The organism is Nocardioides halotolerans DSM 19273 (assembly GCF_000422805.1).
Lineage (GTDB): Bacteria > Actinomycetota > Actinomycetes > Propionibacteriales > Nocardioidaceae > Nocardioides > Nocardioides halotolerans.
On record NZ_KE383924.1, the window covers coordinates 297,632 to 340,863 of the forward strand.

At 73.0% G+C, this 43,232-nt stretch carries 41 protein-coding genes (1 of these 41 cut by a window edge); 15 read left to right on the forward strand and 26 right to left on the reverse strand.

What is annotated here, in order from left to right; genetic code table 11:
* Window positions 1–699, reverse strand: the 5' portion of a protein-coding gene (locus G514_RS0119970) for a LolA family protein (RefSeq protein WP_028653187.1). 9 nt of this gene lie to the left of the window's left edge; the window shows 699 of its 708 coding nt (coding positions 1–699); its start codon is at window positions 697–699; its stop codon lies off the left edge, out of view.
* Window positions 696–1,094 (reverse strand): winged helix-turn-helix transcriptional regulator, encoded by a 399-nt coding sequence (locus tag G514_RS0119975; RefSeq protein ID WP_028653188.1) that lies wholly within the window; start codon window positions 1,092–1,094, stop codon window positions 696–698. The genes G514_RS0119970 and G514_RS0119975 overlap by 4 nt, the downstream gene beginning before the upstream one ends.
* Window positions 1,095–1,214: 120 nt before the next feature.
* Here G514_RS0119975 and G514_RS0119980 point away from each other — a divergent pair, with 120 nt between their 5' ends.
* Window positions 1,215–2,150 (forward strand): NADP-dependent oxidoreductase, encoded by a 936-nt coding sequence (locus tag G514_RS0119980; protein WP_028653189.1) that lies wholly within the window; start codon window positions 1,215–1,217, stop codon window positions 2,148–2,150.
* Between the two features lie 68 nt (window positions 2,151–2,218).
* On the opposite strand, the gene G514_RS27980 is transcribed toward G514_RS0119980, so the two are convergent.
* Entirely contained in the window at window positions 2,219–4,402 is a 2,184-nt protein-coding gene (locus G514_RS27980) for an MMPL family transporter (protein WP_036565582.1), read from the reverse strand.
* A 100-nt stretch (window positions 4,403–4,502) separates the two neighbouring features.
* Here G514_RS27980 and G514_RS0119990 point away from each other — a divergent pair, with 100 nt between their 5' ends.
* A complete protein-coding gene (locus tag G514_RS0119990) occupies window positions 4,503–5,255 on the forward strand; it encodes a TetR/AcrR family transcriptional regulator (protein ID WP_028653190.1) in 753 nt (250 codons plus the stop codon).
* Window position 5,256: 1 nt separating this feature from the next.
* On the opposite strand, the gene G514_RS27985 is transcribed toward G514_RS0119990, so the two are convergent.
* From G514_RS27985 to G514_RS0120030, 8 genes are all read right to left on the reverse strand, one after another.
* The gene (locus G514_RS27985; RefSeq protein WP_051247848.1) at window positions 5,257–5,862 is read right to left on the reverse strand and encodes an HAD family acid phosphatase; all 606 of its coding nucleotides are present in this window, start codon (window positions 5,860–5,862) and stop codon (window positions 5,257–5,259) included.
* 29 nt (window positions 5,863–5,891) lie between these two features.
* Window positions 5,892–6,578 (reverse strand): NAD-dependent deacylase, encoded by a 687-nt coding sequence (locus tag G514_RS0120000; protein ID WP_028653191.1) that lies wholly within the window; start codon window positions 6,576–6,578, stop codon window positions 5,892–5,894.
* Window positions 6,578–7,540 carry a methyltransferase domain-containing protein gene (locus G514_RS30985; RefSeq protein ID WP_051247850.1) on the reverse strand — a complete coding sequence of 321 codons (963 nt, stop codon included), beginning with the start codon at window positions 7,538–7,540 and terminating at the stop codon, window positions 6,578–6,580. The genes G514_RS0120000 and G514_RS30985 overlap by 1 nt, the downstream gene beginning before the upstream one ends.
* Before the next feature lie 22 nt (window positions 7,541–7,562).
* Entirely contained in the window at window positions 7,563–8,171 is a 609-nt protein-coding gene (locus G514_RS0120010) for a class I SAM-dependent methyltransferase (RefSeq protein ID WP_028653193.1), read from the reverse strand.
* Window positions 8,168–8,734: a riboflavin biosynthesis intermediates N-glycosidase gene (locus G514_RS0120015; protein WP_036565584.1), complete on the reverse strand. Its 567-nt coding sequence runs from the start codon at window positions 8,732–8,734 to the stop codon at window positions 8,168–8,170. Before G514_RS0120015 ends, G514_RS0120010 begins: the two co-directional genes overlap by 4 nt.
* 223 nt (window positions 8,735–8,957) lie before the next feature.
* Window positions 8,958–9,206 (reverse strand): addiction module protein, encoded by a 249-nt coding sequence (locus tag G514_RS0120020; RefSeq protein ID WP_028653195.1) that lies wholly within the window; start codon window positions 9,204–9,206, stop codon window positions 8,958–8,960.
* A 37-nt stretch (window positions 9,207–9,243) separates the two neighbouring features.
* The gene (locus G514_RS27990; RefSeq protein WP_036565588.1) at window positions 9,244–9,462 is read right to left on the reverse strand and encodes a hypothetical protein; all 219 of its coding nucleotides are present in this window, start codon (window positions 9,460–9,462) and stop codon (window positions 9,244–9,246) included.
* Between the two features lie 569 nt (window positions 9,463–10,031).
* Window positions 10,032–10,949, reverse strand: a complete 918-nt coding sequence (locus G514_RS0120030) for a 1,4-dihydroxy-2-naphthoyl-CoA synthase (protein ID WP_028653196.1) — start codon at window positions 10,947–10,949, stop codon at window positions 10,032–10,034.
* A 41-nt stretch (window positions 10,950–10,990) separates the two neighbouring features.
* Here G514_RS0120030 and G514_RS0120035 point away from each other — a divergent pair, with 41 nt between their 5' ends.
* Together G514_RS0120035 and G514_RS0120040 are read left to right on the forward strand one after the other, a co-directional pair.
* Window positions 10,991–12,277: an MFS transporter gene (locus tag G514_RS0120035; protein WP_028653197.1), complete on the forward strand. Its 1,287-nt coding sequence runs from the start codon at window positions 10,991–10,993 to the stop codon at window positions 12,275–12,277.
* Window positions 12,278–12,342: 65 nt separating this feature from the next.
* Window positions 12,343–12,792 (forward strand): nitroreductase family deazaflavin-dependent oxidoreductase, encoded by a 450-nt coding sequence (locus G514_RS0120040; protein ID WP_028653198.1) that lies wholly within the window; start codon window positions 12,343–12,345, stop codon window positions 12,790–12,792.
* Window positions 12,793–12,877: 85 nt separating this feature from the next.
* Here the strand turns inward: G514_RS0120040 and G514_RS27995 are convergent, their stop codons facing one another.
* Window positions 12,878–13,561 (reverse strand): polysaccharide deacetylase family protein, encoded by a 684-nt coding sequence (locus G514_RS27995; protein ID WP_084152249.1) that lies wholly within the window; start codon window positions 13,559–13,561, stop codon window positions 12,878–12,880.
* Window positions 13,562–13,650: 89 nt separating this feature from the next.
* Between G514_RS27995 and G514_RS0120050 the strand changes: the two genes are divergently transcribed.
* Genes G514_RS0120050 through G514_RS0120065 form a run of 4 tightly spaced genes read left to right on the forward strand, consistent with a single transcriptional unit; the run spans window position 13,651 to window position 19,170 of the window.
* On the forward strand, window positions 13,651–14,937 hold the full coding sequence (locus G514_RS0120050; RefSeq protein ID WP_028653199.1) for an extracellular solute-binding protein: 1,287 nt from the start codon (window positions 13,651–13,653) through the stop codon (window positions 14,935–14,937).
* Window positions 14,934–15,938 (forward strand): carbohydrate ABC transporter permease, encoded by a 1,005-nt coding sequence (locus G514_RS28000; RefSeq protein WP_036565590.1) that lies wholly within the window; start codon window positions 14,934–14,936, stop codon window positions 15,936–15,938. The genes G514_RS0120050 and G514_RS28000 overlap by 4 nt, the downstream gene beginning before the upstream one ends.
* On the forward strand, window positions 15,935–16,843 hold the full coding sequence (locus G514_RS0120060; RefSeq protein WP_028653200.1) for a carbohydrate ABC transporter permease: 909 nt from the start codon (window positions 15,935–15,937) through the stop codon (window positions 16,841–16,843). The genes G514_RS28000 and G514_RS0120060 overlap by 4 nt, the downstream gene beginning before the upstream one ends.
* A 38-nt stretch (window positions 16,844–16,881) precedes the next feature.
* Window positions 16,882–19,170 carry a beta-xylosidase/alpha-l-arabinosidase gene (locus tag G514_RS0120065; protein ID WP_028653201.1) on the forward strand — a complete coding sequence of 763 codons (2,289 nt, stop codon included), beginning with the start codon at window positions 16,882–16,884 and terminating at the stop codon, window positions 19,168–19,170.
* On the opposite strand, the gene G514_RS28005 is transcribed toward G514_RS0120065, so the two are convergent.
* The 8 genes from G514_RS28005 to G514_RS0120105 form a co-directional block, all read right to left on the reverse strand.
* On the reverse strand, window positions 19,145–20,194 hold the full coding sequence (locus tag G514_RS28005) for a LacI family DNA-binding transcriptional regulator (protein ID WP_157545058.1): 1,050 nt from the start codon (window positions 20,192–20,194) through the stop codon (window positions 19,145–19,147). The genes G514_RS0120065 and G514_RS28005 overlap by 26 nt on opposite strands.
* A gap of 48 nt (window positions 20,195–20,242) precedes the next feature.
* Window positions 20,243–20,848, reverse strand: a complete 606-nt coding sequence (locus tag G514_RS0120075; protein ID WP_028653202.1) for an ACT domain-containing protein — start codon at window positions 20,846–20,848, stop codon at window positions 20,243–20,245.
* A gap of 46 nt (window positions 20,849–20,894) precedes the next feature.
* Window positions 20,895–22,733, reverse strand: coding sequence for an exodeoxyribonuclease V subunit alpha (recD, locus tag G514_RS0120080; RefSeq protein WP_211222192.1), 1,839 nt, complete (start codon window positions 22,731–22,733; stop codon window positions 20,895–20,897).
* Window positions 22,730–26,053, reverse strand: coding sequence for a UvrD-helicase domain-containing protein (locus G514_RS30990; RefSeq protein WP_028653204.1), 3,324 nt, complete (start codon window positions 26,051–26,053; stop codon window positions 22,730–22,732). The genes recD and G514_RS30990 overlap by 4 nt, the downstream gene beginning before the upstream one ends.
* Window positions 26,050–29,346, reverse strand: a complete 3,297-nt coding sequence (gene recC, locus G514_RS0120090; protein WP_028653205.1) for an exodeoxyribonuclease V subunit gamma — start codon at window positions 29,344–29,346, stop codon at window positions 26,050–26,052. The genes G514_RS30990 and recC overlap by 4 nt, the downstream gene beginning before the upstream one ends.
* Window positions 29,347–29,387: 41 nt before the next feature.
* The gene (locus G514_RS0120095; RefSeq protein WP_028653206.1) at window positions 29,388–29,879 is read right to left on the reverse strand and encodes a PGPGW domain-containing protein; all 492 of its coding nucleotides are present in this window, start codon (window positions 29,877–29,879) and stop codon (window positions 29,388–29,390) included.
* A 31-nt stretch (window positions 29,880–29,910) separates the two neighbouring features.
* Window positions 29,911–30,408: a nuclear transport factor 2 family protein gene (locus tag G514_RS0120100; RefSeq protein ID WP_028653207.1), complete on the reverse strand. Its 498-nt coding sequence runs from the start codon at window positions 30,406–30,408 to the stop codon at window positions 29,911–29,913.
* A gap of 97 nt (window positions 30,409–30,505) precedes the next feature.
* Complete coding sequence (locus tag G514_RS0120105) at window positions 30,506–31,906, reverse strand: MFS transporter (RefSeq protein WP_211222193.1); 1,401 nt, start codon at window positions 31,904–31,906, stop codon at window positions 30,506–30,508.
* A 27-nt stretch (window positions 31,907–31,933) separates the two neighbouring features.
* Here G514_RS0120105 and G514_RS0120110 point away from each other — a divergent pair, with 27 nt between their 5' ends.
* From G514_RS0120110 to G514_RS0120125, 4 genes are all read left to right on the forward strand, one after another.
* Window positions 31,934–32,872: an RNA polymerase subunit sigma-70 gene (locus tag G514_RS0120110; RefSeq protein ID WP_051247884.1), complete on the forward strand. Its 939-nt coding sequence runs from the start codon at window positions 31,934–31,936 to the stop codon at window positions 32,870–32,872.
* A gap of 60 nt (window positions 32,873–32,932) precedes the next feature.
* Window positions 32,933–33,517 carry a dihydrofolate reductase family protein gene (locus tag G514_RS0120115; protein WP_028653210.1) on the forward strand — a complete coding sequence of 195 codons (585 nt, stop codon included), beginning with the start codon at window positions 32,933–32,935 and terminating at the stop codon, window positions 33,515–33,517.
* Between the two features lie 30 nt (window positions 33,518–33,547).
* The gene (locus G514_RS0120120; RefSeq protein ID WP_028653211.1) at window positions 33,548–34,375 is read left to right on the forward strand and encodes an adenylate/guanylate cyclase domain-containing protein; all 828 of its coding nucleotides are present in this window, start codon (window positions 33,548–33,550) and stop codon (window positions 34,373–34,375) included.
* Between the two features lie 111 nt (window positions 34,376–34,486).
* Window positions 34,487–35,083, forward strand: coding sequence for a TetR/AcrR family transcriptional regulator (locus G514_RS0120125; protein ID WP_028653212.1), 597 nt, complete (start codon window positions 34,487–34,489; stop codon window positions 35,081–35,083).
* A 53-nt stretch (window positions 35,084–35,136) separates the two neighbouring features.
* Here the strand turns inward: G514_RS0120125 and paaI are convergent, their stop codons facing one another.
* The 6 genes from paaI to paaA form a co-directional block, all read right to left on the reverse strand.
* Window positions 35,137–35,517, reverse strand: a complete 381-nt coding sequence (gene paaI / locus G514_RS0120130; RefSeq protein ID WP_028653213.1) for a hydroxyphenylacetyl-CoA thioesterase PaaI — start codon at window positions 35,515–35,517, stop codon at window positions 35,137–35,139.
* Window positions 35,514–36,572: a 1,2-phenylacetyl-CoA epoxidase subunit PaaE gene (gene paaE, locus G514_RS0120135; protein WP_028653214.1), complete on the reverse strand. Its 1,059-nt coding sequence runs from the start codon at window positions 36,570–36,572 to the stop codon at window positions 35,514–35,516. The genes paaI and paaE overlap by 4 nt, the downstream gene beginning before the upstream one ends.
* 184 nt (window positions 36,573–36,756) lie before the next feature.
* On the reverse strand, window positions 36,757–37,242 hold the full coding sequence (paaD, locus tag G514_RS0120140; protein ID WP_036565741.1) for a 1,2-phenylacetyl-CoA epoxidase subunit PaaD: 486 nt from the start codon (window positions 37,240–37,242) through the stop codon (window positions 36,757–36,759).
* Complete coding sequence (gene paaC, locus G514_RS0120145) at window positions 37,239–38,105, reverse strand: 1,2-phenylacetyl-CoA epoxidase subunit PaaC (RefSeq protein ID WP_036565595.1); 867 nt, start codon at window positions 38,103–38,105, stop codon at window positions 37,239–37,241. Before paaC ends, paaD begins: the two co-directional genes overlap by 4 nt.
* A gap of 10 nt (window positions 38,106–38,115) precedes the next feature.
* Complete coding sequence (paaB, locus tag G514_RS0120150; protein WP_028653217.1) at window positions 38,116–38,406, reverse strand: 1,2-phenylacetyl-CoA epoxidase subunit PaaB; 291 nt, start codon at window positions 38,404–38,406, stop codon at window positions 38,116–38,118.
* Complete coding sequence (gene paaA, locus G514_RS0120155; protein ID WP_028653218.1) at window positions 38,403–39,410, reverse strand: 1,2-phenylacetyl-CoA epoxidase subunit PaaA; 1,008 nt, start codon at window positions 39,408–39,410, stop codon at window positions 38,403–38,405. The genes paaB and paaA overlap by 4 nt, the downstream gene beginning before the upstream one ends.
* Window positions 39,411–39,586: 176 nt before the next feature.
* On the opposite strand from paaA, the gene G514_RS0120160 reads away from it, so the two are divergent.
* From G514_RS0120160 to G514_RS30770, 3 genes are all read left to right on the forward strand, one after another.
* Entirely contained in the window at window positions 39,587–40,768 is a 1,182-nt protein-coding gene (locus G514_RS0120160; RefSeq protein ID WP_028653219.1) for an AAA family ATPase, read from the forward strand.
* Between the two features lie 49 nt (window positions 40,769–40,817).
* The gene (gene paaZ / locus G514_RS0120165) at window positions 40,818–42,869 is read left to right on the forward strand and encodes a phenylacetic acid degradation bifunctional protein PaaZ (RefSeq protein WP_028653220.1); all 2,052 of its coding nucleotides are present in this window, start codon (window positions 40,818–40,820) and stop codon (window positions 42,867–42,869) included.
* Window positions 42,870–43,037: 168 nt separating this feature from the next.
* On the forward strand, window positions 43,038–43,232 hold a 195-nt coding region (locus G514_RS30770; protein WP_028653221.1), incomplete at its 3' end, for a hypothetical protein.

Below are 43,232 nucleotides of genomic sequence, written 5' to 3' on the forward strand. Positions count from 1 at the left end.
CGTGCTCAGGTCGATGACCTCGTCGTCGGCCGGGGCCTCGACGTCGAACTCCTCGTCGAAGTCGCTGAACTCCAGGTGGCCGGGGTCGTCGCCGTCGGTGCGCTCGAGCTTGACCAGGTAGTGGTCGCCCTCGACGAGCACGTAGCCGACCGAGGTGCCGTCGTCGTCGGACTGCTCGACGGTGACGACCCTCTCGCCGTCGGCCTCCTCGGTGCCGGTGGTCTTGTAGTCGCCGCCGTCCTCGTCGTCCTTGAAAAGGTTGTCGAAGAAGGCGTCGAGGTCGCAGAACTGCGAGAAGTTGGAGTCGGTGTCGAGCACCCACTTGTCGCCGACGGCGCCGATGATCGCGTCGGCCGAGTCGCCGGCGTTCGCGCGCCAGAACTCCTCGTCGGGCTTGAACCAGTTGGTGCCGTCCTTGGCGAGGATCTCGGCGCTGCCGCCGCCGAGGCCGATCGAGCCGGTGCAGTCGCCCGACGAGCTCGCGCGGATGTCGAGGTTGATCGTGCTGCCCTCGGAGGTGATCTCGCCGCTGAAGGTCACCTGCTCGAGGCCCTTCATGTCCGCCTTCGCGGCCGCGGCGATCTCGTCGCCGGACTGCTCGGCGAAGTCGCTGTCACCGCCGTCGTCGCTGCCACAGCCGACCGCGAGGGCTCCGACGACGCACAGCGCGGCAGCCGCGCGGATCCGAGGTGAGGTCATGGCTGGGCATCATAGGAGGCGCGGGCCTCCAGCACGGCGCCCATGTGCGACTCGGCCCAGACCTTCAGCCCGGCCATCACCCGCTGCAGCGAGTGGCCCAGCGGCGTGAGCTCGTAGGTGACGGTCACCGGCACGGACGCTGTCACGGTGCGGGTGAGCAGGCCGTCGCGCTCGAGGGTGCGGAGGGTCTGGGTGAGCATCTTCTGGCTCACCCCGGCGATCCGGCGCGCCAGCTCGGAGTAGCGGCGCGGGCCCTCCTCGAGGGCGACGAGCACGAGCGTCACCCACTTGTCGGAGAGCCGGTCGAGGAGCTGGCGGGTGGGGCACTGCGCGAGGAAGGCGTCGTACTCCGCCCGCTCGGCCTCTCGGCGCTGGGCGGCGGTCATGGTGGGCATCCGGGACTCCTCGTCGGGTGGGTTACGCACTTTCAGGTGCCTGCTCTCCATCAGGAAGCACGGGCGCGGCTCGCATTGTTCCGACCGGTGACCGCACCCGACACCCCCTGGAGGAACCTCATGTCCAGCACCACGTCCACCAGCACCAAACCCGCCACCTTCCGCGCCGCCGTCGTCACCCAGCCCGGCGCCACCGACGCGATCTCCGTCCTCGACCTCCCCGTCGTGGCGCCCGAGCCGGGCCAGGTCCGTGTCGCGGTCGCTGCCGCCACCGTCAACCCGGTCGACCTCGCCGTCCGGGCGGGTGTCTTCCACCAGGCGGGCGTCGTCCACCAGCCGGAGCACACCGGCCTCGGGTGGGACTTCGCGGGCACGGTCCTCGAGGCCGGCCCCGGCGTGGACCTCGCCCCGGGCACCCGGGTCGCCGGCCTGGTCGGCGGCCTCGACCGCGACTTCGGCACCTACGCCGAGCAGCTGGTGCTCCCGGCGTCCGACGTCGCCGTCGTGCCCGACGGGCTCGACCTGACCGAGGCGGCGACGGTGCCGCTCAACGCCCTTACCGCCCTCCAGCTCGTCGAGATCCTCGGCGACGGAGACGGTCGCTCCCTGCTCGTGACCGGCGCGGCCGGCGCGGTGGGCGGGTACGTCGTGCCGCTGGCCCTGGAGCGGGGCTGGCGGGTGACCGGGCTGGCGCGCGCCGCGGACGAGGAGTTCGTGCGCGGGCTCGGCGCGGACTTCACGGTCGAGCAGACGAGCGGATGGGACGTCGTGGCGGACGCCGGTGCGCTGCAGGAGCAGGCCGTGGCGCTGGTCCGCGACGGCGGACGCTTCGTCGGCGTGCAGCCGTCGTTCCTGCCGGCCGCCGAGCGCGGCGTCAGCATCGAGGTCGTCAGCATCATGCCCGACGGCGCCGCCATCGCCGGGCTGCTCGAGCGCACCGCGCGTGGCGAGCTGTCGGCCCGCGTTGCGGAGGTCCTCCCCCTCGACCGCTTCGACGACGCCCACGCCGCCGTCGCGAAGGGCGGCGTCCGGGGTCGCTACGTGCTCGTGCCGTGATCGATAGTCCCTGACGTTCGGGTCGGCGACACGCCGGTCGCGGCCATCCGAACGTCAGGGACTATCCCTCAGACGCCCGCCGGCTCGGGGGCGCGGGAGGGTTCCCCCGAGCCGGCGTCGTCGCCCTCGCGGAAGCCGTGGCGCTCCCACCAGCGACCCAGCGGGCCGGGAGCCCACCAGTTGAGGCGGCCGAGCAGCTTCATGGTCGCGGGGACGAGGAGGGCGCGGACCACGGTCGCGTCGATCAGCAGCGCGACGAGCATGCCGATGCCGAGCATCTTCATGAACACGATCCCGCTGAGCGCGAAGGCGCCGATGACGACGGCGAGCAGCACCGCCGCGCTGGTGATGATCCGGCCGGTCTTCTGCACGCCGGTCGCCACCGCGACGTCGTTGTCGCCCGTCCGGTCCCACTGCTCGCGGACCCGCGAGAGCAGGAAGACCTCGTAGTCCATCGACAGCCCGAACAGGATGGCCAGCATCAGGATCGGGTTGGTCGCGTCGAGGAAGCCCTGCGGCGTGAACCCGAGCAGGTCCGACAGGTGGCCGTCGCTGAAGATCCAGGTGACCACGCCGAACGACGCGGTGATCGAGAACAGGTTCATCACCACCGCCTTGACCGGCAGCACGAGCGACCCGAACGCGACGAACAGCAGCACCAGCATCACCAGCGCCACGATCAGCCCCATCCACGGCAGGTGCGCGCCCACCGAGTCGATGAGGTCGACGGTGTCGGCGCTGAGCCCGCCGACCAGCACCTCGCCCGAGGCCGGCTGGACGCCGCGGATGGCCTCGATCATCTCCTGGCTGTCCTCGCTCTGGCTGTTGCCGGCCCACGCGGCCCGCAGCAGCGTCGAGTCGCCCTCGGTCACGACCTCCTCCACGCCGGCGATCCCGTCGAGCGCCGCGACCTGGTCGGCGTACGCCGCGACGTCGGCCTCGGTCGCACCCCGCACCAGCAGCTGGGCGGTCGACGTCTCGGGGCCGAAGTCGGCCAGCTTGTCCGCCGCCACGTGCGCCGGGGCGTCGGAGGGGAGGACGCGGTAGTCGACGCTGCCCCACTTCGCGCCGAGGAACGGCGAGGCGATCAGCAGCAGCGCGGCGACGGTGCCGACGATGACCAGCGACGGCCGGCGCATCACGCCTCGGGCGAGCGCGGCCCAGCGGCCGTGCGCGTCGTCGACCACGACCGGGCGGTGCCGGCGCCAGGGCAGGCGGCCGGCGTCGACCCGGCGGCCGAGCAGCTTCAGCGTCGCCGGCAGCACGGTCAGCGCCGCGACCATCGCGACGAGGACCGCGGCCATGCCGCCGTAGCCCATGCTCTTGAGGAACGCCTGCGGGAAGATCAGCAGGCTCGCCAGCGCCGCGGCGACGGTGAGGCCGGAGAACAGCACGGTGCGGCCGGCCGTGCTCACCGTGCGGCGGATCGCCGTGGCCGACGCCTCGGGGTCGTCGGCCGGCAGCAGGGCGAGCTCCTCACGGAACCGGCTGATCACGAACAGCGCGTAGTCGATCGCCAGGCCGATGCCGAGCAGCGAGATGACGTTGACGGAGAAGACCGAGACCTCGGTGAGCTGGGCGATCACGCGCACCAACGCGAGCGCGCCGAGCATCGCGATCAGGCCGACCAGCGCGGGCATGGAGGCGGCGACGAGGCTGCCGAAGATGAGCAGCGCGAGGATCACCACGACCGGCATCGAGATCGACTCGGCGCGGGCGAGGTCCTCGCTGGTGATCTCGTTGACGTCGTTGTAGACCGCGAAGGCGCCGGCGAGGTCGGTCTGCAGCCCGGTGGACTCCGGCGCCTCGAGCGTGGGCGACAGGTCGTCGTAGTTGGACAGGTAGTCGTCCTGGCTCTCGCCGGCCAGCGAGATCAGCACCTGGACGGAGTGCCCGTCGCGGCTCACGAGCCCGGAGTCGGCGGGCGCGTCGTAGTAGGGGACGACGCTCGTCGTGGTGCCGGGCGCGAGGCCCGAGAGCACCTGCTCGACGTCGGACCGGAACTCCGGGTCGGAGGCGACGAGGTCCTCGCTGGTGTAGATCGCGACGACGTCGACACCCTGGTTGCCGAAGGTGTCGCGCTCGGCCTGCAGCTCGCGGGCCGACTCCGAGCCCTTGTCGTCGAAACCACCCTGCGAGAGGTGGTCGAAGACTCCGAGCCCGTACGCGGCGGCCGCGAGCGTGACCGCCAGTCCGGACAGCAGCACGGCCAGGGCCCGTCGGGCCACGAATGCTCCCCAGCGCTCGATCATCGTGACTCCCCACAACTTCCGTGATGTATGTAAAGTATGTGAACGGCGTTCACCGTAAACGGTGTAAACTTCTCGTGTCAACCGAGTTGAGGGAGTCCGCGTGACCCAGGTCCAGACCCGTCGAGAGCGCCAGCGAGAGGCGACGTACGACGAGATCACCCGCGTCTCTCGGGAGCTGTTGGCCGAGGGCGCCGAGCTGTCGCTGCGCGCGGTCGCGGGCCGGATGGGGATGACGCCGCCGGCGCTCTACCGCTACGTCAGCAGCTACCAGGAGCTCGTCGACCTGGTCGCCTTCGAGATCGACAAGGCTGCGACCGAGACGTTCGCGGCCGCTGCCGACCGGCTGCCCGCCGACGACCACGCCGGGCGCCTGGTCGCGTCGGTCACCGAGTTCCGGATGTGGGCGCTGGGCAACCCGCGCGAGTTCACCCTCGCCTTCGCCAACCCGATCGCCGACGTGCGATGCATGCGTCGCGAGATGCTCACGATCTCCAACTCGGGTCACCTCATGACCGGTCAGATGCGCGCGCTGTGGGAGCACAACCACCACCCGATCCCGCGGCTGGAGGACCTGCCGCCCGCGGTGCGTGAGTCGGTCACCGACCCGCTCATCCCGGCGAAGGTCGACGACCTCGCGCTCGAGGACCGCGGCCTGGTCTGGCTCTTCCAGCAGGGCTGGACGACGCTCTACGGCGTGGTGGCCCTCGAGGTCTTCGGCCACATGGACCCGCGCATCATCGAGTCCGGCGAGATGTTCGTGCACGTGGTGCGCGAGTTCGCGCCGAAGATCGGGCTGGCCGAGGACATCGACCGGCTCGAGGCGATGATCCGCGAGCGGATCGCGCGCCGCTGAACTATCCGAGCACGCCGTAGTTGGGCAGCCGGTACGCCCGCTCGTAGCCGTCGCCGACGAAGTCGGTGTCGTTGTTGCCGACGTTCGCGATGAGCGTGTAACCCTCGTCGGCGAAGTGGTCGCGGCAGCGCTGCTTGCCGACGACGAGCGCCCCGCCCTTCGGGCGCAGGCAGACCTCCGTGACCGGGAACCCGGCCCGGGTGAGCTGGCTGACCGTGCGCGCCTGCTGCGTGGCGACCCGGCCGGAGTTGAAGACGACGGCGACGTCGAGGCGGTCGAGCATCCTCGCGAAGCGGCGCATCCGCGGGATCGCCCCGCCACCGTCGTAGTAGGTGGCGATCACGGTGTTGTCGATGTCGAAGTTGACCGCGAGCTCCTCGTCGCCGGACTTCGCGGCCACGCGCTGGCGCACGTAGGGCCCGAAGCCCTGCATCGCGGCCTTCACGTCGGCCAGCCACTGCGCGCGGGTCGGCACCTTCTTCGCCGCGACCGTCCACCTCGCGGGGTGCGCGCCGACCGCGGGCGCCGACGCGGACGCCGCGGGTGGGACGGAGGCGAGGCCGGCGGCGACGGCGAGGGCGGCGAGCAGTCGGAGCAGCCGAGTCATGTCCTCACCGTAACCGGGCGGGCGAGAGCTCAGCCGAGCACCTCGTCGACCCACTCGGGGACCAGCTCGCCGGCCGGTCCGTGCCGGGCCTCGTGGAAGTGGTGGCTGCCCTCGCTCGGGACGAGGTTGAGCTCGAGGGTGCGGGCGCCGTACGCGCGAGCAGCGAGGACGAACCCGGCGGCGGGGTAGACCGCGCCCGAGGTGCCGATCGAGACGAACAGGTCGGCGGAGTCGAGGGCGCCGAACACGCGGTCCATCTCGTAGGGCACCTCGCCGAACCACACGACGTCGGGCCGCAGCCCACGGCTGCCGCACGACGGGCAGGGCGGGCCGCCGACCAGGTCGCCTTCCCACGCGTGCCGCCCCGCGCAGGCCCGGCACAGCGCCGAGCGGAGCTCGCCGTGCAGGTGCAGCACGCGGCTCGAGCCGGCGCGCTCGTGGAGGTCGTCGATGTTCTGGGTGACGACGAGCAGGTCGTCGCCCCACGCCTCCTCCAGCCGGGCCAGCGCGAGGTGCGCCGCGTTGGGCTCGACCGACGCGAGCGCGGCGCGGCGGGCGTCGTAGAAGCGGTGCACGACGTCCGGTTGCCGCTCGAACGCCTCGGGTGTGGCGACGTCCTCGACCCGGTGCCCCTCCCAGAGCCCGTCGGCGTCGCGGAACGTAGGCACCCCGCTCTCGGCGGAGATCCCGGCTCCGGTGAGCGCGACGATGCGCACTACATGCCGCCCTGGTAGTAGTCGATGATGTCCGCGCCCGAGATCGGCTCGCCGGTCTTGCGACCGAGGAAGAACACGCTGCTGGCGGCGTCGACGGAGTGCTTCGGGTCGAGGAAGCGGTCGAGCCAACTCAGCCAGAAGAACGCCAGCGACACGACCCGGCCCACGGGCACCGACCGGGTCAGCGCCCGGACGAAGTGGTCGACAGACCAGCGCAGCGCGGTGCCCGCGCCCGCGACGGGGCCCGAGTCGATCCGCTCGAAGCGGCGGAACAGGAAGCGGTGCCCGCTGTCGGTGAACCGGGTGAAGTCGTAGGGGCCCTCGTGGACCTGCTGGAGGAACGGCGTGTCCGCGTAGACGAGCCCGCCGGTGCGGAGCACGCGCTCGATCTCACCGGCGACGACGGTCGGCTCCAGCACGTGCTCGAGCACGGCCTGCACGATGACGCCGTCGACGCTGCCGTCGGCCAGCGGGATCGAGTGGCCGTCACCGACGAACTGCGTGACCGGGCTGGCGTAGACGTCGAACGAGATCAGGTCGACGGCCGGGTCGGCGTAGAGGCCCTCGAGGCCGTCGCCGACGGTGCCGCCGCCGATGACGAGGATGCGCGGGCGCCGGTCGGTGACCTCGCTCTTCAGGAGCTCCTGCATGCGCGCGACGTTCGCGGGCGCCGTGGTGTTGGCGGGGTGCAGCAGCCGGCGCAGCATTCCGGCGGACCGCGAGCGGCGCACCTCCGACGCGCCCTCGACCGCACGCAGCCGGTCGGCGTCGAGCACGCTCGCCTCGAAGTCGACCAGGGCCGGCACGCCCGACACCACCGGGAACGGCTGGTCGGCCAGCGCGCACCCGGCCCCCCTGCACAGCCAACGCTCCCCCGCCGCGCCCCGCTCGCGCCGCACCCTGCTCCCGCACCGCGGGCAGATGAACAGGTCGAGGTCGACCATGGCGTCGAGGGCGAGCACGCCTCGAAGCCTAGGTCCCGCGTCAGCGCGAGTGGAGGGTGACGACGTAGCCGGCCGTCTCGTCGTACGGCGCGCGGTCCCAGGTCGAGAAGCGGTCGACGGGGGCGAGGCCGGCGGCGGCGAACGCACGGTCGACGTCGGCGAGGGGGGTGACCGGGCAGTCGCCGGGGAGGTGGGCCGCGTCGAGGCCGAAGCCGCACGCGAGGAGCCCGCCCTCGTCGAGCTGGGCGGCGAGGTGGGCGGCCGCGCTCTCGAGGCTGCCGGGCTCCAGCAGCGGGATCGTGTTGCCGGCGACCACGACCACGTCGAAGCGCTGGCCGGTGTCGAGCACGGCGAGGTCGCCGACCCGCCAGTCGAGCTCGGGTGCCTCGTCGCGCGCCATCGCCAGCATCGCGGCGTCGACGTCGACACCGAGCACGTCGTAGCCGAGCTCGGCCAGCCGGATCGCCACCCGTCCGGTGCCGCAGCCCGCGTCGAGCACCCGCGCCGGCGGGTCGACGAGACCGGCGACGAACGCCGCCTCGCCGTGCACGTCGTCGCCGCGGGCCGCCATCGCGCGGAAGCGCTCGGCGTACCGCTGCGCGTAGTCGGGGCCGACCGTCTCGCGGGCGATCTGCTGCCACCGGGTCACGACGCGTCCTCCAGCGCGGCGCGCGCCTCCATCAGCGCGAAGCCGAGCAGGTTGAGGCCGCGCCAGCGGTCGGGCTGCTCGGCGTGCTCCGAGTCGGCGGCCAGCCCGATGCCCCAGACCCGGTCGACGGGCGAGGCCTCCACGAGCACGCGCCCGCGGGTCGAGAGCAGGTAGTCGCGCAGCGCCGGGTCCTGGCCGAACTTCAACGTCGAACCGGTGACGACGACCTCCCAGCGTCGTGCCGTCCAGGCCGCGTCGTCGAAACCACGCACCCGGCGCCCGAGGTCCTTGGCCGCGGCGGGCGTGCGAGCCGCGAGCACCCGGCCGGCCGCGTCGTCGTCGCCGAACAGCACGGCCTTGCGCCACATCATGTAGTGCTCGGCGGACGCGAAGCGGACCCCCGCCTCGTCCTCGAACACCGCCGGCCACCACTGGCTCAGGCACCACTGGCCGACCCGCTCGCCCTTGGGCGTGTGCCCCCAGAAGTGCAGCCACTTCACCCGCTGGCCACCGCTCACCGCGGCGACGAGCTCGTCGACCGACCGCGCGTCGAGCGGGTCCATCAGAGACGGAACGGGAAGCCGGCCACGCGCCGCGACCTGACCGCGGGGATGCTGTCCCAACCGGGCCAGATCACTCCGGACTCCGGCCATTCAAGGATGGTGTTGACCATCTAGTCGGCGGCCGCCTCGAACCGATTGCCGAGCCCGGCGCCACGCTCCTCGTACCAAGTGACTTCGGCGCGGAGTTCGGCAAGAGCCTCAGGGTGATACCGAACGTCGAGCGTCACCGTTGCTGCCTCGCGGCGCGGTCCGCCGCCAGTTGAGCCCTGACCTCGTCACGCGAAAGGGTCCGCACCCGACCGCTGGTGATGTCGTCGACCCGAGACGTGATCTCTGCCGTCCACGCCTCGTGAACCTCAGCCGAATCGGCCGCGTCGTCGAGGCTGGCGAGCAGTGCGTTCGCCACCTGCGCACGCTGATCCACCGGGAGCGTCAACGCCAACTGCGTGATCTCATCGATTCCGGCGGTCATGGGCGTCATTCTACGCGCCCTCCGTGCCGGGCCGTCCTCAACGAGCAGCCCACATCGCCTTGAACTCCGCTCGTACGACTTCCGCTGGGATGTCACGCGACGGATCTGCCTTGAGCGCGTCGTAGGTGGCAGCGGCCTCAGTCCGCAGCCAGCCGTCCGCTGCCACGTCGAAGTCGTCGTCGGTCATGTTTGCCGGAGCGTTCCGAAGCCGATCGAAGTCCTCGACCATCTCGTCGACATCCGCCTCGTCGGTCATGTACGGAGCTCGCCTTCGTACACGCAGAGATCGATGGATTGGCCATGGAAAGTGAGCGCCGAGCCGACGAGTTCGCCAACTTCGTTGCGGAGTGGCGCACACGATTCGAGCGGCCGGCCCGCAAGACCCGAGAAGGGTTCCTCGCTGCTTGCGTCTCGGAGCGTCCAGCGCCCGGCCGGGTCGACGTAGTCGCACGGCAGGAGCCACGACTCATCACCTGCTCGGGTCAGGCCAACGTCCAGACACCAGTCGGTCGCCCCACTGAGGAACAAGCCGACCCCACCATCGAAGTGCAGATGAGCCGGCCCGACGCGAGGATCACTCCTCGGTCAGCGTGGGCCACTCCGCCGACGGGTTCGGGCTGGCCAAGGTGTCGAGAGCATTGAGAACGTCTTCACGACGGTCTGTCCACTCGACTCCCATGCGCAGATCGTGTCACCACGGTCGTCGCACGCTGAGCAGTTCGCCGGGCCTGGCGAGACGACAGCGTCATCTCGATCGCGATTCTTGCCACGCATCTGCCACGCAGGAGGCGCCAGCAGGCCCCTGACCTGCACAAACGCGGCGGATCAGTAGTACCAGGGGTACGGCGACCAGTCGGGGTCGCGCTTCTCGAGGAACTGGTCGCGGCCCTCCTGGGCCTCGTCGGTCATGTAGGCCAGGCGGGTGGTCTCGCCGGCGAACAGCTGCTGGCCGACCAGGCCGTCGTCGATGAGGTTGAAGGAGTACTTCAGCATCCGCTGCGCGGTCGGGCTCTTGCCGTTGATGATCCGGCCCCACTCGAGCGCGGTCGCCTCGAGCTCGGCGTGCGGGACCGCGCGGTTGACCGCGCCCATCCGCACGCCGTCCTCGGCGGAGTACTCCTGGCCGAGGAAGAAGATCTCGCGCGCGAACTTCTGGCCGACCTGGCGGGCGAGGTACGCCGAGCCGAAACCGCCGTCGAAGGAGCCCACGTCGGCATCGGTCTGCTTGAAGCGCGCCTCCTCGGCGCTCGCCAGCGTGAGGTCGCAGACCACGTGCAGCGAGTGGCCGCCGCCGGCCGTCCAGCCGGGCACCACGCAGATCACGATCTTGGGCATGAAGCGGATCAGCCGCTGGCACTCGAGGATGTGCAGCCGGCCGAGCCGGGCCTTGTCGACGGTCTCGACGGTCTCGCCCTCGGCGTACTGATATCCGGTGCGACCCCGGATCCGCTGGTCGCCGCCGGTGCAGAAGGCCCACTTGCCGTTCTTCTCGCTCGGCCCGTTGCCGGTGAGCAGCACGCAGCCGACGTCGCTGGTCGTGCGCGCGTGCTCGAGGACGCGCAGCAGCTCGTCGACCGTGTGCGGGCGGAAGGCGTTGAGCACGTCGGGCCGGTCGAAGGCGATCCGGACGGTGCCGTGCGCCCGCGCGCGGTGGTAGGTGAGATCGGTGAGTTCCTCGAAGCCGGGCACCTCGTCCCAGGCCTCCGGGTCGAAGGTCTCCGACACTCCGTCGATCGCGCTCATGGTGCGCCACGCTAACGGTCGACCGCTGCCACGATGACCGGGTGAGCACACCGGCGGCCCTGGCGGAGCCGACCGTCGCACCCCCGACCCGCTGGGTCGCGCTCCTGGCCCTGGCCAGTGTCGGGCTGTGGGCCGGGTTCTTCGGCCCGATCTCGGTGCTGCTCGCGCAGCAGGCCGAGGAGCTCAGCGCCGCTCACAAGGAGCAGGTGCTCGCGCTGGTCACCGGCGCCGGCGCGCTGGTGTCGGTCGTGTGCAACCCGCTGGCCGGCGCCTTCTCCGACCGCACGACGCTGCGCCACGGCCGGCGACTTCCCTGGCTCGTCGGCGGTGCGCTCGGCGGAGCGGCGGCGCTGCTGGTGCTGTCGGTCGCCCCGAACGTCGCGGTGATGCTGCTCGGCTGGTGCGGCGTGCAGGCCGCCCTCAACGCGATGCTCGCGGCGGTCACCGCGATGATCCCCGACCAGGTGCCGGTGGCGCGCCGCGGCCGGATCGGCGGCGTCGTCGCCGTCGCGCAGACCGTCGGCGTGGTGGCCGGCACCGGCATCGCCGCGGCGACCGGGAGCATCGCCGCCGGCTACCTCGCGATCGCGGCGTTCCTGCTCGTGCTCGCCGTGCCGTTCTCGCTCTCGTCGCGCGACCTGCCGCTGCCGGTCGAGGCGCGCCCGCCGTTCGACGTACGCCGCTTCCTCCGGTCGTTCTGGATCTCGCCGCGCCGGCACCCCGACTTCGGGTGGGCGTGGCTGACCCGCTTCCTGGTCAACCTCGGCAACGCGCTCGGGCTGCTCTACCTCCTCTACTTCCTGCAGGACGTCATCGGCTACAGCTCCGACGAGGCCGAGGACCGCGTGTTCGTGCTGACCGCCGTCTACGCGCTCACGCTGGTGCTCACCGCGGTCGTCTTCGGCGCGTGGAGCGACCGGCTCGGGCGGCGCAAGGTGTTCGTGATCTGGTCGGGCGTGGTGTCCGGCTTCGCGGCGGTCCTGCTCGGGGTCGGCCAGTCGTGGCCGGCCGCGCTGGCCGCGGCGGTCGTGATGGGGTGCGCGTTCGGCATCTACACGGCCGTCGACTTCGCGCTCATCACCGAGGTGCTGCCGACCGCGATCGACCGCGCCAAGGACCTCGGCGTCATCAACGTCGCCAACGCGCTGCCGCAGGTGTTCGCCCCCGTGCTCGCCGGCGTGCTCCTGGCGGTGGTCGAGGGCGCGGGCGGCGTGGTCGAGTCGGAGGGCGACGGGTTCTCGACCGGCTACCTCGCGCTCTACCTGCTGGCGTTCGTCGCGAGCGTGCTGGGCTCGGTGTTCGTCACCCGAATCCGCGGCGTGCGCTGATCCGCGGGGCCGCGGTCCCACGGTCCGGGGGAATGGGGACGCGCCCTCCTGGGTTCCGGAAGGACGTGACTCTTCTTGAAGGCGAGTACGAGCCCAGCGCCGCCGAGTGGGTGCGCGAGCAGGTCGAGGCCTACGAGCGGTCCGGCGGCCGCGAGGCCAACATCCTCCGCGGCCATGCCGAGTGGCCGATCGTGGTGATCACCTCGGTCGGAGTCAAGAGCGGCAAGCTGCGCAAGAACCCCGTGATGCGCGTCGAGAAGGACGGCGTCTACGCCGCGGTCGCGTCGTACGGCGGCGCGCCCGACCACCCGACGTGGTACCACAACTTCGTCGCCAACCCGCGGGTCGACCTGCAGGACGGCCCCGAGCCGAAGCCGTACGTCGCGCGGCTCGCGGAGGGCGAGGAGCGCGCCGAGTGGTGGGAGCGCTGCGTGGCGCAGTACGCGCCGTACGCCGAGTACCAGGAGAAGACCGACCGCGAGATCCCGGTGTTCCTGCTGGAGCCGGTCGGGTAGGCGCGGGCCGCTCGCGGGCAGTTTCACCGGGTACCCGGTGAAACTGGAGCTGACCGGATGGAACTCCATGCGGTCAGCGGCAGTTTCACCGGGTGAGCGGTGAAACTTGTGACGGATGTGACTGCGGCCGCGCACCCGGCGAGCAGGACCGGCCGGCGTCCCAGCCGACCGGCCGGGTGAAGCGCCAGCCGTCGGCGAGCCACTCCGGCAGCACCTGACGCAGTGCGGCGACGGTGCCACCACGGTCGCCACCTCCGTCGTGCGCGAGCAGCAGCCCGCCCGGCGTCAGGGCCGCGCGGAGGTGGCCGACGAGGGTCGGGACGTCCTGGGTCAGCCAGTCGTCGATCGTGTGCGCGACCGCGAGCGGCCGCATGCCGAGGCTCGCGGCGACGGCGGCCGACGAGCCCCAGGCGCCGTTGGGCGCGCGGAAGAACGGCACCGGCACCGCCGGGTCGCCGGCCGCGTCCCGGATCGCGCGCGTGGTCGCGCACAGGTCGCTCTCGACCCGGGCGGGCTCCCACGCCCCGAGGTCGTCGTAGGTCATCGCGTGGTCGGCGAGCACGTGCCCCTCGGCGACCATCCGCCGCACCAGCCGGGCCGCGTCCCGGCCGCGCAGGTTGGCCCCGACGAGGCAGAAGGTCGCGGGCAGCGCGTGCTCGGCAAGCAGGTCCAGCAGCGGCTCGGTGGCCGGGCCCGGACCGTCGTCGAAGGTGAGCGCCGCGACGCGCCCCGCGCCGCTCGCGCGCATCTCGGGCGTCGTACCCCTCATTCGGAAAACGTTATCGATAACGATTGACAAGGGACAGAGCAAGATGCCAGCGTGCTGGACCAACAGGTCACCCGATGAGGAGCCCGCCCATGAAGAGGACCGCGTTCATCCCGACCCTGGTGCTGGCCACGGCGCTCGCCGCGCTGGCCGCCTGCGGCTCCGACGACGGGGACGACTCCGCCGACGGCAAGACCGTCATCACCTGGTGGCACAACTCCAACAACGATCCCGGCAAGTCCTACTACGAGCAGGTGGCCAAGGCCTTCGAGTCCGACCACCCCGGCGTCGACATCAAGATCGAGGCCATGCAGCACGAGGACATGCTGACCAAGCTCGACGCGGCGTTCCAGAGCGGTGACACCCCGGACGTCTACATGGAGCGCGGCGGCGGCGAGCTCGCCGACCACGTCGAGGCGGGGCTCACCAAGGACCTCTCGGAGTCGTCGGCCGACGTGATCTCCGAGCTCGGCGGCTCGGTCGCGGGCTGGCAGACCGACGGCAAGACCTACGCGCTGCCGTTCTCGGTCGGCGTGGTCGGCTTCTGGTACAACAAGGACCTCCTCGCCCAGGCCGGCGTCACCGCGATGCCGACGACGTGGGACGAGATGGACCAGGTCGTCGGGCAGCTCAAGGCGGCCGGCATCGAGCCGATCTCGGTCGGCGCCGGCGACAAGTGGCCGGCGGCCCACTACTGGTACTACTTCGCCGTGCGCGAGTGCTCGCACGACGTGCTGACCGACGCGGTGACCAGCCTCGACTTCACCGACGAGTGCTTCGTCCGCGCCGGTGAGGACCTCGAGGACTTCGTCGGGCAGGACCCGTTCAACAAGGGCTTCCTCTCCACCGAGGCGCAGACCGGACCCACGAGCGCCTCCGGACTGCTCGTGACCGGCAAGGTCGCGATGGAGCTCCAGGGCCACTGGGAGCCCGGCGTGATGCAGGGGCTCACGGAGGACAAGGTGGGCCTGGGCGACAAGCTCGGGTGGTTCCCGTTCCCCGCGGTCGACGGCGGCGAGGGCGACCCGGCCGCGGCGCTCGGCGGCGGTGACGCGTGGGCGGTCTCCGAGGGTGCGCCCGACGAGGCGGTCGACTTCGTGAACTACCTGCTCTCCGACGAGGTCCAGCAGGGCTTCGCGGAGAAGGACATGGGGCTGCCCACCAACCCGGCCGCCATCGGCTCGGTCTCCGACCCGGCGCTGGCCGCGCTGCTCGAGGTGCGCGACAGCGCGCCGTACGTCCAGCTCTACTTCGACACGGCGTTCGGCCAGTCCGTCGGCGGGGCGATGAACGACGAGATCGCGCTGCTGTTCGCCGGCGAGGCCTCGCCGCAGGACATCGTGGACGCCACGCAGGAAGCCGCTGACGCGGAGAAGTGACCGTCTCCACCGATCGCGCGGCCGGGGCGGCCGCTCCTTCCGCCCCGGCCGCGCACCCGGGCCGGCGACGCCGGTCCGGCGCCCCGGGCGGCGCGCTGCGGACCGCGCTGGAGGTGCTGTTCTTCGTCGGTCCGGCGCTCGCCCTCTTCCTCGTCTTCGTGGTCTGGCCGATCATCCGCGCCGCGCAGTTCTCGCTCTACCGCTGGAAGGGGTTCGGCCCGCTCACCGACTTCGTCGGCCTCGACAACTACTCGACCGTGCTGCACAACGAGGTCTTCACCGACGCCTTCACCCACAACCTGTTCATCGTCGTCGGCTCGGTGCTGCTGCAGATGCCGCTCGGCCTGGCCATCGCGCTGCTGCTCAACCGCAGGATCCGCGGGCAGGGCCTGCTCCGCACGATCGTCTTCGTCCCCTACGTGCTCGCCGAGGTGATCGCGAGCGTCGTCTGGCTGCAGCTGCTCCAGCCGGAGTACGGCGTCATCGACTCGCTGCTCTCCTCGGTCGGCATCGCCGGCCCCGAGCAGGGCTGGCTCGGCACGCCCGACTACGCGCTCTGGACGGTGCTCGTCGTCCTCACGTGGAAGTACCTCGGCCTGGCCGTGCTGCTCTTCCTCGCGGGCCTCCAAGGCATCCCCACCGACGTCGTCGAGGCGGCGCAGATCGACGGGGCGAGCTGGTGGCAGGTGCAGCGCTGGATCACGATCCCGCTGCTGGGGCCGACGCTGCGGGTGTGGGCCTTCCTCTCGATGATCGGCTCGCTCCAGCTCTTCGACATGGTCTGGGTCCTCACCGGAGGCGGCCCCGCGAACTCGACGACGTCGATGGCGACGTTCCTCGTCACGGAGGGCACCAAGCGGCACAACTACGGCATCGCGGCGGCGGCCTCGGTGATCCTCTTCGTGGTCGCGCTGGTGTTCGCCCTGCTCTACCAGCTGCTCGTGCTCCGCCGCGACACCCACGACCGCACCCGCCTCGCGCGCGCCGGCGGCGGCGCATGAGCCGCCCCCTGATCGACCCCGACCGCGACCTCGGCGTACCGGCGCCGGGCGACCTCCGGCCGCGGAAGCGGCCGCGACCGTCGGCGGCACAGGGAGGCGGCTCGCCGCTGGTGTACGTCGGAGCGCTCGTGGTCGTCGCGCTGACCCTCGGCCCCGTGCTCTACGCCGTCCTGGGCGGGTTCCGGACCAACGCGCAGATCGCGGAGTCACCGGCGGGGCTGCCCGACCCGTGGGTGCTCGACAACTACCGGCGGGTGCTGACGGGCGGCACGTTCTGGCGCTACGCGCTGAACTCGGCGGCCGTCGCCGTGATCACCACGGCGCTGGTGGTCGTGCTCGGCCTCATGGCGGCCTACCCGCTGGCGCGCTACCGCTTCCGGGGCCGCGAGACGCTCTACGTCGCCTTCCTCGTCGGGCTGCTCTTCCCGGCCACCGTGGCGATCATCCCGCTGTTCATCCTGGTCACCCGCGACCTCCAGATGGGCAACACGTGGTGGGGGGTGGCGCTCCCGCAGGCGGCGTTCGCGCTGCCGATCACCGTGGTCATCCTGCGGCCGTTCCTCATGGCGATCCCCGACGAGCTCGAGGAGGCCGCGCTGATGGACGGCGCGTCGCGCGTCGGGTTCTTCTTCCGCGTCGTGGTCCCGCTCTCCGGTCCTGGCACGGTGACGGTCGGCGTCCTGGCCTTCGTGGCGTCGTGGAACGCCTACCTGCTCCCCCTCCTGCTGCTCCAGGGGGACATGAAGACGCTGCCGCTCGGGGTGGCCGACTACTCCTCGCAGTACTCCTCCGACGCCGCCGGCGTCTTCGCGTTCACCACGGTCGCGATGATCCCGGCGCTCGTCTTCTTCCTCGCGATGCAGCAGCGCATCGTCGGCGGCCTCCAGGGCGCCGTGAAGGGCTGACCTGGCATGCGCACCGCGACCCACCGGAAGGACCCCACGTGACCGACCAGACCAACGCCGGCCCCGGCACCGAGTCGAGCGCCGAGCGCGTGCGCGCGCTCGTGGCGGAGATGACGCTCGAGGAGAAGCTGGCGCAGCTCGTCGGCTACTGGGAGAAGGACGTCGCCGGCCGCGACGTCGCGCCCCTGGCGGGCTCCTTCGACACCGGCCCGGGGCTGGAGGAGTTCAGCCGGCACGGGCTCGGCCACCTCTCCCGCGCCTACGGCACCAACCCGGTCGACCCGGTCGAGCGGGCGCGGTGGCTCTGGGACTTCCAGCGCCGGCTGGTGCGCGAGACCCGGCTGGGCATCCCCGCGCTGGTGCACGAGGAGTGCCTCACCGGGCTGGCGGCCTGGCGGGCCGCCACCTTCCCGGCGCCGCCCTCGTGGGGCGCCTCCTTCGACCCCGGGCTGGTCGAGCGGATGGGAGCCGCGATCGGTCGGTCGATGCGCGAGCTCGGCGTGCACGTCGGCCTGGCGCCGGTGCTCGACGTGGTCCGCGACCCGCGCTGGGGGCGGGTCGAGGAGTGCATCGCCGAGGACCCGTACGTCGTCGGCGTGATCGGCACGGCGTACGTCACCGGCCTGCAGTCCACCGGCGTCCACGCCACGCTCAAGCACTTCGTCGGCTACTCCGGGTCGCAGGCCGGCCGCAACTTCGCGCCGCTGCACGCCGGCCCGCGCGAGCTGGCCGACGTGTTCATGGTGCCTTTCGAGATGGCCGTGCAGGCCGGCGTCCGGTCGGTGATGAACTCCTACACCGAGATCGACGGCGTGCCCGCGGCCGGCGACGCGGACCTGCTGACCGGGGTGCTGCGCGGGCGGTGGGGTTTCGACGGCACGGTGCTGGCCGACTACTACTCCGTCGCCTTCCTGCACCTCCTCCACGGCGTCGCGGCCGATCCGGCCGACGCCGCCGGCCAGGCCCTCGCGGCGGGGATCGACGTCGAGCTGCCGACCGGCGACACCTTCCTGGGCCCGCTGACGAAGGCCGTGCGCAGCGGCGCGGTCGACCAGGCGCTCGTGGACCGGGCGCTCGTCCGCGCGCTGACCCAGAAGGCCGAGCTGGGCCTGCTCGACGCGACGTTCGACGACGAGCCCCCCGCGGCCGTCGACCTCGACGACGCCGAGCACCGGGGGCTGGCTCGGCAGCTGGCCGAGGAGTCGGTGGTGCTGCTCGCCAACGACGGGACGCTGCCGCTGCGGACAGGGGCGAGTGTGGCCGTGCTCGGCCCGAACGCCGCGGCGGCCGAGGCGCTGTTCGGCTGCTACTCCTTCGTCAACCACGTGCTCCCCGACCACCCCGGCACGCCGATGGGGATCGAGGCGCCGACGGTGCTCGACGCCGTCCGTGCCGAGCTCGCCGGCACCGCGGTCAGCCACGCAGCGGGGTGCGGGGTCGACGACGCAGACACCTCGGGCTTCGCGGCCGCACGGTCGGCGGCCGAGCAGGCGGACGTCGCCGTGGTCGTGGTCGGCGACCGGGCCGGGCTGTTCGGCCGCGGCACCGTCGGGGAGGGCTGCGACCGCGACGACCTCGAGCTCCCGGGCGTCCAGCGGCAGCTCGTGGAGGAGGTGCTGGCCACCGGCACACCGGTGGTCCTCGTCCTCCTGACCGGCCGCCCGTACGCCGTGGGGTGGGCCCTGGACCGCTGCGCCGCCGTGGTCCAGGCGTTCTTCCCCGGCGAGGAGGGCGGACCGGCCCTGGCGGGGGTGCTCTCGGGTCGGGTCAACCCCTCGGGTCGGCTTCCCGTGAGCATCCCCCGCTCGGCCGGTGCGCAGCCCTACGGCTACCTGCACCCGGCGCTGGGCGGCCCCGGTCAGGTGACCAACCTCGACACCACCCCGGCCAGGCCGTTCGGGTTCGGCCTGTCCTACACGACGTTCCGCCACGACGAGCTGGCCGTCGCGGCGTCCGCGGAGACCGCCGTCGGGCTGACGGTGTCGGTGCGCGTCACCAACGCCGGCGACGTCGCGGGCGCGGACGTGGTGCAGCTCTACGGCCGCGACGTGGTGGCCAGCGTGACCCGGCCGGTCGCCCAGCTGCTCGGCTTCGCCCGCGTGCCGCTCGAGCCCGGCGAGAGCCGCGTGGTGGAGCTCGCCGTCCCGCCGGCCCGGCTCGCGTTCACCGGCCGCGACGGCGTGCGCGTGGTCGAGCCGGGCGAGGTCGTCGTGTGGGTGGGGCGCTCGTGCGACGACCACGAGGTCGAGGCGACCGTCCTGCTGACCGGTGCGGTGCACCCGGTGCCGGACGGCGCGCCGCTCACGACGCGGGTCGTCGTGAGCTGACGTCGGCGTCGGCGTCGGCGTCGGGGGCCGGGCCGCACGACCCGCGCTCGACCAGGGTGGTCGGCAGCCGCACATCGGCGACCTGCGCGTCGGGCGACCGGAGCATCTCGACCAGCAGCTCGAGCGCGGTGGCACCCATCGCGTGCAGCGGCTGCTGCACGGTGGTCAGCGGCGGCGTGAGCACGGCCGACTCGGGCACGTTGTCGAAGCCGATCACCGACACGTCCTCGGGCACCCGCAGCCCCAGCTCGGTGGCCACCTCGACGGTCCGGATCGCCATCAGGTCGTTGCCGCCGAAGATCGCCGTCGGCCGGTCGGGCCGGGTCAGCAGCTCGCGGGCCGGCCCCTCCGCGGTCTCCGGCCGGTAGCCGCCGTTGCAGACCATCGACTCGTCGACGGCGAGGCCGGCCGCGGCCATCGCGGTGCGGAAGCCCTGCTCGCGCAGCCGGGCCGACTCCAGGTCGGGGCGCCCGCCCAGCAGTGCGATGCGGCGGTGCCCGAGGCCGATGAGGTGCTCGGTGGCCAGGACCGCCCCGGCGAGGTTGTCGGACTCGACGGTCGGCACGTCGGCGGACCCCGTGTGGGGGTCGATCGCCACGACCGGGATGCCGGCGCCCGCATCGACCACCGTCGGCGTGACCAGGATGGCGCCGTCGATCAGCGTCCCGCCCAGGCGGGCCAGCGAGCGGCGTTCCCACCCCACGCTCGTGCCGCGGTGCCCTCCCGACCAGGCCAGCAGCTCGTAACCGGTGCTGGCGATCGCCTCGGACACGCCCTTGAGGAGCTCGGTGCTGAACGGCTCGAACTCCGCGACCAGCACGCCGATCACGTCGGTCCGGTGGCTGCGCAGGCTGCGCGCGCCGAGGCTGGCCTCGTAGCCGAGCTCGTCGACGGCGGCGAGGACCCGGTCGACCGTGGCCTGCGAGATGCCGTCGCGGCGGTTGACCACCTTCGAGACGGTCGCGACCGACACCCCCGCCGCGCGGGCGACGTCGGCCATCTTCACCCGCTCGCCCGCCGCCACGCCCGAATCGTACTGGGAAATCGATTTCGTCGCGGGGTGCCGCACCGGCTACGGACGCGCGAGCGACGCCGCGAGGCTGACCAGGTGGCCGAGCCGGGCCAGCTCGGAGTCCACGAACTCCGGGCCGCCGCGACGGCCGATGACCACGACGTTGTTGCCGTCGATGCGGGCCCCGGCGTAGAGGTTGACGTCGTCGCCGTCGACCTCGAGGCGCGCCGCCTGCTCGATGTCGACGAACGGCAGGTCCTCGGGCGCGGCGTCGGTGCGGCGTACGACGCCCTGGCTGCGGTGGACCCGCATCGCCCAGTCGCTGCGGAACGCGACCGGGAGCAGGTCGACCACCCGGTCGAGGGCCTCGCGCGGGTCGGCGGTCAGCTCCTCGACGACCTCGAGGTCGAGGAAGATGTTGCCGCCCGCGGCGTAGCGGCTGATCCACATGACGCGCACGCCGTCGAGGGCGTTGCACGCGGAGACGACCGAGTCGGGCATCGCGCCGCCGTGCATCTCGAGCAGGACGTCGTCGATCGCGCGGCCGTCGTTCTTCTCGACGATCTCGATGGCCTCGATGTCGCCACCGGCCTCACCGATCGCGGTCGCGACCCGGCCCAACGACCCCGGGACGTCGGGCAGCGCGACACGCAGGAGGAACGGCACTCAGTCGAGGCTAGACGACGGAGGTGACAGGCGCGTTTCGGGTGGTTCAGGGTGCGGACGCGCCGGCCAGCCGCTGGCGCAGCCCCGTCGCGCGCAGCGCCCGGCGGTCGATCGCGGCCCGCACGTCGTCGGGCGAGCCGACCACGACCACGCGCTGGCGGGCGCGGGTGATCGCGGTGTAGAGGAGCTCGCGGGTCAGCAGCCGCGACTCGGGCGGGGGCAGGATCACCACGACCTCGTCGGCCTGCGAGCCCTGGCTTTTGTGGATCGTGAGCGCGTGCATGGTCTCGACCTGGCCCAGCCGGCTGGTGGCCAGGTCGAGCCGCCCGCTGCTGCCGGCGACGGCGGCGCGCAGCGCCCGGCCGGACCCGCCGCTGCGCGTGACGGGGGGGCGCACCGCGACGCCGGTGTCGCCGTTGTAGATGCCGAGGCCGTAGTCGTTGGCGGTGACCAGGAGCGGCCGACCGGCGTACCAGGTGGCGTAGATCGGCTCGCCCGTCGCCTCGCCGAGCCAGCGCTCGACCTGGGCGTTCCAGTGGCGTACGCCGAACGACCCCTCGCGGTGGGCGCAGAGGAGCCGTCGCCGGTCGAGGAGCTCGAGCGCGCGGTCGGCGTCGCCGGCCTCGGCGGCCTCGAGGACGCCGAGCGCGTGGGGCACGACCAGCTCGCGGACGCGGGGCGCCGGGTCGTCGACGTGCACGAGCTCGACGTGGTCGCCGCCGGCCTCGAGCAGCTCGATGGCGCGGTCGGCGTCTCCGGAGCGGACGGCCTCGGCGAGCGCGCCGATCGACGCCCCGAACCGGTGCGACGTCACGAGCGCGGCCACGCCCACGCGCGTCGTGTCCTCGACCGTCTCGACCAGGTCGGCGAGCACCGCGCCCGCCTCCACCGAAGCGAGCTGGAACGGGTCGCCGACGAGGATCAGGCGGCTGCCGGACCGGACGGCCTCGAGGAGCCGGGCCATCATCGTCAGCGAGACCATCGAGGTCTCGTCGACCACGACGACGTCGTGCGGCAGGCGGTTGTCCCGGTGGTGGCGGAACCGCGAGGACGTGTCGGGCCGCGAGCCCAGCAGCCGGTGGAGCGTGACCGCCCGCACGCCGGCGAGGCGGTCGCGGTCGGGAGCCGGGAGCTTGGCGACCTCGTCCTCGACCGCCTGCTGGAGCCGGGCGGCGGCCTTGCCGGTCGGCGCCGCGAGCGCGATGCGGAGCGCGGGGTCGCCCGCGAGCTCGGCCTGCTCCGCGCACAGCGCGAGCAGGGCGGCGACGGTGGTGGTCTTGCCCGTGCCGGGACCGCCGGTGAGCACCGTGGTGGCGTGGGTGAGCGCGACCCGGGCCGCGGCGCGCTGCTCGTCGTAGCCCTCGGCCGGGAAGACCCGGTCGAGCGCCCCGGCGAGCCAGGCCTCGTCGGGGGCGGCGGCGCCGGAGGGGCGGCCCACGAGGTCGGCGTGCACCTGCTCCTCCTCGCGCCAGTAGCGGTCGAGGTAGAGCAGCCGCAGCCGCCTGCGTCCGTCGTCGTGGTCGAGGAGGCGGAGCACCGGCGCCTGGACAGCAGGACCGCCGGCGACGAGAGGGCTCGTCGCGATGACGTCGTGCCAGGCGTCGGTCTCGGGCAGCGGCAGGTCGAGTGCGTCGGCGGCGAGGTCGTCGGCGACGGTGGCGAGGTCGATGCAGACCGAGCCGCCACGCACCGCGCGGACGAGCAGGGCGACGGCGAGCGCGACCTGCTCGTCGTCGTCGTCGGCGGCGAGCGCGCACAGGCGCATCGCGACGTGCACGTCGGCCGCGTCGAGCACACCCGCCTCGTTGAACGCGCGGAGCAGGCCCGTCGCGGCGTGGGCCAGCCGCGGGTCGTGCGGGTCGTCGAGCTCGGCCAGGAGCGTCACCGGCCACCCCCGTCGAGCAGGTCGGAGAGCGCGGTCACCAGGCCGACCGGGGGCTGCCACGAGAACACGCCGGCCGGGTGACCGTCGTCCTCCGGAGTGGCGGGGCCGCACATGCCGCGCACGTAGAGGTAGAGGACACCGCCGAGGTGGCGGGCGGGGTCGTAGCCGGGTTGCCGCCAGCGCAGGTAGCGGTGCACGACGACGACGTAGAGCAGCGCCTGGAGGGGGTAGTCGGAGTGGAGCATGGCCTCGACGAGGCGGCCGCGGGCGTAGGCGGCAGCCGTCAGCGGCTGGTCGGCCGGCCCGAGCCAGTTGGTCTTGTAGTCGACGACGAGGTAGCGCACGTCGTCGTCGGCGCCCGGCACCCGCAGCACGACGTCGATCGACCCGGACAGGTAACCGCGCAGCGGCTGGCCGCCGAGCCCAGGGGTGCGGAGCCGGTCGGCGTAGGGGCGCAGCGGGTCGCCGTCGGCGAGGTGCGCGGCCAGCAGCCCGCCGACGTCGGCGAGGGTGACCTGGACGCCGGGCGCGACGTCGCCGCCGGCCAGCGGGATCTCGAAGTCGAGCTCGCACAGCCGGTCGGGCAGCCCGATCTCGCCCAGCGTGAGGCCGCCGGCCAGCGGCCCCAGCGAGGTGTGGTGGAGGGGCACCAGGGCCGCGGCGAGCTCGTCGGCGGGCGTGTCGACGGGCCACCAGACGCGCTGCTCCTCGACGTGGCCGCGCAGCTCGGCCTCGAGGTCGGGCGCGAACGGGTCGGCCAGCTCGAGGACGCCGTGGACCAGCGAGCCGAACGCCGCGCCGGACGGCAGGCCGGCCATGGGCGAGGGCAGCGCGGCCGGCTCGTGGGGCGTGGTCTCGGGTGGCAGGGGGTCGGCGCCGGTGGCGAGCTCGTCGGCGACCTCGTCGTCGCGCGCCGACAGCTCCGGCTCGGACGTCACCCCGCCGGACTCCTCGGCGGCACGGACCAGCGCGGAGTAGGACGTTCGGCGCCAGGCGACGTCGATGTCGCGGTCGAAGGCGCGGACGCCGAGCCCGTGGGGCGCGGGTGGCAGCGGCGGCTCGGGCACGTCGCGCGCGGGCTCGGCGGTCTCGAGGTGGGGTCCGCCTGCGACCTCCCACTTGCGGAGGTGGTCGGTCACGGCGGCGTCGTCGACCTTGGGCGGAAGCGTGTCGGGGACCTCGGCCTGGCCGGGCACCCGCCCGCGCAGCAGTCGCGAGAGACCGCCGTTGACCTCGTCGTAGGACGGCGCCCACCACGCCACGACCTGCGACTGGGCCCGGGTGAGGGCGACGTAGGTCAGCCGGATGTCGTCGCCGGCCATCTCGGCGCGGCCCTTGGCCGTCACCTGCGCGTAGCCCGGCGCCGACGAGCCGCCGATGTCGAGGCAGCGGGTGCCGTCGGGCTCGTGGAAGAGCACGGCCTCGCCCATGCGCACGTTGCGGTTGAACGCGAACGGCAGGTAGACGAGGGGGTACTGGAGCCCCTTGCTCACCCAGACGGTCATGATCTGGACCGCGGCCGCGTCGCTGTCGAGCCGCCGGTTGCGCTCGGCCGCACCAGCCCGCTCCTCGCGCTGGGTGCGCAGCCACTGGAGGAGCGAGGGCAGGCCGAGGCCATCGCGGTGGGCGACCTCGTGGAGCAGCTGGGTGAGGTGCTCGACGTCGGTCAGGTGGCGCTCGCCTCCACGGCAGGCGAGGACGCGCTCGGCCATGCCGGCGACGTACGCCGCCTCGAGCACCGCGGCGATGCCGCGCGCCCGGGCGTGGTCGGCCCAGCGGCGCAGGGTCTCGGCGACGGTGTCGGTGAGGTCGGGGTCGGTCGCGAGGTCGGCCGGCGTGCGGCCGAAGAACATCGTGACCGCGGCCGCCCGCACCAGCCCGGCGCGGCCGGGCTGCTCGAAGGCCTCGAGCAGGCACTGCCAGTCGGCGGCGGCCTGGGAGGCGAACACGTCGGTGTCGCCGGTGTAGACGGCCGGCACGCCGGCGGCGGCCAGCGCGTCGCGGCAGGCCCGGGCGTCGCGGTGGCTCTCGACGATGACGGCGACGTCACGGGCGCGGATCGGGCGGTCGTCGTAGGTCGCGTCTGAGGCCAGCAGCGCCTTCACGTCGGCCGCCAGGTCGGCGGCGATGTAGGGGCGCAGCTCGTCCATCGGGATCGTGCGGGTGCCGCGGACGCCGAGCGCCTCGCGCGCGACCACGCGCAGGCGGAACGGGTCGTTGCACGGCGCGCCCGCCAGCCGGTGGCTCTCGCGCCGGGCCGCGACCGCGCGCACCACGATGTCCTCGTGACCGAGCGCCGCGCCGTCGAGCACCCGCAGCAGCCGGCGGACGAGCGGGGCGTCGCTGCGGAAGTTGGTGTCGAGCGTGAGCAGCGCGTCGGCGCGCTCGCGGGCCCGCAGGTAGGTGACGACGTCGCCGCCCCGGAACGCGTAGATCGCCTGCTTGGGGTCGCCGATGAGCACCAGCGTCACCTGCCCGACGAACGCCCGCTCGATGACCTCCCACTGCACCGGGTCGGTGTCCTGGAACTCGTCGACCATCACGATCGACCAGCGCCGGCTCATGCGGGCGCGGGCCGGCGCGTCGTCGGCCTCGAGGGCGACCGCGAGCCGCGAGAGCAGGTCGTCGAACCCGAGAATGCCGAGGAGGCGCTTGCGACGCTCGAGCTCGCGGAGGACCTCGTCGGCGAACGCGCGGCGCACGCCGGCGGTGGTCTCGGCGGGCGGGTCGACGGGCGTGAGCCGGGTGCGGGGGTTGCGCACCACCTCGCGGGCCAGCTCGAGCGCCTGGGTGCGGGTCAGCTCGGGCGTGTCCTTCACATCGCCGAAGCGCTGGAGGTAGAGGTCGTCGACGATCTCGGTGACGAGGTCGTCGAGGTCCTCGACCAGCGTGACGCCGGCGTCGGAGTCGCCGGCGACGCCGAGCGAGCGCAGCACCAGCTGGCAGAACTGGTGGGTGGTAGCGATGGTCGCGGCGTCGAAGCCGGCGAGGGCGTCACGGAGCCGCAGCCTCCGCGCGGCCAGCTCGTCGTCGGTGCCGGTGACGAGGTGGGTCAGCAGCGCGTCGTCGGCGCGCGCCGGGTCGTCGAGCGCCTCCGCGGCCCGCACGAGCTGGTCGCGCACCCTCTCGCGCAGCTCCTGGGACGCCGCGCGGCCGAAGGTGATGAGCAGCATGTCGTCGAGCGTCGCGGCGCCCTCGGCGACGTAGCGGGTGACCAGCGCGGCGAGCGCGAATGTCTTGCCGGTGCCGGCGCTCGCCTCGAGCACGGTCGTGGTCGGGCCGGTCGGGAGCGGCGCGAGCAGGTCGAACGAGCTGGTCACATCGGACCTCGCTCGCTGGCCAGGAGCGGGAACCACAGCTGCTCCGCGAGCGCGGGCAGGTCGGTGAGGTCGGCCAGGTCGGCGTGCTCGCCCCAGACCCGGACGTGCGCGGGGTCGGCGTCCTCGCCGGGGAACCTGCCGGAACGCCACTTCTTGAGCGCCTCGGGCTTGGGGTCCTGGCCCGTGCGCGCCGCCGACGCCCAGGCGAACGACGTCTTGAGCGGGAGGTGGAGCGGCGCGCGCCGGCCCTCGTCGTAGAGGTCGACCAGCCCCGACAGCAGGGTGAGGGGCTCGTCGACGGTGGGGCCGAGCAGCCGCTGGGCGGCCTGGGTGCCGCGCGGCGCGCGGCCGATGGTGAGCGCGGTCCAGTTGTGGTCGGGGTGGCCGGCGGCGAGCGCGAGGAGGCGGACCCACGACTCGAGCAGGTGCTTGCCGTCGAGCCGGGAGTAGCCGACTGCGACCAGCCGGTCGCCGTAGACGGGCGTGACGGTGCCGGTGAGCCGACGGCCGCCGGGCAGTGCGATGTCGACGTCGTAGGCGCGCGGCTCGACCTGGCGGTGGGTGAGGGCGGCGACGGCGAGGTTCATCGCGGTCTCGCGCACCTCGGTGGCCTTGCGCCAGCCGAGCTGGCCGGGTGGCAGCGCACCACGACGCCACTCGATCTCGCGGGCGGTGTCGGGGTGGATGCCGCGCATCATGTCGGCGAGCATGCGGTCGCCCACGCCCCAGGTCTCGAGCTGGTCGATCTCGACCGGCATCGCGTCGCTCACGCCGTCGACGTCCCACGGGAGCGTGAGCTCGAGCCCCCGGAAGAAGCCCTTGACGGGGTCCTTGAAGAACGTGACGAGGTCGGCCAGGGCGATCTCGTCGGCCGCGGCCTTGCTCACCGGCTCGCTCAGCGGCTGGGCGAGGAACGGCGGCGGCGCGGGCCGGGCACCAGCGGCGACGGTCGCGGCGGCGAGCATCTGGGGGTCGAACGTGAACGGCGTGGGGGTGCCGAGCCGGCCCGGCTCGACGTTGCGGAGGTCGAACCCCTGGAGCGGGTGCTTGACGACGAGGCGCTCGCGCACCGGCGCCTCGGTCGTGCGGTCGAGGGCGTCAAGCAGCTCGCCGAGGGGTACGGCGGGCGGCCGGTCGTGGCCGCTGTGCGGGTCGGCACCGGTGTAGGTGACGACGAGCTTGTCGGTCGCGGCGCCGATGGCGTCGAGCAGGAGCTGGCGGTCCTCGGAGCGGACGTCGCGCTCGCCGGTGACCGGCGTGCGGGCCAGCGCGTCGTCGCCGTCGACCGTGCGCTGCCGCGGGAACACGCCGTCGTCGAGCCCCAGCAGGCAGACCACGCGGTGGGGCACCGAGCGCATCGGCACCATCGTGCAGACGGTGAGGCTGCCGGCGCGGAAGTTGGCGCGCGTGGGCCGGCCGGCGAGGTGGTCGTCGAGCATCGCGCGCACGTCGGTGAGCCGCAGCGGGCTCGCGCCGCGCTCGCCCGCGTCGACCGCGACCCGGGCCAGCTCGCGCTGGACCTGGCCGACCTGCCACTGGTCGGCGCGGTCGACCCGGGTCAGCTCGGCGACGCCGGTCGCCAGACCGTCGAGCCACTCGCTCAGGGGGCGGGTGCCGGTGAGCCGGTCGGTCGCCGCGACCAGCCGGTCGACGTACTCGGCGAACCTGCCGGCCAGCTCGACGCGGTTGCTGCCGACGTCGTCGAGCGGGAGCGCCGTGCCGAGCCACGCCTGGGAGTCGTCGGAGAGCGCGACGCCGGTGAGCACGCGGTCGAGGCCGAAGCGCCAGGTGTTCTGGAGGTAGCGGACGCCGAAAGGCTGCCGGTGGTCGGCGTCGAAGCCCCAGCGGACGCCGGACTCGCGCACCCAGTCGGCCATGGCGTCGAGGTCGTCGTCGACGAAGCCGAAGCGCCGCCGCACCGGCGGGCTCTGGGCGAGGTCGAGGACGGCGCTCGCGGTGGCGCGGCTGCCGGCGACGTCGAGCAGCTGGGCGGCGACGCCGAGCAGCGGGTTGGTCTGGGCGAGCGAGCGATCGGCGAGCTGCACGCGCAGGCGGTGGGCCGGGTGGCCGCCCTCGACGACGTCACCGAGGCCGAACGCCGCCGAGATGAGCGGTGCGTAGCGCTCGATGTCGGGGCACATCACGAGGATGTCGCGCGGCTCGAGGCCCGGGTCGTCCTCGAGCAGCCCGAGCAGCACCTCGCGCAGCACCTGCACCTGTCGCGCCGGGCCGTGGCAGCGGTGCACCTGCACCGACCGGTCGTCGCCGGCGAGCTCGCGGCCGTCGGGGCGCACGGCGTCGGCGCGCAGGTCGGACTGGAGCCAGCCGAGGAGGGTGTCGGGCAATCCGGTCACGGCGACCTCGTCGTCGTTCTCGGGCTCGTGCGTCGTGGCACTCAGCGCCCGCTCGAGCTCGCGCAGGTCGCGGCCGAGGGAGGCAAGGAGCGGGTGCCGGACCCGGCGGTGGCTCTCGTCGCTCGCCCGCGGCGTCGGACCACGCAGGTCGGCCAGCCGCTGCCAGAGGTCGTCGCTCGGGTGGGGCAGCCACAGGTGGAGGTCGTGGTGGGTCGCCAGCGCGTGGAGCAGCTCGATCTCGGTGGCGGTCATGCGCGTGTGGCCGAACAGCGAGATGCGAGGTGGCAGGCCGGAGGGCTCCGCGCGCAGGCGCTCCAGCGTGGCGGCGTGGCGGTCGGCCGGGACCGGCGCGTCGACCGCAGCAGTCAGCGCCCGCCACAGCGGCGGCTGCCACGCGAGGTCGTCGTCGAGGTCGCCGCCGAGCCCGTCGGTCGCGCGCCCGGCTGACCAGTCGACGAGCAGCTGCGGCCGCTGGGCGGCGTAGGACGCGAAGAGCCCGGCGATCCGCCGCGCGACGGCGTAGCGGCGGCCGCGGCGGAACTCCGCCTCGTCGCCGGTGTCGCGATGGCCGAGGTGCGTGGCGAGCGTCGCGGCCCACGGCTCGTCGAGCGACTCGTCGAGCACGGCGAGCAGCGGCCAGGCGAGCGCGTCGGGCGCCCACGGGTCTTCGTCGCGGGCGCCGGTGAGCTCGGCGATCAGCGACCTCGGAAACCGGAACTCCACCCCCGCGCAGACGCCGTCGCCCCCGAGCCCGGACGTGCCGAGCCCGGAGGTGCCGAGCCGGTGCGAGAGGCGCTGGCTGAGCCACCGCTCCACCCCGCGCGCCGGCACGAGCACGAGCTCGGTGGCGAACGGGTCGGCCAGCGGGGTCGACAGCAGCTCGCCGAGGGCGTCGGCGAGCAGGTCGGTCCGCGGGGCGCGGTGGAGGTGGAGCACCACAGCGTGACCCTATGCGGGACCGCCGACGCAATGCGCCGACCTCAGTCTCCCCAGAAGTGCTCGCGGTCGTCGTCCGCCTTGGCCGCCGCCTCGACGGCGGCGATGGCCTCGGGGTTGCCGTGGAACTTGCGGTAGCTCCACACCAGCAGTCCGACCGCGAGCGCCGCGGAGCCGAACTGCGAGATGCTCGTGGCCTTGCCACCGGGCAGCCACCAGCGGTCGGCGACCGGCCACCAGCCCGGCACGTCCGGGCCGACGAACCACAGCACGCCGGCGGCCGCGATCAGCGCGATCATCGTGGAGCTGGCGATGATGCGCGGCCAGGTCTCGACCGAGTTCGCGGCGCCCTTCAATGCCTCCCGCTTGATCGGCTCGACGCGGCGCTCGGCCCACTCGTACTGCTGGGAGAGCAGCACGATGCCGCCCGCCATCATCAGCAACCCCGGGCCGGGGAGGATCAGCGCGGCGATGCCCGCGACCAGCAGGGTCCAGCCCGCGATCTCCAGGCCGATCCGCTTGACCGCGCCTTTCATGGGATGAGCCTGCCAGAGGTGGGCAACCCGATCAGCCGAACTGCTGCAGGTAGGCGCCGCCCTCGTCGCTCAGGTTGCCGTGCGCCTCGGCGATCCGCGCCCACCGCACCGACATCCGCGCGAAGCGCAGCGGGTTGTAGACGTCCTCCTCGCGGGAGAACAGGCCGTCGCCGGCGTAGGTCATGATCGTGAGGTTCGGCTCTTCGAGGTGGGTGCCGTCGCCGGGGTCGGGCATCAGGTTGCGCACCTCGCAGATCAGCCGCGAGGTCGGCGCGTCGACGACCTGCCAGGCCAGCGGGAAGCCCGTCATGACCCCGCCCGGGAACGTCGTCATGGTCCTCGTCGACCAGGCGCGGATCTCGTCGCGGCCGCGGAACGTGCCGAACGCGTGTTCGACGTACTCCGCGTCCTCGGTGAAGTTGTCCGCGAACCCGGTCCAGTCGCCGGTGTCGACGTAGCCCTGCACCCGTCGGTGCACCTCGGCGTACGCCTCGGTGATCTCCTCCGCGCTGAACCGCCCCTCGTCCATCGGGTCATCAAACCAGAACGTGTTCTAGTGCGGGTCGGGATAGTCCCTGACGTCTGTGCCTGTGGAAACGCCGGTTCCGCAACCCGAACGTCAGGGACTATCCCAACACGGCGGAGGTACGCCGCGACACCAGCAGCGCGGCCGCGGCGAGCACGCTGGTGAGCGAGAGCACCGCGACGAACGGCGCCCACTGCGACGCCGGCCCGACGGTGGTGAACACCAGGCCGGTCAGCGAGATCGCGGTCGCGCCGCCGACGGCGTCGGAGATCGACATCGCGGCGCTGTTGCGGCCCTGGTCGCGCTCGGACGACGCGGCCAGCACGACCGCGGAGATGCGCGGGAACATCAGCCCCATCCCGGCGCCGGCCAGCACCCAGGCTGCGCCGATGAGCACCGGCGTCAGGTGCAGGGCGGTCGCGGCGAGCTCGCCGCCGATGCCGGCGAGCAGCAGCGCCGCGCCGGCGCGCAGCGCCGCGTGGTCGCCGAGCCGCGAGCCGAGCCGGGCCTGCACCTGCGAGGCGCCGGCCCAGCCGAGCGCGCCGACGGTGAGCGTCGCCCCCGACAGCCACGGCCGCACGTCGTAGTGCTCCTGGAGGAGGTAGGGCAGGTAGATCTCGGAGGAGAAGAACGTCGCCGCGATCGCGCCGCGCAGGGCGACGACGGCCGGGAGTCCACGGCGTACGACGAGCGTGCCGCCGGGCAGCAGCGGGCGGACGGCGACCAGCACCACCACCAGCGCGAGTGCCGCCGCCGCGAAGCCGAGCGCCGCCTCGGCCCGGCCCGCTAGGTCGAGCGCGACGACCGCGCCGGCGACGACGGCCGCCAGCGCGAGGCGGCCGCGCGTCGCGACCGAGGAGCGCTCCGGGTTATCGGCGATGCTGCGCAGGGCCGGCACCAGCATCGCGGTCGCCGCCACCGCGAGCGCCACCACGCCGAGGAACACCCAGCGCCAGCCGAACGCCTCCTGCACGACGCCGGCCACGCTCGGGCCGACCATCGACGGGATCACCCAGGCCGCCGCAAACGCGCCGAAGATCCGGGGGTGGTCGATCGGCGCGTAGATGCGCGCGACCACGACATACAACGCCACGGTCATCGCACCGCCGCCCAGGCCCTGGAGGAACCGCGCCGCCACGAACAGCTCGATGCCCGGCGCCAGCCCGGCGAGCAGCAGCCCGCCGGCGAACACCGCGACCGAGGCGAGCAGCGGCAGCCGCGGACCGCTCCGGTCCGACCACAGGCCGCCCGCAACCATGCCGACCACGCTCGCCGCCAGCGTCGCGGAGAACGCCGCCGAGAACCACGCCCGGCCGTCGAGGTCCGCGCTCACCGACGGCATGATCGTCGTGACGGCGAGCGCCTCGAACGCCGCGAGGAAGACCAGGCTGACCATGCCGACGGTCGCCCAGCGGTAGGCAGGGGCGAGCAGGGCGGTGATCACGGGGTCAGTGTCGTCGACGGGATCGATGACATCCTCGGGGCGGTCGGTCAGGGTCACGTGGCGAGAGTAGGAGTTGAAGTGCAGTTGAGCTCAAGCGAGTTCGACGAGGCGGTCGTCACCCATCGTCGCGAGCTCCTGGCCCACTGCTACCGGATGCTGGGCTCGCCCCACGACGCCGAGGACGCGCTGCAGGAGGCCCTCGTCGGTGCGTGGCGCGGCTGGGAGGGCTTCGAGGGCCGCAGCTCGGTGCGCACGTGGCTGTTCCGGATCGCGACCAACGCGTGCCTGAAGCAGGCGCAGCGCCGGCCCGCCCGCGTGCTGAGCAGCGACCTCGGACCCGGCTTCACCCAGACCGCCGACCTCGGGTCGCCCGACACCGAGCACCTGTTCGTCGAGCCCTGGGCCGACGAGCCCGACGACGCGGGCGACCCTGTCGCGGCGTACGCCCGGCGCGAGAGCGTCGAGCTCGCCTACGTCGCCGCCCTCCAGCACCTGCCGGCCACCCAACGTGCGGTGCTGCTGCTGCGGGAGGTGCTGCAGTTCTCTGCCGCCGAGGTGGCCGACCTGCTCGAGACCTCCGTCGCGAGCGTCAACAGCGCGCTCCAGCGCGCGCGGGCGACGCTGGAGGCGCGGGGGTCGCAGCAGGCCGAGCTCGCGGCGCTCGGCGACGACGGCGTACGACGCCTCGTCGAGGAGTTCGTCACCGCGTGGGAGGCCGCGGACGTCGACCGGCTCGCGGCGATGCTCACCGACGACGTGCGGTTCACGATGCCGCCGCTGCCCGCGTGGTTCGACGGCCGCGAGATGGTCGTCCGATTCCTCGCCGAGCGGCTCTTCGAGACGCCCTGGCGCCTCGAGCCGCGGACCGTCAACGGCCAGCCGGGCTTCCTCTGCCACCAGCTCGTCGACGGCGTCTGGCGCCCCGGCGCGGTGAACGTGCTGGCGCTGCGCGGCGGCCTCGTGGCGCACGTCGCGGGGTTCGTCGACCCCGAGGTCGTGAAGAAGTTCCCCGCGGACCGATGAGTTCGGGTCGGTCGGTGTCCTCTGCACGTGTGTAGGAACCACGACACAGAGGAGAGCCCCATGAGCAAGATCGTCGTCGCCACCATCATCAGCGTGGACGGCTACACCGAGGGACCCGGCGGCAACGTGATGGCGATGCCGATGGACCACGCCTTCAACGAGCACAACGCCGAGCGGATGCGGGCCGCGGGCCGGATCCTGTTCGGCGCCACCACCTACCGCGGCATGTCCGGCTTCTGGCCGACCGTGGTGGGCAGCCCGGAGCTCACCCCGGGCAGCAGCTACATCGCCCAGCGCTACGCCGACGGCATCCCGGTCAGCGTCGTGTCCGACTCGCTCACCGAGGCCGACACCGGCGCATGGCGGGACCAGACCACGATCGTGCGCCGGGCCGACGCCCACGACCACGTGGCCCGGCTCCGTCAGCAGGACGGCGACGACGTCCTCGTCTTCGGGAGCCGCACGCTCTGGGGCGACCTGCTGGCCCACGGCCTGCTCGACGAGCTGCACCTGATGGTCGGCCCCTCCATCGTCGCCGGCGACGTGCCGGCGTTCGCCGGGGTGCCTGCGTCCGGGCTGAAGCTGCTCGACGTACGCCGCTGGGACGGCTCGGACAACGTGCTGCTGAGCTACACGACCGCCTGAGCCGCGCGACTGCCTGCGACCATGTGACCCGTGCGCACGACGGAGCTGGTGCTGGTCGTCGTGCTCGCGGTCGAGACGGCGCTCCTGCTCACCGTCGGATCGCTGTGGCTGGTCGGCCGACGTACCCGGCGCCGGCTGCGGGCCGAGCTCGAGCAGGCGCGGTCGCCGCGGACGGCGCGACGCCCGCCGCGGCGGCTGGTGCCGACGCCCGACGAGGCGGTCAAGGCCGTGTGGGAGACCGTCGACCGGGTGCGGGAGAAGGGCCTGGGCGGCGCGATCCGCAGCTCGATCGACGACCTGGCCGGCTGGGCGCAGGTCGAGCGACCGGCGCTGGTGCGCCTGGCGGGGGCCGACGGCAGCGTCGCGATCTTCTTCTCCGACATCGAGGGGTCGACCGAGCTCAACGAGCGGCTCGGCGACAAGGAGTGGGTGCGGCTGCTGGCCCGCCACGACGCCACCGTGCGGTCCGCGATCGAGCGGCACGGCGGGCAGGTGGTCAAGGCGCAGGGCGACGGGTTCATGGCGGCGTTCGGCGAGCCCGAGCCGGCGGTGCGCAGCGCGATCGCGATCCAGCGGGCCTTCGAGCGCGGCCGCGGCAAGGGGAAGGCCGCGGTGCTGGTGCGGATCGGGCTCCACTACGGCGACGTCGTGCACCGCGACAACGACATCTTCGGCCGCCACGTGGCGCACGCGGCGCGGGTCGCGGCGCTGGCGGACGGCGGCGAGATCCTGGTCAGCGAACCGGTCGCCGACGGGGTCGCCGCGTGCGACGACATCGCGCTGACCGAGCCGCGCGAGGTGCAGCTCAGGGGCCTGGCCGGCGAGCACGTCGTCTGCGCGGTGGACTGGGTGGCGTGAGCGCGCCCGTTGTGCGTCGACTGACCCCATCTGCAGGTCGGGAGCGCTCCCGAACCTGCCAAATGGGTCACTCGACGTGAACACGCTGCCGCCCCATGTCAGGCTGCGCGGGTGAGCGAGCCGGCGGTCCCCCGACGCGGGCGCCCCGGCCACGACCAGGCCGCGGTGCTGCGGGCCGCGATCGACCTGTTCAACCGCAAGGGCTACGACGCCACGAGCATCGGCGACGTCGCCGACGAGCTCGGCGTCACCAAGTCGGCGGTCTACCACCACGTGCCGAGCAAGGAGCACCTGCTCTCGGAGGCGCTCGACGAGGCGCTCGTCGAGCTCGAGGCCACGGTCGACCGCGCGGCCGAGGCCGACGGGTCGGCGTACGAACGGCTGCGCGGGGTGGTCCGCCGCAGCGTCGAGGTGCTGGTCGACCACCAGCCCGCGGTCACCCTGCTGCTGCGCGTGCACGGCAACAGCGACACCGAGAAGGCCGCGCTCGAGCGGCGGCGCCGCATCGACACCCGGCTCGCGAACCTGGTCGGGCAGGCGGCCGAGGAGGGCGCGCTCCGCGCCGACGTCGACGCCGACCTGGTGAGCCGGCTGCTGTTCGGGATGGTGAACTCGCTGGTCGAGTGGTACCGCCCGTCCGGCCCGGTCGACGTCGAGCAGCTGGCCGACGCGGTGACGGCGATCGCCTTCGAGGGCCTGGCGGGGTAGTCCGTGACGAAACGGCCCTCAGATCGCGCGTCCGGGGACCGTTGAGTCTCGGACTACCTCAACGCGCGGCTCCGACCACGCAGCTCGGCGATCACCGTGTCGCCGCGGCGGACCGTGACGTCGTAGATGCCGGACCGGCCGCGGAGGACTCGCTCCTCGGCGGTGGCGACCAGGGCGTCGCCCTCGTACGCCGGCTCGAGGAAGGCGACGTCGAAGCCGGCCGCGACCGTGGCGACGCCGCGGGAGTTGCAGGCCAGCGCGAACGCGCTGTCGGCGAGCGCCGCGACCAGGCCGCCGTGGGCGACGCCGTGGCCGTTGACCATGTCGGGACGCACGGTCATCCGTACGACGGCGTGCCCCTCGGCGACCTCGACCAGCTCCATGCCGAGGGCACGACTGGCCTCGTCGGCCGCCCACATCTCCTGCGGCGTCATGCGTCGTAGTCCACCGTCACGGCGGCCCCGACCGGGTACGACTGGCAGGTCAGCACGAACCCGGCCTCGACCTCGGCCGGCTCGAGCGCGTAGTTGCGGCGCATGTCGACCGCACCGGACGTCACCTTGGCCCGGCAGGTGCCGCACACCCCGCCCTTGCACGCGAACGGGAGGTCGGCGCGGGTCGCCTGAGCGCCGTCGAGGACGGTCCGGTCGCGCGGCAGTGCCGCGGTGGTCGACAGGCCGTCGAGCACGACGGTCACCTGGCTGGTCTCGCCGCTGACCTCCTCGGCAGCGCGGTGCAGCTCGGGCGGGGGCTCGTCGACGTAGAAGAGCTCGAAGTGGACCCGCTCGCGCGGCACACCGAGCTCGGCCAGCACCTCGCGCGCGTCGAGCAGCATCGCGTGCGGGCCGCAGAGCCACACGTGGTCGAAGCGGGTCGCGGGCACCAGCGCGGTCAGCAGCCGGCGCAGCCGGCCGGCGTCGAGGCGACCAGAGAACAGCTCGACGTCGCGCGGCTCGCGGCTGAGCACGTGGACGAGCTGGAGCTGGGGACCGTAGCGGTTCTTGAGGTCGGCGAGCTCCTCGGCGAACATCACCGACCCGGTGGTGCGGTTGCCGTAGAGCAGGGCCACCTCGCCGTCGTTCGCGAGCACGGTCGAGGCCACCGACAGCATCGGCGTGATGCCGGACCCCGCCGCGATGCACAGGTGCCGACCGCCCCGGAGCAGCGCCGGGTCGGGGCAGAACCTGCCGCCGGGTGTCTGCACGTCGATCCGGTCGCCGGGGCGTACGTCGCGGACCAGCCAGCGCGAGAACAGCCCGTCGGGGATCTCGCGGACGCCGACCCGCGGCCGCGACCCGGCGGGCGCGCTGATGGAGTACTGCCGGCGCTGCTCCACGCCGTCCACGACCCGGCGCAGCGTGAGCGACTGCCCCGGCGTGAAGGCGAACTGGTCGGACAGGTCGTCCGGGATCTCGAAGGTGACCGCGACCGCGTCGTCGGTCAGTTCCTCGACCTCGGCGACGGTGAGGGTGTGGAACGTCGCGCTCATCGACCCGCCTCGGTCGGTCCGCTCCGAGACGCGGTGGGGTCCCAGCCCCGGCTTGCGCGGTTTCGAGACGGTCGCTGCGCGACCTCCTCAACCAGCGACGTTGGTTGAGGAAGGCGCGCTAGCGCCTGTCTCGAAACCTCCGCAGCGAAGGCACCCGCTCGACCGGCGTCGGTGGCGACCACTCTCAGATCTCCTTGACGTGCTCGAACGGCTCGAGGCAGTCGGCACAGCGGTAGAGGGCCTTGCAGGCGGTGGCGCCGTACTCCGAGGTGAGCTCGGTGCGCGCGGAGTCGCAGCGCGGGCAGGTCACCGCCCGGGCGGTCGGCATCAGGGTCAGGGGGATCGGGCCGCCGGGGCGGGGCGCGGCCCCGGGCGCGGAGAGGCCGTGGTCGCGCAGCGCCTGGCGGCCGCGCTCGGTGATCCAGTCGCTCGACCAGGCCGGGCTGAGGGCGATCTCGACCTGGGCGGCGTAGCCCGCCTCGGTCAGCCGGTGCACGAGGTCGTCGCGCATGGTCGCCATCGCGGGGCAGCCGGAGTACGTCGGGGTGATCGTCACCGTCACCCGCCGCCCGTCCTCACGCACGTCGCGCAGCACCCCGAGGTCCTCGAGGGTGAGCATCGGCATCTCGGGGTCGGTCACCGAGGCCGCGACGGCGTACGCGCGGCTCACCACTGCCCCCTCGGGTGCGCGCGGGCGACGACCTGCATCTCGGCAAGCATCCGCGAGAGCGCCTCGGTGTGCCCGCGCCCGGTCATCGGGGCGACGTCGGGCCGCTCGACGCCGGACACCGCGAAGACCTGGTCGAGCACGACGTCGACCTCGGGCCCGGCGTCGTAGGCGCGCGCGAGCTCGGCCTGGAGGGGCCAGAGCCCGGTCAGGCCGGCGAGCAGCCGGCGCCGTGACTCCTCGGTGCCCTGGGCCAGCGTCAGGAACCACCGCCCCGCGTAGTCGCGGTGATAGGTGAGCTCCTTGACCCCCTTGGCGGCGATGGCCGCGAGCACCGGGTCGGCGTGCGTCGCGAGCCGCTCGAACGCCGCGAGGCGGACCGTCGCGAACAGCAGCAGCCGGGCGACGGTGTGCGCGAAGTCGCCGTTGGCGACTTCGACCATCCGCACGTTGCGGAAGTCGACCGCCTCGCGGAAGAACGCCAGCGCGTCCTCGACCGGCACCGGCGAACCGTCCGGCAGCGTCGGCACGACCGACGGGTCGGCGGCCGCGGCCCGGGCGAGCAGCAGCCGCGCCTGGCCGAGGAGGTCGAGCGCGATGTTGGCGAGCGCGATGTCGTCCTCGAGGTCGGGCGCGTTGCTGCACCACTCGCTCAGGCGGTGCGAGAGCACGAGCGCGTCGTCGCCCAGCGCGAGGCAGTACGCCGCCAGCTCGGCGGCGTCGAGCTCGGACGGCACGGTCGTGTCGACGCCCGCGAGCGGGTCCTCGAAGTCCGTGCCGAAGGCCCACTGGGAGGTGTCGGTGCCGAGCAGGCCGTCGTAGACGCTGCCGTGCTCGTCGTTGGGGTCGGGGGTCTGGTGGCTCATCACAGCGCCGTCACATGTGGGGGACGTCGTCGGGGATCGTGTAGAAGGTCGGGTGCCGGTAGACCTTGTCGCCGGCGGGCGCGAAGAGCGGGTCCTTCTCGTCGGGGCTCGACGCCGTGATGTCGGCCGCCTTCACCACCCAGATCGAGACGCCCTCGTTGCGCCGCGTGTAGACGTCACGCGCGTGCCGCACCGCCATCTCGTCGTCCGCCGCGTGCAGCGACCCGACGTGCACGTGGTTGAGGCCGCGCTTGCCGCGGACGAACACCTCGTAGAGCGGCCACTCCTTCTCTTGCGTCATGTGCCTTCCCTTCCGGGGTTTCGAGACGGTTGCTGCGCAACCTCCTCAACCACCGGAGCCGATGCCTCTCCCACCGTGCGCTTCGCGAAGGCCGTCGCAGCCTCTCTCACCCAGGCGCCGTCCTCGTGGGCACGGCGACGGTGGGCGATGCGCTGGGCGTTGCACGGGCCGTTGCCCTTGACCACCTGCATGAACTCCTCCCAGTCGGGCTGGCCGAAGTCGTGGTGGCCGCGCTCGTCGTTCCAGCGCAGGTCGGGGTCGGGCAGGGTGACGCCGAGTGCCTCGGCCTGCGGGACCGTCATGTCCACGAACCGCTGGCGCAGGTCGTCGTTGGTGTTGCGCTTGATGCCCCACGCCATCGACTGCGCGGTGTTGGGCGAGTCGGCGTCGGGTGGGCCGAACATCATCAGCGCCGGCCACCAGAACCGGTCGACCGACTCCTGCACCATCGCGCGCTGCTCGTCGGTGCCGCGCATCATCGTCATCAGCAGCTCGTAGCCCTGCCGCTGGTGGAACGACTCCTCCTTGCAGATCCGGATCATCGCGCGACCGTAGGGGCCGTACGACGTCCGGCACAGCGGCACCTGGTTGCAGATCGCGGCGCCGTCGACGAGCCAGCCGATGGTGCCGACGTCGGCGTAGGACAGCGTCGGGTAGTTGAAGATCGAGGAGTACTTCTGCCTGCCCTCGATGAGCATCTCGGTCAGCTCGGCCCGGGAGACGCCGAGCGTCTCGGTCGCGGAGTAGAGGTAGAGCCCGTGGCCCGCCTCGTCCTGCACCTTGGCCAGCAGGATCGCCTTGCGGCGCAGCGACGGGGCGCGAGTGATCCAGTTGCCCTCGGGCTGCATGCCGATGATCTCGGAGTGCGCGTGCTGGGCGATCTGCCGGACCAGCGTCCTGCGGTAGCCCTCGGGCATCCAGTCGCGCGGCTCGATGCGGTCGTTGCGCGCGATGGTGCCGTCGAACGCCGCCTGCAGCTCGACCTCGTCCTCGGTGGCGGTCACGGACCCTCCCGGTGGCTGACGACCTGCTCCTGACCGGTCGGCCGTCTTTACTGACCGATCGGTCTGGAAATCATGACATCCGGCCGCGCCGGTCGCAAGCGTGCGTCGCTCGCCGTCGATCACACCTCATCACGGTTCATAACGAAATCTCTTAGTCGTCCTGATAGTTTGTGATCGTGGACCCCATCGCGAACCCCTACCGCCCCGGCGCCGGCCGGCGGCCGCCGGTGCTCGCGGGCCGGCAGCCGCTGCTCGACTCCTTCGAGGTGGTCCGCCAGCGCGCCGAGACACTGGGCGAGGGCGACCGCAGCTGGATCCTCAACGGACGCCGCGGGGTCGGCAAGACGGTGCTCCTCAACGAGCTGTGGACCCAGGTCTCGGGGCGCGGCTGGATCTCCGCGAAGGTCGAGGCCAGCTGGCACGTGCCGTTCCCCGTGGTGCTCGCCAAGGCGCTGGTGCAGGCGATGCGTACGGCGACCGGCCGGCACCCGGTGCCCAAGCTGCGGCGGCTGCTCGGCGTCTTCCAGGCGTTCTCGCTCAAGGTCGACCCGGCTCTCGGCCTGGTCTCGCTCGGCGCGGACGTCGACCTCGTGAAGGGCGTCGCCGACACCGGCCGGCTGGGCGACGACCTGACCGCCCTGCTGCAGGTGCTCGGCGAGACCTCGGCCGACCTCGGCATCGGCACGCTGCTGCTGGTCGACGAGCTGCAGGAGGCGAAGCCCGACGAGCTCACCGCGATCAACATGGCGATCCACCAGCTCGGCCAGGGGCCGACGCCGCTGCCGGTGATGCTGGTCGGCGCCGGCCTGCCCTCGCTCCCGACCCAGCTGGGCGAGGCGACGAGCTACGCCGAGCGGCTCTACGACTACCGGGCGATCGGCCTCCTCGACCCGCCCTCCGCTCGCCTCGCGCTCGCCGGCCCGACGTCCGACCTCGGCGTCGCGTGGGAGGACGACGCTGTCGAGGCGGCGCTGACCCGGGCCGGCGGCTACCCCTACTTCCTCCAGGCCATCGGCAAGCACGTCTGGGACTCCGCCCGGACCTCGCCGATCACGCTCGAGGACGTCGAGGTGGGGCTCCGGTTCGCGCGCGAGGAGCTGGACGACGGCCTGTACCGCACGCGCTGGGAGCGGGCCACGCCCGCGCAGCGAGCGCTCCTGCGGGCGCTTGCCGTGGAGGGCGGCGACGAGCCGGTCACGATGGCCGAGCTCGCGGCGGCGACCGGGCGCAAGAAGACCACCGACCTCTCGGTGGCCCGCAACGAGCTGATCAAGAAGGGCCTGGTCTACCCGCCCGAGCGCGGCTTCATCGCCTTCACCGTCCCCGGCATGGGCGAGTTCATCCTGCGCCAGGAGTGAGCGCCGCCGAGGATTTCCTGACCGATCGGTCTGCAATAGGGTCGCAGTCATGACGCGCAAGCTCGAGAGCTACGCATCCGGTCGCTGGTTCGCCGCCGAGGACGACGGGCGACCCCTCCTCGACGCGAGCACCGGGGAGGAGGTCTTCCGGTTCTCCGCGCAGGGGCTCGACCTCGGCGAGATGACGGCGTACGCCCGCACCGTCGGCGGTCCGGCGCTGCGCGCGCTGACCTTCCACGAGCGGGCCGGCCTGCTCAAGGCGCTCGGCAAGCACCTCATCGAGCACGTCGCGGAGTTCCACGAGCTCTCGCTGCGCACCGGCGCCACCAAGGGCGACGGGATGGGCGACATCGAGGGCGGCATCGGCACGCTGTTCGCCTCCGGCAGCGTCGGCACCCGCCAGCTGCCCAACGACACCGTCTACCTCGACGGCGACCCGATCCCCCTGGGCAAGGGCGGCACGTTCCTCGGCCAGCACGTCTTCACCAGCAGGCCGGGCGTGATGGTGCAGATCAACGCGTTCAACTTCCCGGTCTGGGGGATGCTCGAGAAGCTCGGGCCGGCGTTCCTCGCCGGCCTGCCGACGATCGTCAAGCCGGCCGCGCAGACGTCGTACGTCACCGAGGCGGTCGTGCGCTCCATCGTCGAGTCGGGACTCCTCCCCGAGGGGTCGCTGCAGCTGCTGATGGGCAGCCCGGCCGGCCTCCTCGACGAGCTCCAGGTGCAGGACCACGTGGCGTTCACCGGCTCCGCCCACACCGCGGGCCTGCTGCGCAACCACGCCAACGTGCTGCACGGCGGCGTCACCCTCGGCGTCGAGGCCGACTCGCTCAACTGCTCGATCCTCGGCCCCGACGTCACGTCCGACGACCCGGAGCTCGACCTGTTCGTCAAGGGCGTCGTCACCGAGATGACCTACAAGGCCGGCCAGAAGTGCACCGCGATCCGGCGCACCCTGGTCCCGGCGCCGATGGTCGACACGGTCATCGACGCGCTCACCGCGCGCCTGGCCCGGACGACGGTCGGCCACCCGGCCGCCGAGGGCGTGCGGATGGGCGCCCTGGTGAGCCTCGACCAGCGCGAGGAGGTCCGCAAGGCGATCCAGTCGCTGCGCGCCTCCGCCGAGGTGGTGTACGGCGACCCCGACCGGCCCGGCAACCCCGACCTCGTCGAGGCCGACGGCGAGCGCGGCGCGTTCCTCGGGCCGGTGCTGCTGCGCGCCGACGCGCGCGCCGTCGAGCCGCACGACGTCGAGGCGTTCGGGCCGGTGAGCACGGTGATCGGCTACGACAGCCTCGACGACGCCATCGCGCTGGCGGCCCGCGGGAAGGGCAGCTTGGCCGGGTCGCTGGTCACCCACGACCCGGAGGTCGCCCGCACCGTCGTCCTCGGCCTCGCGCCCTGGCACGGACGGATCCTGGTCCTCGACCGCGACGACGCCGGCGAGTCGACCGGGCACGGCGTGCCGCTCCCGACCCTCGTCCACGGCGGCCCGGGCCGGGCGGGCGGCGGCGAGGAGATGGGCGGCCTGCGCGGCGTGCTCCACCTGATGCAGCGCACCGCTCTCCAGGGCTCGCCCGACATGCTGACCGCGGTCACCGGCCGCTGGACCAAGGGCTCGACGCGCGCCACGGGGGACGTGCACCCGTTCCGCAAGAGCCTCGCCGAGCTGCGCATCGGCGACACGATCGAGTCGCAGCCGCGCCGGGTCACGCTCGACGACATCGAGCACTTCGCGGAGTTCACCGGCGACACGTTCTACGCCCACACCGACGAGGAGGCCGCGCGGCAGAACCCGCTCTTCGGCGGGATCGTCGCGCACGGCTACCTGGTGGTGTCGCTGGCCGCCGGCCTGTTCGTCGACCCCGACCCGGGGCCGGTGCTGGCGAACTTCGGCGTCGACAACCTGCGCTTCCTCACGCCGGTGAAGGCCGACGACACCATCGCGGTCACGCTCACCGTCAAGCAGATCACCCCGCGCACCACCGCCGACTACGGCGAGGTGCGCTGGGACGCGCTGGTGACCAATGCGGCCGGCGAGCCGGTTGCGACGTACGACGTGCTGACGCTCGTCGCCAAGGAGTGGCCGGCCACGACGTAGGCCGCCGCGTCGTTCGGCGCCGGTCCGCGTCGGTCAGGCGCGGTCAGACGGTATGACGTGACCGCCTCGGCCTGAGGGGGTTGCGGGCCGGGGCCTCTCACATGCATGTACGTGGGTTGTCGGGCAGGAGTGGCCTGCTCGACCTATCCACAGGCATAGGAGGCCCCGGTGATCAAAGAGCGTACGAGTGTCGGGCTGGATGTGCACGCACGGTCGGTGATGGCGACCGGGCTGGACGCGGTGACCGGTGAGGTGTTCAGGCAGCGACTGGTCCCGGCCAGCGAGGTTGTCATCGAGTGGCTGCGCGGGCTGCCGGGCCCGGTCGCCACCACTTACGAGGCAGGGCCGACGGGGTTCGGTCTG

Excerpts from the sequence above, each read along its gene's own strand:
- G514_RS0119975 (WP_028653188.1), bottom strand. The coding sequence starts at position 1,094 with ATGCCCACCATGACCGCCGCCCAGCGCCGAGAGGCCGAGCGGGCGGAG.
- G514_RS0119980 (WP_028653189.1), top strand. The coding sequence starts at position 1,215 with ATGTCCAGCACCACGTCCACCAGCACCAAACCCGCCACCTTCCGCGCC.
- G514_RS27980 (WP_036565582.1), bottom strand. The coding sequence starts at position 4,402 with ATGATCGAGCGCTGGGGAGCATTCGTGGCCCGACGGGCCCTGGCCGTG.
- G514_RS27985 (WP_051247848.1), bottom strand. The coding sequence starts at position 5,862 with ATGACTCGGCTGCTCCGACTGCTCGCCGCCCTCGCCGTCGCCGCCGGC.
- G514_RS0120015 (WP_036565584.1), bottom strand. The coding sequence starts at position 8,734 with ATGGACCCGCTCGACGCGCGGTCGGTCGACGAGCTCGTCGCCGCGGTG.
- G514_RS0120020 (WP_028653195.1), bottom strand. The coding sequence starts at position 9,206 with ATGACCGCCGGAATCGATGAGATCACGCAGTTGGCGTTGACGCTCCCG.
- G514_RS27990 (WP_036565588.1), bottom strand. The coding sequence starts at position 9,462 with ATGACCGACGAGGCGGATGTCGACGAGATGGTCGAGGACTTCGATCGG.
- G514_RS0120030 (WP_028653196.1), bottom strand. The coding sequence starts at position 10,949 with ATGAGCGCGATCGACGGAGTGTCGGAGACCTTCGACCCGGAGGCCTGG.
- G514_RS27995 (WP_084152249.1), bottom strand. The coding sequence starts at position 13,561 with ATGAGGGGTACGACGCCCGAGATGCGCGCGAGCGGCGCGGGGCGCGTC.
- G514_RS0120050 (WP_028653199.1), top strand. The coding sequence starts at position 13,651 with ATGAAGAGGACCGCGTTCATCCCGACCCTGGTGCTGGCCACGGCGCTC.
- G514_RS0120060 (WP_028653200.1), top strand. The coding sequence starts at position 15,935 with ATGAGCCGCCCCCTGATCGACCCCGACCGCGACCTCGGCGTACCGGCG.
- G514_RS0120095 (WP_028653206.1), bottom strand. The coding sequence starts at position 29,879 with ATGAAAGGCGCGGTCAAGCGGATCGGCCTGGAGATCGCGGGCTGGACC.
- G514_RS0120100 (WP_028653207.1), bottom strand. The coding sequence starts at position 30,408 with ATGGACGAGGGGCGGTTCAGCGCGGAGGAGATCACCGAGGCGTACGCC.
- G514_RS0120115 (WP_028653210.1), top strand. The coding sequence starts at position 32,933 with ATGAGCAAGATCGTCGTCGCCACCATCATCAGCGTGGACGGCTACACC.
- paaI (WP_028653213.1), bottom strand. The coding sequence starts at position 35,517 with ATGACGCCGCAGGAGATGTGGGCGGCCGACGAGGCCAGTCGTGCCCTC.
- paaE (WP_028653214.1), bottom strand. The coding sequence starts at position 36,572 with ATGAGCGCGACGTTCCACACCCTCACCGTCGCCGAGGTCGAGGAACTG.
- paaC (WP_036565595.1), bottom strand. The coding sequence starts at position 38,105 with ATGAGCCACCAGACCCCCGACCCCAACGACGAGCACGGCAGCGTCTAC.
- paaB (WP_028653217.1), bottom strand. The coding sequence starts at position 38,406 with ATGACGCAAGAGAAGGAGTGGCCGCTCTACGAGGTGTTCGTCCGCGGC.
- paaZ (WP_028653220.1), top strand. The coding sequence starts at position 40,818 with ATGACGCGCAAGCTCGAGAGCTACGCATCCGGTCGCTGGTTCGCCGCC.